The following is a 57,671-nucleotide window of genomic DNA, read 5'->3' on the forward strand; positions in this document are numbered from 1 at the left end:
ATTATTGGGATCGCACCGAAAAGGAAATTGAAAAAGAAATGGTGTATTACCTAAGTCCCGATTTAAAAACTCTTAGCGTAGTTGCAGACGATTTGGTAAGACCCAATGGCATTATAGGCAGTGCCGATGGAAAAACGCTCTATGTAGCCGATATTGGCGATAGCAAGACCTACGCCTACACCATTGCCGATGACAGCACCCTAACCCATAAAACGCTCTTTTGTGAAATGGGCTCCGACGGAATGACCTTGGATCATCAAGGCAACCTCTATGTAACCGGGAAAGGCGTAACCGTTTTTAACAAAGAGGGGCAACAAATTGCCCATATCCCCATCGCCCAAAACTGGACGGCTAATGTCACCTTCGGCGGAGCAGACCAGCAAACGCTTTTTATAACGGCCATGAATAGTGTGTATACCTTAAAAATGAATGTGAAGGGGATACGCTAATGCATCGCACTTCGTAGTTGCTGATGCGCCGGTTTCAATAACATCCAATTTTAATTAAAATCATTTCATGGCATACTACAAAACCAATATTCTTTGGTAACTTTAAATATGTAAAATCAACGGTTCATAAAGTATGTCCAATATTGATTTGATTATTGAAGAACGCGCCACCCATATTGGTAAATTTATGATCCACTAACTCCCACCTTTAAATTCATGTAGTTCGGATCTTAAGACAAAAAATTAGTTGTATCATCTACTGTGATAAAAAGTACTAAATAGGTAAAGAATTGGAAAGCCAAAACGAAGCATGAAACAGGTGCCAAAGAAAATATCCATACGCTTTTTTAACGACCGAGAGGTGCGTGCTGTTTGGGATGAAGAACATTCAAATTGGTGGTTTAGTGTGTTGGATATTGTCGGCATTTTAAACGAGGAACCGGATTACACCAAAACCCGCAACTATTGGAAATACCTGAAAGCCAAGTTTAAAAAAGAAAACAACCAACTGGTTAGTGCTACTACCCAGTTGAAATTGATTGCCCCGGATGGTAAAAAACGCTTGACCGATACCCTTCACAGTGAAGGTATTATCGAGAAGTCAAATTCCGTGAAACAATATGTGACCTCTCTATATTTAAAGACATCTCAGTAAATCATAATTATGTATAGACTATTGTACAACACCAGCCATATCTTTAACTTTAATGCCATAAACCTTCACCGTTAGATGTATGTCCAATATTGATTTGATTATTGAAGAACGCGCCACCCATATCGGAAAATTTATGGTCGGTCGGCTCCTGCCATTTCGGCAAAAAAGAATGGTGGGTCCCTTTATTTATATAGACCATATGGGACCGGTAAAACTAAATGAACGGGAAAACTTTGATGTTTTACCCCATCCGCATATTGGCCTTTCTACGCTTACTTTTTTGTTTGAAGGCAGCATTATGCACCGCGATACATTGGGCAATGAAATGGAGATACAACCCGGTGCCGTAAACTGGATGACTGCAGGAAAAGGTATTGTGCACTCCGAACGCACCCCGGAATACCTACGCCATTCGGAAAAGTTGATGCATGGTTTACAGATTTGGGTAGCGCTACCCAAACATCTGGAGCAAATGGAACCTGAGTTTTTTCACATTGGCAAAGAGGAGATTCCGACATGGACAGAGGGCGACCTCCAATACAAACTTGTTGCCGGAGAAGCGTTTGGGAAGAAATCGCCCGTACCGGTATTCAGCAAACTTTTTATGTTGGAACTAAAAAGTACTATGGAGCAAAAGGTAAACATTGGCGATGCCATTTACGGGGAATCGGGACTATACATTCTTGAAGGACACATTGAAAGTGATGGCAACACCTACCAACCAAAGCAGTTGTTGGTAACTCAGGAAGCCAGCCTGTGCGAATTTACCATTGGTCCCAACAGTACCATCTATATTTTTGGTGGAGAACCATTTCCCGAGGAACGCATCATTGACTGGAATTTTGTAGCCACCTCAAAGGAACTTATTGCGACCGCCAAAGAAAAATGGATAAACCAATCCTTTGAAAAAATTAAGGGTGAGGAGACTGAATTTATCCCCTACCCCACCCGAAATCTAAAATAATATGGAATCGTACTCGATCCCTGCTCAAACCCGAATTGGTCATGTACATCTAAAGGTGGCGGACCTGAATCGGGCCTTAGGGTTTTATCGAGACTTGCTGGGTTTTGAAGTGACCATGCTTTATGGGAATCAGGCTGCATTTATTTCAGCCGGAGGGTATCACCATCATATCGGACTCAATACTTGGAACAGCAAGGGAGCGCCCCCTGCCTCCAAATTTGGAGTGGGCTTATTTCATACGGCCATAGTCTATCCCACCCGAAAAGACCTCGCCCTGATTTTTGATAGATTGCGCAAAGCGGATTACCCTTTTACCGGTGCCAGTGACCATGGGGTATCAGAGGCTCTATATTTGGATGATCCGGATGGTAATGGGGTGGAATTGTATTGGGACCGCCCACAACATCTTTGGCCCAAGACTGAGGACGGAAGCTTGGATATGTATACGAAAGCATTGGATATAAAAGAGTTACAGAAAGAACTAGAGAAAGAGTAGACACAGTCGAAAGTCAAAAGTTTTTCGTTTCAGGTTTCTTTTTTAAGTTTTAAATTGAATTTGAGCTTGAATTTGTATTTTGAGCTTTTTCACAACAACAACCAACAATCAACTAAAAAAAATTTCTGGTTTGAAGGGTTTTCTAAACTTATAAACGCATAAACGAATTTGCAAAGTAAAAGAGCATACCCCCAATCCCGATAGCTATCGGAAGGGAGCTTGAATAAATTGCCCGCGAACAACCGATCAACGGACAACGAAAAACCAGCAACGACTAATGAACAACGAAGATTTAAAAATCCTGTTTTAATTTTCATTTTTGGCAGCTTTAAAATTGCTTACCCTATAGTGGCTTGGTTACCCTAGGAGTCTAGTGTAATGGTAGCCCATTTTTTAGTTAGGCGACTATGGTAATTTTCGTATTCTACTTTAAAAAAGTAGAAATACCCATTTTATAGGGAAATAATCACTACTTTTTACAACCTTATGGTTATATTTGAAAGTCAGTGCCTTTTGTCTTTGGCACGCTGCTACGAATACTGCTAAAAACAACGTTTCCATGAAAAGAAATTACATACTTCTTCTTGTAACACTCCTATATTCTGCCTTTCTACTAGCCCAGGATCGATATTCCGGAAAGGCGTTTGCCACCCGTTCCGAAGTCTTGGGCACAAATGGTATGGTAGCCACCAATCACCCTATTGCCACCCAAATTGGTGTTGAAATCTTAAAAAAAGGTGGTACTGCCATTGATGCTGCTATAGCCGCAAATGCCTTTATGGGGCTTGCAGACCCAGCCATGAATGGTGTAGGAGGCGATCTTTTTGCTATAGTATGGGATGCAAAAACCCAACAACTGTATGGTCTCAATGCCAGCGGGAAATCACCCAAAAATCTAAGTTTGGCTCAGCTTAAAGCTGAAGTAGAGAAAGGTAAAGGGTATTATGCCGGACCACTTTCCGTTACGACTCCGGGTTGCGTAGACGGGTGGTTTGAATTGCATAAAAAATTTGGAAAACTGGAAATGGCAAGTCTCTTACAACCTACCGTAACCTATGCGCGGGATGGTATTGCCATCACTCAGGAAATTGCAGACAACTTTAAGGCGCAGGAACCGAGAATAAAAGCCTCCGATAATCCAACTTTTAAAGCGCTATATTTTCGTGAAGATCGCTTCCCTGTATTGGGAGAAGTCTTTAAAAACCCGAATTTGGCTACTACCTTAGAAGCGATTATCAAAAAAGGACGAGATGGTTTTTATAAAGGAGATATCGCACAAAAAATAGTGGCCCATCAAAAGAAAACAGGGGGTTTTCTAAGCATGGATGATTTAAAGAACATTCCTCTGAATGGATTAAACCCATTTCAGTAAACTACAGGGGGTATGATGTTTGGGAAATGCCCCCAAATGGTCAAGGGATGTCCGTATTACAAATGCTCACTATTTTGGAACATTTTAATATATCGGAAATGGGATTTGGCAGTGCGGCACATATCCATCATTTGGTAGAAGCCAAAAAATTGGCCTATGAAGATATGCTCACGTATTACGGAGATCCGAAATTCGGTGAAATCCCCATTGAAAAATTACTTTCTAAAACCTATGCAAAAGATAGAGCAAAAGCGATAGAACCTGAAAAAGCAGGAGTATATCAGCCGGGATTGGAAAGTGGTGACCATACTATTTATTTAACCGTAGCTGATAAGTCGGGCAGCATCATTTCTCTAATTCAAAGCAACTCGGATCTTTTTGGTTCAAAAGAAGTACCTGAAGATTTGGGTTTTGCATTGCAAAATAGAGGATCTGGTTTTGTGTTGACCGATAACCATATCAATCAGTACGCCCCTGGGAAACGGCCTTTTCACACTATTATTCCTGCCTTTGTAACCAAAGACGGTGCCCCATACATTAGCTTTGAATTAATGGGTGGTGATATGCAGCCTATTGGTCATGTTCAGATCATATTGAACCTGATCGATTTTAATATGTCCCTACAAGAAGCAGGTGATGCGCCACGTATTCGACACATGGGTGCCAACATGAATAGAGGACATATTGATACTGTGGGCGACATCTATATGGAATCCGGATTTCACTATGAAACACAATCCCTACTTATGGACAAAGGTCATAATCTTCGAATGCGCAAAGGCATATATGGCGGCTATCAGGCAATTATGTTAAAGGACGGAGTGTATTATGGTGCCTCGGAGTCCCGTAAAGATGGACAGGCTGCCGGATATTAAAAAACACACCGAAGATAAGGGCGTTTAAATATTCTGAAGAGTCAGCTATCCCAATTTTATATATCTACTCCACTATTATGGTATTCATAGATTTTTTTGATAGGCTTTTCAGACGAAAGTCAAATCACATTAAATCTACATTTAATTTTCCGGTTTCCTCAGAAATTTTAACAAATAGGATAACACAACTGTTAAAATGGTTTTGTTATCCTATTTGTTGACCTATTATTTAGGATTAATTGGTTTTGTTTGCATACTATCCTAAAAAATGAAAATCCCTGAAAATCATACGATTAACAGGGATTTGGTACTCATTGATACCCTAAAAAGTCGGGGTGGCAGGATTCGAACCTGCGGCCTCCTGGTCCCAAACCAGGCGCGATACCGGGCTACGCTACACCCCGAAAAAAACAATATGACGTAGTGTAGTTTATCCCGAGCTTATCGAGGGACTACACCCAGAAAAAATCAATATGTCGTAGTGTAGTTTATCCCGAGCTTGTCGAGGGACTACACCCCGAAAAATTACGTAAGCATTACTACTGTAACCAGAATCCTTTACCGTAATACCCAGAGTACAATGCTACTTAAAACGGACTCTTGTGTTATTGTATCCTATTAGCATCCCATTTTCAGTGTGCAAATATACTATAATACTTTAGATTAATCTTATAGAAAACTAAAAGGCACAAAATACATCTGTGCCTTTCTCATGATATAAAGTGGTGTCCACTTCAATTATCTATATAAGGTAAAATGACCCACAAATTGCTGCTTGCTCTTATCATTAGCATTAACAACATACCAATAGTCTCCTGTTGGTAATTCTTTGCCATTATAAGTGCCATCCCATCCGGCCACATCATTTAGAACAGCCACTACCCTGCCGTAACGATCGTAAATTTTCACTTCGATATTGGGAAAGAAATCTCTGTTTTTGGGAGCCCAAATGTCGTTGATATTATCGCCATCGGGGGTGAAAAAATTGGGTATTTCTAGCATTCCTGTAAACTCGAAAGGTATCGTAACTGTGGCCTCGCATCCATTTAAATCGACCACTCTTATCGTAACTAAAGCATCTTCATTAGACAAAAATACATTAGTACTTCCTGTAGATACACCTTGAAAATAGTACTCGTATCCGCCAAATCCACCTGCGGCCATAGCCGTAATTTCATTGGGGCCCGTTTTTTCGGCGGTAAGTGTTAAAGGATCAAATGCATCAATCGTAAAGGTCACGAATGTAGCGCATCCATTTTCGTGATAAATATAAACTGTATGGTCCCCAGGTGCTAAATTCCCAAAAGTACGTTGGTCGGTTGCTAAGGCTATATCATCAGCATCCAAAGAAAATAGCAATCGAGGTAACAAACTACTGTCTTGCATCTGTACGGTTACAGTGCTGTTCGGGAAAATTCCCTCACAACCGTAAACCACCAATGGTGTTGCGGCCAAATCTACTCCTATTTCAATAGGAATAATTACATTGGTTTCACAACCCATGGCATCCCGTATAAAAACTACATAGGTCTCACCCCCAACTAAATTATCAATAAACAAGGAATCATTTCGTTCAAAAACCTCATCACCAACAGAATTTGGCCCAATAATTTGCGTTTCGTAATACGAAACCCCACTAATTAAATCGACAAAAGGGGTACCCCCCATTACATTAAGTGTAGCGGTACCATCGGCTGCATTAATACAGGTCTCCGGTGTGGTGTTTACCGTTGAGGCTACTAATTCATCGGGCTGTGTTACTGTGACTTGTTCTAATATAGTACATCCCAATTCATCTTGTGCAATGATCTCATAGGTACCGGGTGGTAAATCACTAAACACTATGCTGTTAGGATTGGCAGGATCGCCTTCAAAAAATTCACTCAAAGTCTCTGAGATCGAAAAACGAACTATACCGGTGCCTCCACTGACCTCGATAATAATTTGACCATCCGTATCGCCATTACAACTTACGGGTACCGACTCTAACCGTTCTAGAATTAAGGGATCTACCGGGCTAATTAATACTTCATCAGATATGGCGATACATCCCAAACTCTGGGCAAAAACCCAATAATTACCGGGACCTAAATCTCTAAATATTCCCGAGCTTTGAGAACCTCTTACAATGTCTGAAGCATTGGGTATGCGAGGTACTCCCGGCACACCACTATCTAAATCATTATTGACCAAGATATAACTGTAATTACCCACGCCACCAAACGCCTCGGAGCGTATGATTCCTGTGGCTTCTCCGGCGCATTTAATGTTGGCATCTACCAAGTCTAAGCCTACGACCAAAGGTAATGCCTTATCAAGGTTTATTTCATTGGACTGCTGTTCCGGACAGCCATTTCCGTTTTGCACATCGAACTGATAAGGACCGGGATTGGCATATACATCGGGAATGATAATTTCTACAGTGATGACATCGGTACCACCAAAAGAAACAAAGGGATCTGATGTGCCCGATCTTCGGTAAAAATACTCCATACCGGGAATGGGATTGGTAATGGTTAATTCCATTCTTCCTTCATCCCCACAACCGGGTGCCAAGGTTTCTACCAAATCGGCATCAACCGGTGCCGGATCTTGAATGAGGATTTCGTTGGTCGTAAAAGCACAATTCCAACCATCGTACACAACAATGGAATAGAGTCCTGCAGGCAGGTTAGGGAAAACGCTGGAAGTTTGTAACCCACTCGTATTTAAAATATTTCCGGAGCTATCCAATCGATTCAATTGAAATAAATATTCCTCACCATCACCATCTAAATCTTCACCACCAATAACATTAAAGGCTTCAATAATACCATCATTAGATCCTGGACAGAGTAAGGGTTGCACAATTTGGATGTCTGCACTAATAGGATCGGGTAAATCCAAGGTAATTGTATTGAATCGTATACAGCCCGCACTGTCGCCGATATTTACCCTATAATTTCCTTGAGATAAGTTGCTAAATACATTGGCTGTACCGAACGCCACCACCTCTGTATAATTTCCGGGGGTAGTTTCTATTTCTAGTTGATAGGTATACCCTCCCCATCCGCCATCGCCCGTAGCAGTAATTTCTCCACGCCCGGGCACAAAACAGGTTACAAAATCGGTCTGAACCGGTGTTACGGTGAGTTCCCTATCTGGCGATCTCACGGTGGCCACATTACTGGCCACATCGCAGAAAGGAGTATTTAACGCCTCTATGCGCGCTACTAAATTACCTGCAGGAAGCCCCGTTATAAGTTCCGGTGTATTTATAGGATTTGCCGTATCAAACGTTCCGGTTACCCCGGTCGAAGTTTCTACGCCCAGCGCATCTCTTCTAAATATTTCGTAATTGTAGACTCCCGTATAATTATTAATTTCGATACTAATTTCCCCATCGTTACCACCAAAACAGGTCACCGGCTTTACTTCGGCAATTACAGCCTCTATCACATTAAATTCGGGTACATTATAAACAGGGGTTACAAACAGACAGCCTCCGCTACTTAAATCCCGAACGGCAAAAATGTAATCTCCCGGAGTATCTAAATCCCAAACGACGCGATCAGATCCTCCTGAAAAACGCTCCGGTTGGGAACCTAACGGTAGAATTTCCACCCCATAGTTGCCCGGGCCTTGATTGATAATTATTTCCACGATTCCCGGGGTTACACCGGCTCCCGAGGCATCGCAGGTTATAGCGGTTAAGGTATTAAAACTAAAGGTCAGATCGGTAGGTGGGTTTAGTACTACCGTATCCGTAACTTCGCAGCCATTGGCATCCCGAATTGTAACTAAAATAGTCTGTGGCGATCCGGCATCAATAATTTCAAACGTATTTGCGCTTTGAAAGTTGGTGCCATCAAAAATGGCTGTACCGTCATTAATACTATAACTGTAGGGAGCCGTTCCTGTTACACTTCCTGTACCGTCGCCATTAGTATCGGCAAACACCGTAATGGTGGTAGTATTAAACACATTGGAAGCGGTATTACAGCTAAAAGGTGGTGCGCTTAGGTTGATTAAAAGAGCGGATGGCTCGCCAATAATAGCCCCTACCCGTGGCGAAGGACATCCTCGGCTAGATACCACTTCCACTTCGTATGTGCCTTGGGTTAATCCGTCAAAAATAGCATCGGCCTGACTCACGACCAACACGTTGGCACTGTCATACAAATTGTAGACAAAAGGACCATCTGTAGCGGTGGTGGGATCCAATTCTACTATGATACTTCCGTCCGCATTCCCAAAACATGATATGCTTTCAACTATCAAATTATCTATAATCGGTTGATCTACGGCACTGATGACCACGGTAGCCACATCCTCGCACAAGGGTGATGTATTTGATGAAAGATCTGTCACAGTAATGGTAAAATTTCCGGGACCAAGGCCTGTAAAAATGGCATTATTGGTTTGGGTAACTGTGGTTGTTCCATCGTCTAACACATATTCAAAATTGCCACTACCTCCCGAGGTTGTTATTGTAATGCTACCATCCAAATTATTACAAGACGGTTGCGCAGAAGCACTTGCCGTAATAGAAAAGAAATCGAATACTTCTGCGAGAATAGTATTGGTACACCCATTGCCATCCCTCACGGTTATCGTATACATTCCCGGATTGGTCACTAGAAAATTGGGGCTGTTTTGAAATCCATTACCAATGTCATATTGAAAATTATCTTCAGGTAACGTTGAACCCACAACCGATAAAGGCGATGTAACAAAGACATTAAAATTGGTTACCGCAATACATTGATTCACCACGTTTACGGTAGGATTAGGAACACCTGCATCCATATTAATGGCCACATTGGGGAGCATTGAGTTACACCCCTGACTATCTCGTAGGTAGATATCGTAGTTCCCCGGTATTAAATCATAAATGGTAGTCGCAGTGTAGGCACCCAATCCCGGTGCTGCACTCAGATTAGGCACAACGGCAAAAGTGTAGCCCGGTGTACCGCCAACCCCGCGAACTACTAATTGCCCATTGGGATTATTACAATTGGCATTGGTATTGCTATCTATAACTACAGAAGGGATATCCTGAACTATAGAAACCAAATCACTTGCTTGGCAACTTGTTGAAGAATCTTGTACAATAATTTGATAATTCCCGGGAGCCAGGCCTGTAATATCAGGAAATGCGCCTGTATTCGGTAGGATTACGGGACCAAAAACAATAGCCCCGGTGTCTGTATCGGTTACGGTAACACTCACATTAGGCCCGGTAAATCCTCCTAAGGTATAGCCTATGACACCATTCCCGGAAACATCGCAAGAGGCACCAGTTGCCATTGCAGTTACAACCAAAGGATTGGGCCCGGGTACGGGTCCTATTTCTTCAATATACCTACACCCCAAATCATCTACAACTTCCACAAAATAGGTAACTCCGGGCACTACTTGTCCGGTAAAATCATGACGGGTTGGCGTTACATTGGGCGCCACCAGAGGATTGCCAACCAAACCAATTTGAAAAGGACCGGTTCCTCCTACAATGTCCACAATAAAAGGAAATACGGAAGTACAATCCGGAGGCGTGGTGGGTGCCACCGGAACTACGTCTATCGTGTTCTGCGATATCACCACTACATCGGTATCCTCGCAACCTGCATTATCATTGGTTATTACCGTATAGGAACCTTGCGGTAAACTAGAAAAGGTAGCCGTAGTGCTGGGTGTAGGTCCCACAGTACCCACCGTATTGCCACTGGCATCTAAAAGTGTATAGGTATACGGAGGCAAGCCGTCGGATATACCGGTAACATCAATGGAACCGTTGGCACTGCCCGCTGCACAAACAGCATCATTGGCTACTACCGTAGCATCTACACCGGGGGCGGGTGGGCCAACCGTAAATGGTACCGCTACAAAACAAAGCCTGCTATCCCGAACATAATACGTGTAGTTTCCAGGTGCCAAATTGGCGTAGACTGCTTGATTGGTATATGTGGAACCATCCGTACTATATTGATAGGGAGGAATACCTACAGTAGCATCCGGAACAAGCGTAACAATGCCGGTATTGGGATCGCCACATCGTGGCGCAGTTACCGATGCAGTAGCAACTATGGATTCTAACGGGCTAATTACTACCTCATTGGTTTCTACAATACACCCCAAATTATCGGTTACCCTAAATCGATAAGCTCCTGACGCAGCTGTGCTGAATACAAATGAAGTGCCGGCAATAGCCACAGAAGCACCATAGGCACCCCCATTAAAACTAACAGCGTAGTCGGCATAGGGCGTATTCCCATTAGCTATATCGACTCTAATTTCAGCATCGATGCCGCCACAGGCCAATTCTCTTTGTATGCTCGCTGTGGTGGTGGTTTGTGGCCGTATGGTTCTGGTAATAGCGGCGCGGCAATCATTACTATCTCTTACTTCTATGGTGTAGGTAGCGGGATTAAGACTGCCAAATGTAGCACTACCTCCCCAAGGACCGCCGTTTATTCTATATAGATACGGCCCTGCTCCGCCAGAAGCCAACACAGTGAGCGTGGCGGCATTAAAACTATCAAAGCATAAATCGGAAGCAGCATCCAAAGTTAAGCTTGGTGCGCTAATCGGAGTTAAGGTAAAATTAGAAGATACAGCACATCCTTCGCTATCGGTAACAGTAATGGTATAATTTCCGGCTGCTGTTAATCCAGTAAAATTAGGGTTACTACGCGGTCCTATGGGCGATCCCGATGGTCTGCTAAGGGTATATTGATAACTGCCCCAGCCACCAGACGCATTGGCATTCACCGCTCCCCTATTATTGTTCTGACAATTCATGTCCGTAACCACAGGCGTTAAGGCAAGCGGGGTTGAGGGTTCGGCAATGGTCAATGTGGCCGTATCGGTACAATTGGTTTGGTCATCGGTTACCGAAATCACATAACTTCCGGCAGCTAATGTATTTAAATTGATGAGATTAGCGGTTTGCCCTGTTACCACAGGTCCAGAATCAATTTGATAACGATAAGTACTGGCAAAGCCATCTACTATAAATCGGCCTTGTCCATCACTGTCTCCAACGCAGGTTACATTAGATATAAGCTGACTCGCAACTCGTATAGAACTGATGCTGGTAATTGCAAAACTCTCTGTATAATTACACCCATTAGTATCAGTAACTCTAAAGGTATAACTTCCCAATCCTAATCCCGTAAAGACATTGCTTCCGCCGTTATTTACTGAAATTGGCGCAATAATTTGATAAGAATTAATACTGCTGCCGCCGGTAACTGCCAAAGAAACCGATGCCGTCCCTGTGACGCAATCGATACTGGACACGGTAAAATTGATGTCGGTTGGTTTATTTAAAGGAGCAAATACAATATTTGGAAGGGTTTCTACACAACCGTTGGCATCCCGTATCTGCGGTGTATAAGTACCTGTTGAAAGGTTATTAAACACTGTAGTCCCGGGCAAAAATCCGGAACCGATACTATATGCGTAAGGCCCTACGCCACCGCTTATCCCAGAGAACGTAATTTGCCCCCCGGTTTCATTGGCACATGATGGGTTTTGTGTGGCAGTAGCCGTTCCTGTAATAGACGACGGAGTACTTATAGTACGCACAACGGCCGAGGTAGTACATACAAAGGTGTCCTGTTGGTACTGAATAACGACATTATAAGTGCCCGGTGCTAAATTGGAAAATACATTACTATTTTGAAAAGATGTACCGTTATTATTACTGTATTGTAAGTTATAACCGTTGCTATTCGTTACATTTACCGTGATACTTCCGTTATTAGCGCCTCCGCAATTGGCATCTTGAGCAACTACATTAAAAACCGGTGGTGGAATGTCTTGTACCTCCACAGCTGCAGTTTTGGTACACCCTTGCGCATCGCGTATTACTAGATTATAGGTACCAGGAGTCGTAACCGCAAAGATCGTTGAGCCAGGAAAGTTAGAACTAAAGGTGGCTCCTCCGTTAAGGCTGTATTGGTAGGGAGCGGTACCTCCACTGGCATTTAGGGTTACATTTACTGATGTAGCCCCACAACCAAAACTATCTGTGGCAAAAGCAGTGGCCTCTAATGGAATCAATCCGGCACCAATGGTAATCGGATTACCGGAAATTGTGTTTATGGTTTCCGAACAACTGCTTCCGGCAGTAACCTGTATGGTATAGGTTCCCGGACCTACGTTGTTAAACGTGTGACTATTAGAACTATTCGGTCCAAAAGTATTTATGGTAGTGCCATTACGAATTAATCGGTAGCTGTAAAACCCAGGTACATTGTCTATGTTGACAGAAATACTTCCAAAATCTCCACTACAGGTAATATCTACCATAGACACATCTACCGTCATATCTATTTCGGTAATGTTTACCACTTCCGATGGAAATATACAAGCACTTGCAGGGGCGTTTTTTAAACGTGAAAACACTTGATAACTTCCGGGGCTGGTGATCGTAAAATAAGGTAAATCTTGATAGGGCCCGGCGGCTGAGTTTAAACTGTACTCATACCCCGAAGGGACATTGGTTACTTCTACCCTGCCGGGATTTCCACAAATAATATTAGTGGTTGCCACTTGTGGGTTAAGTGGGTTAGAACTTACTCGAAAGTAAAAAAATGACCCGGAATCTACCCGAACCCTGTACTCTCCTGCAACTGTACTACTGGAGGCGTTAAGCGCAAAGGTAGCACCGGTGCCTACAGTGGCCCAATCGCCATTGCATGCACTGTTAAAAACCGGACAAGTATCTGTGCCCACAAAAGCACATCCGGCACCCAATTTTTGCCAGGTATAGCTGCTACCAGATTGACTTAAGGTTAGGGTTCTGTTATCGCCAGTACCACAAAGAAAAAATTTGGCCAAGGTACTTCCGTCAATGGAACATGTTACTTGTTCATTGGCTCCGTTAATTATGGTTACAAAATAAGGCGCAGTGGCTGCGGATAAGGTGCTATTATCATGGGAAGAGGCATCAATCTTTATCTCAGTTTCCGATTTTTCATGCGAATAGGCCGGACGAACCACAGAAGAAATACCCTCAGAAACGTCAATAAAAAGTTTATTTAGCTTTGGAATCGGTAGAGCGGACGCACCCAAAACGGAAAGTACCATCAATAAAAGGGCATATAAAAGATGCCTTGGTTTACGTGGGAGCATAGGTTAAGTTAATTTTTTAAAGAATACTAGGATTTGGGATCTTTATATTCTTGGTGTAATTATTTAAACTTATAATTTCTTGTTATCTTTAGGCGCTAATACCTAATTAATTATTATTTATTAACGTTCTATTATGAGACATCGTATATTTCTAGTAACCTTTTTTATTTTTCTTTATAATTCTGCTTGCGCTCAACAAGCTGAAAATAAAGTAAATGAACCCAAAGAAGCTGTTTTTACACCAGAATTAGTACTGGGAGATCTCCAAATTCCGTGGAGTATGACCTTCTTGCCGGACGGTAGTATGCTGGTTACTGAAAAGGCCGGAATTTTAATACATTTTAAAGACGGTATTCGTACTGAAATTAAAAATGTACCGGAAGTTTACAATAGGGGCCAAGGTGGATTATTAGATATAACCTTACATCCGAACTACCAATCTAATGGTTGGATTTATATGTCCTATGCCTCTGCTGATGGAGATGACAAAGGGGGCAACACTGCTATTATACGAACCAAATTGAAAGACAATGCCCTTGTTGACACCCAATTGCTTTACAAAGCAACACCCAATACTACTAAAGGGCAGCACTTTGGATCACGCTTTGCTTTTGATAATGAAGGGTATCTTTATTTTTCTATAGGCGACAGAGGCGATAGGGACGTGAATCCACAAGATGTTACCCGAGATGGGGGGAAAATATATCGTCTTAATGATGATGGTAGCATCCCTACAGATAATCCTTTTGTGGATCAGAGTGATGCAAAAAAAGCAATTTACAGTTATGGGCACAGAAACCCCCAAGGATTGGTAAAACATCCGGAAACGGGAAAAATATGGGATCATGAACATGGCCCTAGAGGTGGCGATGAGCTTAATGTAATCCAAAAAGGTGTCAATTACGGTTGGCCTGTAATCACCTATGGCATCAATTACAGCGGTACGCCCATCACCGACAAAACCGCCATGGACGGGCTGGAACAGCCTATACATTATTGGCTTCCGTCTATAGCACCGAGTGGTATCACATTTGTAACTTCTGATAAGTATCCTACATGGAAGGGTAATCTATTGGTAGGATCACTTGCTTTTCAGTATTTGGAACGATTGGAATTGGATGGTGAAAAAGTGACCTACAGAGAAAAACTATTACCCGATATGGGTAGGATTCGCGATGTGAGACAGGCTCCGGATGGCTTCATTTATGTGGCGGTTGAAGGCAAAGGCATTTATAAATTGTTGCCCAACAACTAGGTTTAAAAGCACAAAATAGTAGCCATTTTTTATATTAAGCCGGCTCATCTCAGGTTTTACCTGCTTTAAAACCTCAATAGATATGTGGGTAATGCACAGCTTTATTCTGGTAATCTAAAGACATGTGGAATTGAATAAAATATCTATTAGTCCCATAATTTAGCTATGCCTTCGAAAATTTTAACAACCGGACAAAATTAGTTCCTTTGGTTAATTTGTATGTAACGTATTAAAAATGAAACTTCTATTTATCATTTATGTGCTGGGCGTTTTTATCTTAACCGGCGTTTTATTTCAAGATAATGCATTAAAGGAAAGCATGAAAAGGGGCAGCGAGATTTATGCCGATTTTTGCATTAACTGCCACTTGGCGCAAGGAGAAGGTGTACCCAATGTGTTTCCGCCATTAGCCAATTCGGATTATTTGCAAAACAATCGCTTTGAAAGCATTGCCGGTGTTAAATACGGTCAGCGTGGCGAAATTGTCGTAAATGGTGTCACCTACAACAATATTATGATGCCCATGGGTTTAGACGACACCGAAGTAGCAGATGTCATGAACTTTATTCTTAATTCTTGGGGGAATTCCAGTGAAGGTCTGGTAACTCCCGAAGAGGTAGCCAAAATACAACCAAAATAATACTAAACTATTTATACGCTTCCATAGCTCCTTTTACGGAACCATATTTCGTTAGCAACGCTTCGGCCTCGTTGTAGTCTATTTTCAACTCTTCTACCAAAAACCGAGTGCCCCTGTCCACTAACTTTAAATTACTCAACTGCATATTCACCATCTTATTACCCTGCACCCGACCAATTTTAATCATTAAGGCTGTAGAAATCATGTTCAAAACAAGTTTTTGAGAGGTACCACTTTTCATACGGGTACTGCCTGTAACAAATTCCGGCCCTACATTTACCGCTATAGCAATTTCGACTTCTTTTGTGAGTGGCGATCCGGGATTATTAGTGACGCATGCCGTAAGCAATCCTGCTGACTTAGCCATTTGCACACCTCCTATTACATAAGGCGTGGTTCCCGATGCAGCAATACCCACTATGGTATCGTGCTGATTTACACCAAATGCCTGCAAATCCTTCCAAGCTTGTTCCGTATCGTCTTCTGCATGCTCAACAGATTTTCGTATAGCCTTATCCCCACCAGCCATAAGCCCAATAACGCGGTCGTGGGGCATGCCGTAGGTAGGCGGAATTTCGGAAGCATCTAAAATTCCTAATCTGCCACTTGTCCCCGCTCCTATATAAAAAAGACGCCCTCCCTGCGCAAACCGTAGTGCCAATCCATCAACAAGTTTCGCAATTTGCGGTATTACCACGCTTACCGCCTGTGCTACTTTTTTATCCTCTTCATTTATTCCACACAAAATGGAATTGGTATCCATCGTTTCTAAATTTGTGTAGTGAGAAGGTAATTCTGTAATTTTAATGTATTCTGACATTTTTATAAAAGATGTATTTGTTGGTTTCTAAATGGTTTGAGTAATGTATCCTCAGGATCTAACTCCGTAATAAGGGTATGTATTTCATTTAGCTCACAGGTTTTGTACCGATGTTGCGAATTTAATTTTTCTGAAATGCACAAAAGTATGGCTTTTTTCGACGCTTTTATAACTGCTTTTTTAAGCTGAACAATATCCCAGTCAAATTCCGTAAGACCGTAATTTGCATCTACATATCCTGTACCTATAAAGGAATAATCAACCTTTATTTCAGAAAGATGCTGAACGGCCTTGGCTCCTGTAGCAATTTGCGCTTCTTTAGAAATTACCCCGCCCAAAAAAATAACCTCTACATTGGGTTTAGATAGTAGCGCCATAGCAACGGGCAAACTCAATGTAAAGCAGGTAAGTTTTAACTTTATTGGTATTAAACGTGCCAACTCCAAACACGTGGTGCCACCATCTATTAAAATAACACCGCCATCTTTTAAAAGTGCAACGGCCTTTTCTGCAATTTGCGTCTTTTGGGGTAAGGCATAAATATGATGACCGGGACTGTAATTGGTGAAACTAAGCGAGATAGCGCCGCCGTGAACCTTTTTTAGCTTATTCTCCTCATCTAATTCCTTTACATCGCGACGGGCAGTATCTATAGACACCCCCAATATTTCCGCTATATCTGTGAGCAATACTCTATTGTGTAGTTCTACCTCGTTTAAAATAGTTTGATGTCTTTCCTCCTTAAGCATGCAGATTCGGCTTCATGTTGTACTTTTAAAAAAAACAAAGATAATAAAATTTTTGAATTGCTGTTTTTTACCGTTTTAATTTTAAATAAATGTTAATATTGCATAAAATTGCAAAAATACTAGCACAAAACAGCAACATATCGCTTTTTTTTATACCTTTGTAGCGTCAAAAAAAAACATTAAAAAACACCTCATATGGCAAGTACCATTAAAGAAACAGCGAAGAACAGCATCCTTTTAGAGGAGGAATCTAGAAAGTTTGAAAAAATCGAGACAGTCATCCATGAAAGTTCGGAAAAAGCCTCCTACTTTGTTGCGCAGGAAATAGCTAACTTGATAAAGCAGCGACAAAAACAAGGTAAAAAATTGGTTTTAGGTCTTGCTACAGGTTCTACGCCCATAAAAGTTTATGAGTACCTTGTTCAATTCCACAAAAAGGATGGATTGAGTTTCAAAAACGTAATCACCTTCAACCTCGACGAATATTTTCCGATGGAACGGGACTCTATTCACAGTTATGTGCGATTTATGAATGAGCACTTGTTTGATCATATTGACATCGATAAAAAAGACATACACATTCCCGATGGTACCTTAAAAAAAGAAAATGTAAGAGCATTTTGTGAGGCGTACGAAAAAAAGATTTCCAAAGCAGGTGGTATCGACATTCAGGTCTTAGGAATTGGACGTACGGGGCATATCGGCTTTAACGAACCGGGTTCTTCTATACGAAGTAAAACGAGATTAGTGCGCCTAGATAGAGTAACCCGATTGGATGCAGCGAGCGACTTTTTTGGCCATGAAAATGTGCCTTCGCGAGCCATTACCATGGGAGTAGGCACCATTATGGATGCCAAAAGAATTATTCTCATGGCTTGGGGAGAAGGAAAAGCAGGAATTATAAAGCAAGCGGTAGAAGGAGAAATTAGAGAATCGGTGCCGGCTACTTTTCTGCAGCAACACAAAAACTGCCACTTTATCTTAGACGAAGCAGCCGCATCTGCACTGACCCGAATAAATAACCCGTGGTTGGTGGGAGAGTGTAACTGGAACGATAAGCTTATTAAAAAAGCTACCATTTGGTTGTCCGAAAAACTGGGCAAAGCCATACTAAAACTAACCAACGAAGATTATAACGAATATGGTATGGGTAATTTAATTGCCGAAATTGGCTCTGCCGAGGATATCAATCTAAAAGTATTCAATCAGTTACAACGTACCATTACCGGTTGGCCCGGTGGCAAACCCAACGCCGATGACAGCAATAGGCCCGAAAGAAAAAGTCCGTTTCCAAAACGATCTATAATTTTCAGTCCACATCCCGACGACGATGTAATCTCTATGGGTGGCACATTACTTCGGTTGGTAGATCAAGGGCATGAAGTGCATGTTGCTTATCAAACTTCCGGAAACATTGCCGTATTCGATGATGAAGTCATCCGATTTATGGACTTTGCCCGAGATATTCAAAAAGATAATACCGAAATTGAGCAGCAATTTAAAAAGGTACGCGAATTTCTGAGTCATAAAAAACCGGGACAAATAGATAGTCCTGAAATTCAAAAATTTAAAGGGTTAATCCGTAAAGGAGAAGCCTTAGCCGCCTGTCGCTATTGCGGAGTGGATGAAAAAAATGCTCATTTTCAGAACCTGCCGTTCTACGAAACCGGAACAGTAAAGAAAAATCCGTTTACAGAAGCAGATATAGCGATTACTATAGACCTTCTTAACAAGGTAAAACCGCATCAAATTTTTGCAGCAGGAGATCTCTCGGATCCCCATGGTACGCACAGGGTGTGTCTTCAAATTATTTTCAGTGCCTTAGATCGATTAGTTAAAGACAAGGTAAAATGGATAGATGATTGCTATGTGTGGCTGTACCGCGGTGCTTGGCAAGAATGGGATATAGCCGATATGGAAATGACAATCCCCATTGGCCCAAAAGATATGTCTAGAAAGAAAAATGCCATTTTTAAGCATCAATCCCAAAAAGATGCCGCCATGTTTCCGGGCAACGATTCCCGAGAGTTTTGGCAAAGAGCCGAACAGCGAAATCAGGAAACAGCCAGAAAATACAATGCATTAGGTATGGCAGAATACGAAGCCATGGAAGGCTTTGTACGATATATTTTTAACTAACGTACAATGTACACATCCAAAAGACCTATTTTATTTTTTAAATAGGTCTTTTTATATTTCGCTACGAATGTTCAAAAAAACTGGATTACTTCTTTTACTTTTAAGCACTTCTTGCACTGTATTTCAATCAGGAATTCCGCAACCTAGATCGGAGTTTCGGGGTGTATGGATTGCCACGGTAGCCAATATCGACTGGCCCAAAAGCAGTACGGATGGCATTGAAAAACAAAAGGCAGATTTCATCGATATTTTGGATTTTTATGCCGATTTAAATTTTAATGCAGCCATCGTACAAATACGTACCGCCGGGGATGCCTTCTACAAAACCGAATTAGCGCCTTGGTCGCGATTCCTCACAGGGGCCGAAGGCAAATCTCCGGAAACAAATGAAGATCTTTTGCGGTGGATGATAAGGGAAACCCATAACCGTGGTATGGAATTTCATGCATGGCTAAATCCGTACCGAGCCACGATGAATGAAAATACGGCTATTTTGAGTCCGACGCACGATTTTTTTCAACATCCGGATTGGATGTTAAAATACGGCGCTAAATACTACTACAATCCGGGACTTCCTGAGGTACAACACCATTTAACCACTATTATGGAAGAGGTAGTTGCAAAATACGATGTAGATGCCATTCATTTTGACGACTATTTTTATCCTTACAAAATTAAAGACGAAGTCTTAGCCGATACCGCAACCTATACCGCACATGCCCTACCTCATCAATCCATAGCGGATTGGCGTAGAAGCAATGTAGATTCTTTGGTGAAAAATGTACACAAGGTTATTAAAGCGAGAAAACCTTGGGTTCAGTTTGGCATTAGCCCCTTCGGTGTATGGAAAAACAAATCTACAGATCCGAAAGGCTCGGATACTCAAGCCGGACAAACCACATACGAAGACCTCTATGCAGATCCATTGCTTTGGATGGAAAAAGGCTGGATTGATTATCTCGTACCTCAGGCATATTGGAGTATGGATCTCCCCGTAGCCTCTCATCGAAAAATAGTCGATTGGTGGACTAAAAACAGGTACGAAACCAATTTATACATCGGGAACGGAGCCTATAAAATAAGAAATAATAGCGATCTGGCCTGGCATCGAAAAAAAGAACTTCCCGAACAAATTAAATGGGCGCGCCAAAAAAAATCGGTACAAGGCAATGTTTATTTTAGCGCCAAAAGTTTAATGCAAAATAATGCCGATGTAGTCGCATATCTTAAAAGGAAGTATTACAAGACACCTGCCTTACCACCGGCTTCTCCTTATGTGCCAGCAATACCAGCACAGAAACCCAGCCTTTTGTCTTTAACTAAGGCATCAGATTCTGTAACCCTGACATTTTCGGGGATCCAATCCTATCGGCACGCACTAATATTCTTGTCTGGAAAAAAAGGGAAAACCGAATATCCAATGCAAAAATTAAGGGTTAAAAAATCAATAGGAACGCAGAACAGTATTAGCCTTGCAAGCCATGAAATCAAAAACAAAAACTATATCGCCCTTACTTTTATTGACAAATTTGGACTAGAAACCGAACCGCTTGTGTTATCTTTAAAACAACCTATTCACAATGATTCAAAAAGATAAATGGGCTTGGGCTTGGGTGCCTGTACTCTATTTTACCCAAGGATTACCTTACGTGTTGGTAGTTACTGTATCGGTAATCATGTACAAAAAATTAGGGGTAAGTAATGTGGATATTGGCCTGTATACGAGTTGGCTGTATCTGCCCTGGGTTCTAAAACCTTTATGGAGTCCGTTCGTAGATCTTAAAAGTACCAAACGCAATTGGTTTTTAGCCATGCAATTGCTCATTGCTTTCGCTCTTTTAGGCGTTGGGCTTACCCTGCCCACCAATATGTTTTTCATTACCACGCTGGCGTGTTTTTGGATGGCTGCCTTTGCCTCTGCTACCAATGATATCGCCTCAGACGGATATTATATGCTTGGGCTTACCGAAAAAAAACAATCTTTTTTTGTGGGCATGCGAAGTACGTTTTACCGCCTAGCCATGGTAACCGGTGAAGGATTGATCGTTATCGCCGCAGGATTTCTAGAAAATTACTACGGTGATAATACCAAAGCATGGAGCATGACTATGATTGCAGCAGCTATTTTGATGTTGTTACTAACCCTTACTAATTTTTTTGTAACTCCCAAATACGAATCATCTGAGGCTATTGTTACCGAACGTCCCAAAGGTTTTCTCGAGGTTTTTGTTTCATTTTTTAAAAAACCAAATATCGGCATTGCTTTGGCCTTTATATTAACCTATCGCCTAGGAGAATCGCAACTGGTAAAAATGGCTGCTCCCTTCTTACTGGACAAGCCAGAGGTGGGTGGACTCGGATATTCTACAGAATTATTGGGCACCATTTTCGGTACAGCAGGTGTTATCATGCTTTCTATCGGAGGAATTTTAGGGGGGATTTTAATTTCGCGAGACGGGCTTAAGAAATGGATGTTGCCTATGGTGCTTTCTCTTAATATTCCCAACGCTTTATATGCGCTGTTGGCACTTACCAAAACCACTAATATCTTGGCAGTATCTGCAACAGTCGTTTTTGAAAAATTTGGGTATGGATTTGGTTTTGCAGCGTTTCTCATGTACCTTATTTATGTAGCCGACGGGAAATCGAAAACATCGCACTACGCCATAGCCACCGGGTTTATGGCCTTGGGCATGATGCTTCCCGGAATGATTAGTGGGTATATTCAGCAATGGCTGGGCTACGGCGGGTTTTTTATTTGGGTGGTTATCGCTGCCTTACCCTCTCTATTCCTCCTGAAATTTATTAGCTACCCTGCCGATTTTGGCAAAAAAACAAAACCAACCGATGTCTAGTTTAGTGCCGTACTTTAAAGCCCAAGAAACCTTGTCCTATGCAGAAAAAGTGGGACAATTATTTATGCCAGCTGCTTTTATTAATGATTCAGAATCCGAAATCTGCCAATTAGAAAAGCTAATACAGGAATTTCATGTGGGGGGACTCTGTTTTTTTCACAGCAGAGCCAGTGCTGCAACCAATTTTGAGGGCAAAAAGAAAATTGTGTATAATCAGGATAGTTTCTCCACACTTAAATCTTTAATCGCGCGCTACCAAAAAGCCGCCAAATACCCGCTTTTAATAAGCATCGATGCCGAATGGGGTCTGGCCATGCGCATCGAAAACACCCCACAATATCCGTATGCCATTACCTTAGGTGCTTTAGATGGTCATGAAGATCTAATTTTTGAACTAGGCAAAAACATTGCAAAAGACTGCAAAGCAGCAGGTATACACTGGAACTTATCTCCTGTAGTAGACATAAACAGCAATCCCAATAACCCTGTAATTGGGTATCGCTCTTTTGGAGAAGACAAAGATTTGGTGACCACAAAAGCCCTGGCCTATATCCAAGGAATGCAAAGCGAAGGTATTCTATGCGCTATAAAACATTTTCCTGGTCATGGAGACACCGCAACGGACAGCCACTTGGGGCTGCCCCTAATTGAAAAATCAAAGCAAGAACTTTGGGAAAATGAATTGTACCCCTTTCGTAAACTTATAGCAAAGGGTATCGATGCCGTAATGGTAGGGCATTTGTCTGTACCCGCATTGGCTGGTGGCAGTACCCTTTCCTCCAGTATTTCCAAAGCTATAATAACAGGATTACTGCGAGATGAAATGGGGTTTAAAGGTGTAGTTATTTCCGATGCGTTAAATATGCATGCCGTATCCAAGTCCCACTCCATAAAAGGCGAATTGGAATGGCTGGCTTTTGATGCCGGAAACGACATTCTTTGCTTTGCCGAACATATAACCGAGGGTATAGCTACGATTTTAAAGAAGTCCACAAAAGAGGCTATTAACACCAGTTTTGAACGCATTTGGAAACTGAAAGAAAAAGCCTTTCATCATACGGTTCTTCCGAACTCATCGCTTAGTGATGCTACAGCCTTACACCTTAAAATTGCGGCACAAAGCCTCACTGTACTTCCCGAAAACAAACTGGATAGTGCTGCTTTTACAGACGAAAAGTTTGTTGGAATTTCTGTGGGCAACGATGATCCTAATTTCTTCTTTGAAGAAATTACCAAAACCCACAAACTAGCGCATTTCTCAATGCGCAAAACACCTTTAGCAGCGATAAACACCAGAATCCAAACAGCAGATCGGGTACTTTTAGCCCTGTTTCCACCCAAGGTTAAACCCCTCAACAATTTCGATTTTTTAATTGAAGAGTTACACTTTATTCACGACATCATTACCTCCAAGAGCACCGTGCTCTATCTGTTTGGAAATCCGTATGTGTTGCCATTGCTACCTATGGAAAAATTGGATTATATTGCAATTGTATATCAAGATTTTCAGGCGTTTCAAGAAAATGCAGCACAACATTTTTTAGGAAAAAAAATCGCTCCGGGTAAGTTCCCCGTAATGCTAAAACAAATTTAACTATGGTTTGTGTACTGGGTCTAATGTCGGGTACTTCTTTGGATGGTTTAGATATGGCCTATTGCCGTATTTGGAACCAAAATAGCCGATGGAAATTTGAAATCGTACAGTCGCAAAGCGTGACCTACGATGCTGCATGGCAGGCTCGGTTAAAAAATGCCATATTTTTATCTGCTGAAGACTTGTTGTGTCTCCATAATAGTTATGGAAGCTGGTTGGGTACACAAGTCAAGAAATTTGTAGAAAAGAGTGCACTAAAGGTCGATTTTGTGGCCAGTCATGGGCACACCACCCACCACCAACCTCAGAAAGGATTTACCTTTCAAGTCGGTTCCGGACAGCATTTGGCCAATGCATGTGGCCTAAAGGTAGTTTGCGATTTTAGAACCAATGATATTGCCTTAGGCGGACAAGGAGCTCCGCTGGTTCCCATAGGCGATCAGTTATTTTTTAGTGCATATGATTTTTGTCTAAACCTCGGGGGCATCAGCAATATTTCATTTGCGCATCAGCAGGAGCGCATTGCCTACGATATTGGTCTTGCCAATATGATTTTGAACCATATCACCCGAAAAGTAGGCTTAGCGTATGACAATAATGGCGATATCGCCAAACAAGGCAGCCTTAACCCTACCATGTTATACCAATTAAATCAGTTGCCCTATTATCAGTTAAGCTACCCAAAATCAATTGGTTATGAATGGTTTGTTGCCGAAGTTATCCCAATTATTGAAGAAACCCAAGATACACTTGAAAATCTATTACATACAGCAACCCATCATATCTGTGAGCAAATCGCCATCCAAATAAAGCGTCATTCTTCAAAAGAAAAAAGTACACTTCTCGTTACAGGAGGTGGTGCCCTTAATGGATTTCTGATACAAACTTTAAAAGATAAATTAGGTACAACAACCCAAGTTGAGGTGCCTTCCAAAACCTTGATCGAAAATAAAGAAGCATTAATTTTTGCGTTGATGGGTGTGTTGCGTATAGAAAACAAAATGAATGTCATGCGTTCAGTTACCGGTGCCTTGCGAGATTCATCAAGCGGCGTAATTTATGATCCCAGCTAGTCTACCGATGAAAAACAAAAGAAAAACGAATTCAAAATAGCTGCATACAAAACAGTATATTCGTAAGTCGAATAAAAAAGAAAACGCACATGTCAGAAAAACAAAAAAAAGCCACCGCCTATTGGAAAGAAAATGTAAGGTATTTAACCATCCTTTTATCTATCTGGTTCTTGGTATCTTACGGTGCAGGTATTCTTTTTAAGGATCTGCTCAATGAAATTAAAATTGGTGGGTTTCAATTGGGTTTTTGGTTTGCACAACAAGGCTCTATTTATGTTTTTGTCATCCTCATTTTTGTATATGTACGTTTAATGAACAAATTAGACAAGAAGTATCATTTCGAAAATTAATAAAACCTATGTCTTCATCTCCCCTATGTCTGGATCGGAGCATTTTTAGATAAAAAATATTAAAATTATGGATGTTCAAACCTGGACGTATCTGTTAGTAGGAATTACTTTTGCGCTGTATATAGGCATTGCCATTTGGTCCAGAGCGGGCTCAACTAAAGAATTTTATGTAGCGGGTGGCGGTGTTTCACCATTGGCTAATGGTATGGCTACTGCGGCCGATTGGATGTCTGCCGCTTCCTTCATTTCCATGGCAGGCATCATCTCTTTTGCCGGCTATGACGGCTCGGTATATCTCATGGGATGGACCGGCGGGTATGTACTTTTGGCGCTACTTTTGGCACCCTACCTCAGAAAATTTGGCAAGTTTACAGTACCCGATTTTATAGGAGACCGCTATTATTCCAAAACAGCGCGAATCGTTGCGGTTTGTTGTGCATTAATAGTTTCTTTTACTTATGTGGCCGGTCAAATGCGCGGCGTTGGTGTCGTTTTTTCCCGATTTTTAGAGGTTGATATTAATACTGGCGTCATTATAGGCATGGTCATTGTCCTTTTTTATGCCGTTTTGGGGGGCATGAAAGGTATTACCTATACCCAAGTGGCCCAATATTGTGTGCTCATTTTTGCCTTTATGGTTCCGGCTATCTTTATTTCCATTCAAATGACCGGAAACCCGGTGCCCCAATTGGGCATGGGCGCTACCGTAAACGATGGTTCCGGAGTGTATTTATTAGACAAATTGAACGGGCTTTCTACAGAACTTGGTTTTGCAGAATACACCTCGGGTTCAAAATCTCTTTTAGACGTTTTTGCTATTACCCTAGCCCTAATGGTAGGCACGGCTGGGCTCCCGCACGTTATTGTCCGTTTTTTTACGGTAAAACGCGTACGCGATGCCCGAAAATCTGCGGGATGGGCACTACTCCTCATAGCCATACTCTATACCACTGCACCGGCCGTAGCTGTCTTTGCCAGAACAAACATGATTACAACGGTAAGCAATCAGGAATATAGTGCAATGCCGCAATGGTTCAGTAATTGGGAAAAAACAGGCCTCCTTATTTTTGACGATAAAAACAACGACGGCAAAATAGCCTATGTAGCCGATCCTGAACGAAACGAATTAACCGTAGATCGAGATATAATGGTATTGGCCAATCCGGAAATTGCCAATCTGCCCGCCTGGGTTATCGCCTTGGTTGCAGCAGGTGGACTAGCAGCTGCGTTATCTACGGCTGCGGGATTGCTTCTAGTGATTTCTTCTTCCATTTCGCATGATTTAATCAAAAAAGTTTTTAAACCAACCATCTCAGAAAAAGGGGAGTTATGGGCGGCCAGAGCCGCAGCCACGTTTGCGGTAATTATTGCCGGATATTTTGGCATACACCCTCCGGGTTTTGTTGCAGCCGTAGTGGCCTTAGCCTTTGGACTGGCGGCCGCCTCTTTTTTTCCGGCCATTGTATTAGGCATATTCTATAAAAAAATGAACAAAGAGGGTGCCGTAGCAGGAATGATTGTAGGCATATCTTTGATGTTATTTTATATGGCGAAATTTAAACTTGGCTGGCTAGGAGAAATACCAGATGCATCCCAATGGTGGTTTGGCATATCGCCAGAAGGTTTTGGTTCTGTAGCCATGGTAGCCAATTTTTTAGTGGCACTGATTGTGATGCGCTTTACGCAGGAACCGCCACCTGAAGTACAAGAAATTGTAGAAGACATTCGTATTCCAAGCGGTGTTCCGGATGCTATAGACCATTAATAACTACCAGTGTTTCGGCTGTTTTTCTTATTTTTATAACCTTAGCGAATATAAGTTTTAGATATCATGAGTAATTACCACATTAAACATTTGGAAGAATACTATCAGGTGTATCGAAAATCGGTACGCAATCCCGAAGCCTTTTGGGAAGAAATTGCAGAGGAGCATTTTTTATGGCGAAAAAAATGGGACAAGGTACTGCATTGGGATTTTTCCAAACCGGAAGTAAAATGGTTCGACGGAGCTAAACTCAATATCACAGAAAATTGTTTAGACAGGCATCTGGCTACCCGAGAAGATAAAACTGCCATTCTTTTTGAACCGAACGATCCGGCTGAAAAATCGCTTCCAATTACCTACGGCGAATTGCACCAAAGAGTTTGTAAAATGGCTAACGTTTTAAAGGATCATGGGGTACAAAAAGGAGATCGCGTCTGCGTGTATTTACCTATGATTCCGGAGTTGGTGGTCACTATTTTGGCCTGTGCACGAATAGGTGCTATTCACTCTGTGGTTTTTGCTGGATTTTCGGCCAATGCCATTGCCACCAGAATAAACGACTCGGATTGCAAAATGGTGGTAACCGCCGATGGCTCTTACAGAGGCGCTAAAAGCATCGACCTAAAGGGTATCGTAGATAAAGCCCTAGAAAGCTGTCCCGGCGTAAAAACAGTACTTGTAGCAAAGCGCACACACACAGAGGTGGTACTTTTAGAAGGAAGAGACCAATGGCTGCAACCACTGTTAGATAAGGCATCTTCCGAATGCAAGGCAGAGATTATGGATGCCGAAGACCCGCTTTTTATTTTATATACCTCCGGATCTACTGGGAAACCCAAGGGTATGGTACATACCACAGCAGGATATATGGTATATACTGCCTATACCTTTAAAAACGTGTTTCAATACCGAGAAGAAGATGTGTACTGGTGTACGGCAGATATTGGATGGATTACCGGACATAGCTACATTGTTTACGGTCCCTTAGCCAATGGGGCAACTACCGTGCTATTTGAAGGAGTTCCCTCCTACCCCAATCACGGCAGATTTTGGGAGGTGATACAAAAGCACAAAGTAAATCAGTTTTATACGGCACCAACAGCTATAAGAGCCTTAGCGAAAGAAAGTTTAGACTTTGTAGAAAAACACGATCTTTCAAGCCTAAAAGTGTTAGGTTCTGTGGGCGAACCCATTAACGAGGAAGCTTGGCACTGGTATAATAACAATATAGGGAAAAAACACAGCCCTATTGTAGATACGTGGTGGCAAACCGAAACCGGCGGAATTATGATTACGCCCATTCCCTACGTTACACCCACTACCCCAACTTATGCTACACTTCCGTTTATTGGTATACAACCCGCACTTATGGATGAGATGGGCAATGAAATACTAGGAAATCAAGTAGAAGGCCGACTTTCCATAAAATTTCCATGGCCTTCTATGGCACGTACCATTTGGGGTAATCACGATCGGTATCGGGATACGTATTTTACGGCATACAAAAACATGTATTTTACAGGAGATGGTGCCATGCGCGATGCCGTAGGTTATTACCGTATTACAGGCAGGGTAGACGATGTAATTATCGTATCGGGACACAATTTAGGAACAGCACCCATTGAAGACGCCATTAATGAACATCCGGCGGTAGCCGAATCGGCTATTGTAGGATTTCCACATGACATTAAGGGGAATGCCCTATACGGTTTTGTAATCCTAAAGGAAACCGGAGAAAGTAGAGACAGAGACAACCTAAGAAAGGAAATAAATCAACATATTGCGGAGCACATTGGACCGATAGCAAAGTTGGAGAAAATTCAATTCGTTACCGGATTGCCCAAAACCAGAAGCGGAAAAATAATGCGTCGCATTTTGCGGAAAATAGCGGGTAAGGATACCGCCAATATGGGCGATACCAGTACGCTACTAGATCCCGATGTAGTTAAGGAAATACAAGACAGCGCTTTGTAATAAGCCGTAGGTATAAAACCCTTTAGCCATCCATGGAAATCATGTGAACTACACGGAATCCTCGAATCCTCGCATAGGTAAGTACCTTACAACGCTGCTGACAACTTCCTATGCCTATAGCGGAGGTTTGGGTGCATTGCCGTATTACGATCTCACTTTGTTATGCTTTAATGTTCCAGCAAATATAAAAAGGGAAAGTACGCCGCAAACGGCCAAACCCATAAACAGCGGCAATACCGTATCGGTTACAAAACGACCAATAAAAGAGGCAATAGGAATGGACAATATCGTAGAAATAAAACCGGTTAAAGCGGCACCAATACCCGCAATATGACCAATAGGCTCCATCGCTATAGATCGAAAATTACCCCACATAAAGCCCAAACAAAAAAATTGGGCAGACAAAAAAGCAACCAAAACTATGACATTTGGGTTGGCCGTATTCCAGAACAAAAACACATATAAAATGGCAATCGCACTAAAAACAGAAAGTGCAGCGAATGCTAATCTCCGCATACCAAAACGCAACACCAAAGTACCGTTCAAAAAGGTAGATAACCCAATAGATACCGCCAAACCTGCAAAAATGTAAGGGAATGAATCTTTTAATCCATACTGATCTTCAAATACATGCTGAGAGGCACTTAAATACACCAAAAAGGCTCCTGTAATCAATCCGGAAATCATAGTAAACGCCAACGTTTCCTTGTACGGCATTAGTTTTTTAATACCGTCTATAAAAAGGTGCGCAGAGAATGGAATCTTGTACTCCGGGTGTAAGGTTTCCGGCTGTTGCTTCCAAAACCAAATACTCACCAATACAGCAAAAAACATTTGCATATAGAAGATAGATTCCCATCCAAAATAGTCTAAAATAACCTTTCCTATGGCAGGGGCAATTACCGGAACAAGAATAAAAAAGGCCGTAACAAAGGACATCACCTTCGCCATAAAATCCCCTTTATACGTATCCCTAATAATGGAAATCGTAATTGTTCTAGGTGCCGACAAACCGATCCCCTGTAAAATACGACCCACAATCATCCATTCTAATGTGGGTGCCACCACGCACAGCAAACTAGCTATAAGAAACACCACAAAACCAATATAAATGATGGGTTTCCTACCAAAACTGTCCGATAGCGGTCCAAAAAGCAATTGCCCTACTCCTAAACCCAAAAAAATCATGGTTATTAAAAGCTGGTTGTTTGTAGCATTGAAACTTCGGATAGCAATACCAATATCCGAAATCGCAGGTAAAAGGGCATCTATAGACAACGCCACAATTGACATTAATGCAGCCATTAACGCCACGAATTTAAAATTAGGATTGCGCTGATTTGTGTCAGTTTTGGAAACAACCATGTGTTTGCTAATTCGTCTGTGGTTCGTTTAGATGCCAAGGAAAACCCTTTTCCGGCATTTTGAGCTGCAAAAATAGACAATCAAAACCCCTCGGCATAAACAATACCATTTCAAATCCGTATTTTTGGTGAAAATTGATTGTGTTATGTTGATTATTGGCATTGCAGGGGGTACCGGTTGTGGCAAGACCACGGTGGTAAATCAAATTATTAATGAATTGCCTCATGAGGAAGTGGGCGTTATCTCTCAAGATTCCTACTATAACGATCTTTCTCATTTAGATTTAGAACAACGCCGACTCACCAATTTTGACCATCCCAATTCCATTGATTTTGAACTACTGCTTCAACACTTAAAAGCACTAAAGGACGGAAAACCGATATTGCAACCTGTATATTCTTTTTTAGAGTGCAATCGTACAGAAAAAACCATACCCACCGCACCTCGCAAAGTAATGATTGTTGAAGGCATTTTAATATTGACACATCCCGAAATACGCCACATGTTCGATATTAAAATTTATGTACATACCGACTCGGACGAACGCCTCATTCGGAGACTAAAGCGCGATGTAATTGAGCGCGGTTGGGATTTGGACGACACCATAGAAAAGTATCAGTCTATATTAAAACCGATGCACGAGCAATTTATAGAACCCTCAAAGCAATTTGCGGATATCATTATGCCCAACAACAAACACAATACCGTAGCCATAGATATTGTACGCACCATAATCAACGAAAAAATAGTATAGCCCCCATGCAATTAAAAGAACTTAAAGGCAAAAAATGGTTTGGTATTCTCACCAATATGTATGTTCTGGTGCTCACTGTTTTTGTAATTTGGATGGCATTTTTTGATACCAATTCTTTGCTGATACATTGGGAACTAAAAAAAGAAATTAGAAAGTTGGAAAAACAAAAAGAGTTTCTGCTTGATGAGATTGAGGAAGATAAAAAAGTGATTGAAAAACTATCGGACAAGAAAGAACTGGAAAAATTTGCCCGAGAAAATTATTACCTCAAGAAAAAAAACGAAGAAATCTACTTAATTGAATATGCAGATAGTATAAAAACTAAAAAAAATGCCCAAAACTGATCTTTTTGAGGCTTTTGATACCATTTCACCCAAAGTTTGGAAACAAAAAATTCAATTTGAACTTGATGGTGCAGATTATGCGAATACCCTAATTTGGGAAACTCCCGAAGGCATCAAGGTAAAACCTTTTTATACCGCCGAAGATAGTGCCGAAAATACCTTAGCAACTCCTACCAACGCCGAAAAACGGTGGAAAATTGGTCAACTTATTTATGCCGGAAATGCGGTAATCGCCAATAAAAAAGCAGTAGAAGCAGTGCAACAAGGGGCAGAAAGTCTTATTTTTAATCTTCCATCAAACGAAGTACCCATCCCTAAAGTACTGCAAGGGCTTAACAAACCTGAAATTCCGGTGCACTGCTATCCTCAATTTTTACCCGAAATTAGCGATATCAAAAAATTACAACATTTTACAGCGACCTACCTCTGTGTAGATCCTATAGGACACCTTGCCCAAACCGGAAATTGGTTTTTCAACGAAAAAAAAGATTGGGAAATGCTTTCCAACGGAATAAATCATGGTTCCAATCTTGCACTAAGCGTAGACAGCAGCCTCTACCAAAACGCAGGAGCCAACAAGGTGCAACAATTGGCCTATGCCCTAGCACATGCCCACGAATATATCCATTTTTTGGCCAGTACAAAGCAATTAACTTCTTGCAAACGAATCGTTTTTAAGGTGGCGGTAGGCAGCCATTATTTCTTTGAAATTGCTAAGCTAAGAGCCCTCAGACAGTTATGGAACACCCTTGCTAGCGAATATGATATTTCCTGGGAATGCCATATTTTGGCCACCCCTACGCTACGGAACAAAACCATATACAGCTATAATACCAATATGTTGCGCACTACTATGGAGTGTATGGCAGCGATTATGGGTGGTGCCGATACCATTTCTAATGTAGCGTACGACGCAGTGTACCACAAAGAAAATGATTTTGGCCAACGCATCGCCAGAAATCAGCTTTTAGTACTAAAACACGAAAGTTATTTGAGTGCCGTAGCACATCCGGCAGACGGCAGTTATTACGTGGAATCGGTAACGCAACAACTGGCAGAAAAATCGTTAGCCTTATTCAAATCCATTGAACAGGGCGGTGGATTTCTGGCACAACTAAAAGCACATACCATTCAAAAAAAAATAAAGGAAAATGCTGCTAAAGAGCAACAACGTTTTGCGGAAGGCAAGGAAGTTTTGGTAGGAACCAATGCCTATGCCCTGCCGGACGAAAAAATGAAAGTGGAACTGCAACGCTATCCCTTTGTAAAAACCAACCGCATAAAAACCTTCCTGGAGCCCATTATAATACGGCGATTGGCGGAAGTCTTGGAACAAAAAAGGTTGGATCATGAATAGAAAAAATCTGCAACATTTGCAATTGCAAACCACCATAAAAAAATCCAAAAATACGATATATGGTTGGGAAGAAAAGACAGATGAGGAGGCTATTACGCAGACCCCGGAGGGAATTGACCTGAAACCCCGGTACTCTCACAGCGATATTTCTGGATTAAAACATCTAGGTTTTGCTGCAGGTTTTCCACCCTTTCTTAGAGGTCCGTACCCCACCATGTATGTGCAAAAGCCATGGACGATACGGCAGTACGCCGGATTTTCTACCGCAGCAGAAAGCAATGCGTTTTATCGTGAGAATTTAAAAGCCGGTCAAAAAGGGCTTTCTGTTGCCTTTGATTTACCCACCCACAGAGGATACGACAGCGACCACCCACGCGTGGAAGGCGATGTGGGCAAAGCGGGTGTGGCTATTGATACGGTAGAAGATATGAAAATACTGTTTAATGCCATTCCGCTAGATAAAATGTCGGTGTCCATGACGATGAACGGTGCGGTTTTGCCCATTTTAGCGTTTTATATTGTGGCAGCTCAAGAACAAGGTGTACATCCGGAGCAGCTATCGGGTACCATACAGAATGACATTCTAAAAGAATTTATGGTACGCAACACCTATATCTATCCGCCAAAAGCCTCCATGCTTATCGTGTCTGATATTTTTGAATATACCAGCAAGTATATGCCCAAATATAACAGCATCAGCGTATCTGGCTATCATATCCATGAAGCTGGTGCCCCGGCTGAGTTAGAATTGGCCTATACGCTGGCCAATGGTTTGGAATACATTCGTACCGGCCTTAGAGCAGGCTTGCGCATCGACGATTTTGCACCTCGAATTTCCTTTTTTTGGGGTATAGGAATGAATCATTTTATGGAAATTGCCAAATTGCGGGCTGCCCGGGTGCTTTGGGCTACGTTGGTACGGCAATTTAAACCTAAAAATGAAAAATCGCTTATGCTCCGAACCCACTCTCAAACCAGTGGCTGGAGCCTCACCGAACAAGATCCATTTAACAATGTCGCCAGAACTACCATTGAAGCCGCCGCCGCTGTTTTTGGAGGCACACAAAGCCTACACACCAATGCCCTAGATGAAGCCATAGCCTTACCCACCGAATTTTCGGCACGTATTGCCAGAAACACCCAACTCTATCTTAGGGACGAGACAAAAATTACAAAAACCGTAGATCCTTGGGCGGGCAGTTATTATGTAGAGTACCTAACGAACGAACTTGCCACAAAAGCGTGGGCACTAATTCAAGAAATAGAAGAGCTAGGCGGAATGACCATTGCTATAGCATCGGGCATACCTAAAATGAAAATTGAAGAGGCTGCCGCCAAAAAACAAGCACGAATCGATGACGGAAAAGAAAGCATTATTGGCGTAAATAAAATACCTTGGAATGAAGATGATGCGCTACAAATATTAGAGGTAAACAACCAAGAAGTTCGGCAAAAGCAAATCGCATTTCTTACCTCCATAAAACAAAAAAGAGATGCTAAGACCGTAAAAAATACGCTTGAAGAATTAAAAATAGCTGCCAGGGAAAAAAGCAGCAAATCTTATAAAAACAACGATCCTAATGCAGTAAGCAAAAATTTACTAGCTTTAGCCATCGATGCTGCCAAAGCTAGAGCCACTCTTGGTGAAATAAGCAGTGCACTAGAAGAAGTCTTTGAGAGGCATACAGAACCAATTAATGCAATAAGTGGCGTGTTCTCTAAAGAAATTAAAAATAACGAAAGTTTTAAAAAAGCCTGTGCGTTGGCAGACCTTTTTGCTATAGAGGAGGGACGCCGACCCCGCATTATGATTGCTAAAATGGGACAAGACGGACACGACAGAGGTGCCAAAATAGTCGCTACCGCTTATGCCGATATTGGCTTTGATGTAGATATTGGCCCTTTGTTTCAAACTCCGGCAGAAACGGCTAAGCAGGCTGTAGAAAATGATGTACACATACTGGGCATCTCTACTTTGGCAGGTAGTCATAAGACGCTGGTACCAAAAGTTATTGATGCACTTAAAAGCTACGGCAGAGAAGACATTATGGTTATTGTTGGAGGTGTTGTTCCCAAACAGGACTACGAATTTCTCTTTAAGGCCGGAGTGGTTGCTATTTATGGCCCGGGGACACCCATAAGCGATGCCGCCATTCAAATTTTGGAGATTTTAATGGATTAAGGAATCAGTCACTTAAGGTGCTGCAACAATGACGGATTAATTTAACGCACTTTAACAAGGTATACGCTAGTTATTCACCCCGTGTTAACAAATTACATTTTTTAGCATCGTAAATAATCGTATTTTTAGCCCCTAACTTACGACTGTAATGGGCAAGATTATTGCTATAGCAAATCAAAAAGGTGGTGTGGGTAAAACCACGACTACCGTAAACTTAGCGGCAGCTTTGGGGGTACTGGAAAAGAAGGTGTTATTGATTGATGCAGATCCTCAGGCCAATGCTACATCTGGACTCGGAATAGATGTAGAAACCATTGAAATTGGTACCTATCAATTAATGGAGCACACCAAAACCGCCAAAGAAACTATTATATCCACTTCATCTCCTAATGTAGACCTCATCCCATCTCACATAGACCTTGTAGCGATCGAAATTGAATTGGTAGATAAAGAAGAACGGGAATATATGATGAAAAAGGCCATTGGCGTATTGCGGGAAGATTATGATTATATTCTCATAGACTGTGCACCATCCTTAGGGCTATTAACCCTTAATGCCCTTACTGCGGCAGATTCTGTCATGATTCCTATACAGTGTGAATATTTTGCTTTGGAAGGCCTTGGTAAATTATTAAATACCATAAAAAGTGTTCAGAAAATACACAATGCGGATTTGGACATTGAAGGCCTTTTGCTAACGATGTTTGACTCCCGATTACGACTTTCAAATCAAGTCGTTGAAGAAGTAAAAAAGCACTTTAGTGATATGGTTTTTGATACCATTATACAACGAAATGTGCGCTTAAGCGAGGCGCCAAGCTATGGCGAAAGTATTATTAAATACGATGCAAGCAGCAAAGGAGCTGCCAATTACTTAACCTTGGCGAATGAAGTATTAAAGAAAAACAAGGAAATTGCGTAATGGCAAAAGCAACAAAAAAACAAGCCTTAGGCAGAGGGCTATCTGCTTTATTAAAAGATCCGGATAACGATATACGATCGGCTAGCGATAAAAATGCCGATAAGGTGGTGGGTAGTATCGTAGAATTAGATATTGACGCTATTGAGGTAAACCCTTTTCAGCCCCGGTCTAATTTTAACGATGAGGCACTTCGGGAATTGGCCAGTTCAATAAAAGAATTGGGGGTTATTCAACCCATTACTGTTCGGAAAATTGCATTTAACACCTACCAATTAGTTTCCGGAGAACGACGCTATAGAGCATCTAAACTAATTGGATTAGAAAGTATTCCGGCCTATATTCGCATAGCTAACGATCAGGAATCTCTAGAAATGGCTCTTGTTGAAAACATACAACGACAAGATCTGGATCCTATAGAAATTGCGCTGTCCTATCAGCGACTTATTGACGAAATAGAACTTACCCAAGAAAAATTAAGTGACAGGGTTGGCAAAAAACGATCTACCATTACCAATTATTTGCGTTTATTGCGATTAGATCCTATTCTACAAACGGGCATGCGCGATGGCTTTATGAGCATGGGTCATGGCAGGGCGCTAGTCAATATAGATAAAAAGGAAGATCAGCTTGCCCTTTATGAAAAAATAATAGGCGAAAATCTTTCTGTTCGGGAAACCGAAAAATTAGTAAGAGAACATCAGGAAGGTAAAGCCAAACCCAGTGAACCCGTTAAAAAAAGAGCAATTACACCTCCCTATATAGCCTCTAGTATACCTGAATTAACGGAGTACTTGGCTGCCAAAATAGAAGTTAAAGCCACCGCCAATGGCAAAGGAAAAATGACCATAGCTTTCCATTCTGAAGAAGAATTTAAACGCCTTAAAAAATTAATTACGGGTGCATAACAGCCTCATTCTTTTGCTTACTCTTTTCTTTTTTGTTGCACTAGCGAGCGCACAAGAAACAGAAGTGGACACCCAAACCCCAGATTCTGTACGCGTAGATCTAAAAAAAAAAGGAATTGTTATTAACGATTCTGTGCTTTACAAGCGAAAAGAAATCAATCCGCTTGCCCCGAGTAAAGCGGCTTTTTATTCGGCGGTAATTCCCGGATTGGGACAAATTTACAATCGTCGTTATTGGAAAGTACCCATTGTGTACGCTGCGATTGGCACAGGTGTTTATGCATATACATGGAATAACGACCAATATAATCGTTTTCGAGACGCCTTTAAAAGCAGGCAGGCAGGCTTTACCAACGATGAGTTTTTTGATCTAAATGGAGATGGCAATCCGAACGGTTTACCCGATTTTTCGAACGAGGCTTTAGAAAGTGGTCAGGAACGCTTTCAACGAGACAGGGATTTGGCTCTATTAATTACCATAGGACTCTATGTGCTGAATATCGTGGATGCCAATGTAGATGCACATTTAAAACAGTTTAATGTGGATGATAATTTAAGTATGGATTTTAAGCCATTTCTAGATCTTGATCCCATAACGGCCAACCCCACCTACGGTATGGCTTTAATCCTAAAATTTTAATCTAATGAATATTGCCTTATTCGGCTATGGTAAAATGGGTAAAATGATTGCGCAGGTTGCGCAGCAGAGAAACCATACCATAGGCGCCAAAGTAGATGTAGATTCTCCCGAAATTGATTTTAGCAAAATTGATGTGGCCATAGATTTTAGTATGCCTAATGCGGCTTTTGAGAATATCATAAATTGCATCTCAAACGGAGTTCCCGTTATTTCGGGCACCACGGGTTGGCTCAAAGATTATGAGAAAGCTGTTGCCTTTTGTAACGAAAAAGATGGTGCGTTTATCTATGCATCAAACTACAGTTTGGGAGTCAATATTTTCTTTGAATTAAATGTCTATTTGGCTCAAATGATGAAAAATTTAAGTCAGTACGCCATTTCGTTGGAAGAAATTCACCATACCCAAAAATTAGATGCCCCAAGCGGAACCGCAATTACTCTGGCCGAAGATATCATCGCTAATAGCACTTATGAACAATGGAAATTAAACGAAGCATCGGACAAAGAACTGGCCATCGTTTCCAAACGAATCGACTCTGTACCGGGTACACATACCGTTACGTATGAAAGCACAGTAGACAGTATCGAAATAAAACACACCGCACACAACCGAGAGGGATTTGCATTAGGTGCCGTAATCGCAGCGGAATGGATTCTAGGTAAAAAAGGCGTTTTTAGTATGAAAGATGTATTGGGGTTGAAAGCGACAAAGTAATTAGTACAAAGTATTCAGTATTCAGTATTCAGTATGCAGTATTCAGTAGCAAAAAAAAAGAAATTAAAATGTTGCGTTTTAAATTATGAATTTTAAATATAGCGTGAATGCATAAACGAAAATCCAATAATGAAAACGAATTTTTTAAAATAGAAATAAGACATAAAAAGTGAATACTGATATATGTTTTTTTAAACTCAAGACCTTTTACAAATAAAGTGGAATCAAAAAATCAGAAACTCGGAAACCAGAAACAAACTTTCGACATCAGAGCAATAAAAAATTTCTTGAAACTGACTATCCCCGAGGCAAGCCATAGGGGTGTTTCGCCAGTTTCATTTTGGCCTTTAGACCAAAAACCAAAATTTTGTATTTTACCTCACCCGGAACTGCAAAAAGGCAGTTCCGACCTCTCCAAAGGAGAGGTAAATTGGAAACCCCGACCCGAGGGTCGGCGAATCTTTAGATTGAACATTAGATAAAATAAAACCAACAGCAATGAACGGAACGCAATGGATCCTTTTTGTAGTACTTGTACAGGTTATACATTTTTTAGGCACCTGGAAATTATATGTAAAAGCAGGTAGAAAAGCATGGGAAGCGGCTATCCCAGTGTATAATGCTATAGTGTTGATGCAGATTATTAAGCGCCCTAAATGGTGGGTTATTTTACTATTTATACCGATCATCAATTTACTGATGTTTCCCGTAATTTGGGTAGAGACCATACGAAGTTTTGGCAAAAACACCTTAATAGATACATGGTTGGTCATGCTTACTTTAGGATTTTACATCTATTATGTAAACTATGCCTTAGACGTAACACATGTAAAAGATCGGAGTCTACACCCCGGCACAGCCCTAGGAGAATGGGTGAGTTCCATTGTTTTTGCCATTGTAGCGGCCACTTTAGTGCATACCTATTTTATACAGCCTTATGTCATTCCTACACCCTCATTAGAAAAAACCTTGCTTATCGGCGATTTTCTGTTTGTGAGCAAATTTCACTATGGTGCAAGAACGCCGATGACCACAGTGGCCGCTCCTATGGTGCATGACACATTGCCTATACTCCATGTAAAATCGTATCTAAACAAACCCCAACTCCCTTATTTTAGAATTCCGGGATTTAAAAACGTTAAAAAGAACGATATTGTAGTTTTTAGCTGGCCGGCAGATACCGTTAGGCAATTTTTTAAAAGAGAAGAAGGGGTCGTAAAACCTATCGATAAAAAATCGAATTATGTAAAACGATGTGTGGGCACGCCGGGCGACTCCCTTCAGGTCATTAACGGTCGCGTTCATATCAACGGAAAACCTCTTGTACTGTCAGATCGAGCCAAAATACAGTTTGACTATATGGTCTACGGTCAAAATGGGGTTTCCTCTAAAGTATTGCAAGATGCAGGGGTAACCGATTTTACCAGAACCTATATTGCCCAAACCTTGAACCAAGAGCAGCATGTGGCGCTGCAGCAAAACGGATATTATGTATATCCCAATAACAATCAGATTATAATCGTTTCCAATAGTAAAGGCATACGTCCGGATATCATTCAAAAAAACCGTCTGGCACTCAAAGAAATTACCGATCGGAAAAGGGAAGTAACCCTCACGGACGAAATGGCTCAAAAATTAAGAACGGTAGCGGGTATTGACTCCGTAATCCAAACGATAGATCCCGAAGGGCAGGCTGGATACAATTTGTTTCCTCAAAGTGCAAACCACCCGTGGAATTATGACAATATGGGGCCAATTTATCTTCCGGAAGCAGGAAAAACAGTGGCGTTGACTTTAGAAACACTTCCGTTATACAAAAAAATTATAAGGGATTATGAAGGAAATTCTATTTCGGTATCCGGTAACCAAATAAGTATTAATGGCGAGGTTACCAACAGTTACACCTTTAACCAGGATTATTACTGGATGATGGGCGATAACCGGGACCACTCGGAAGATAGCCGGGCGTGGGGTTATGTCCCCGAAAATCATATTGTGGGCACTCCGGTATTTATTTGGATGAGTGTGGATAATTTTAATGACGGTATTAAGAATTGGAAGATTCGTTGGGATCGTGTTTTTACGACCGTTAATGGAAAAGGCGAACCGGTTTCTTACTTTAAATATTTTCTGATTGTACTGGCAGCCTATTTTGGGTTTGATTATTTTAGGAAGAAACGAAACGCAAAGAAAAGTTGATTTGTGACTTTGAGGAGTTGTGGATTTGGTGATTCGGTGATTCGGTGATTTGCCCCTGGCTCGTCCAAATAAACACATCAACAAATAAACAAATAAACAGTAAAAACTAGAGTTGTGGATTTGTGGATTCGGTGATTTGCCCCTGACTCATCCAAATAAACACATCAACAAATAAACAAATAAACAGTAAAAACTAGAGTTGTGAATTTGTGGATTTGTGGATTCGGTGATTTGGTGATTTGTGGATTCGGTGATTTGCCACTGGCTCATCCAAATAAACTCATCAACAAATAAACGCATAAACACATAAACAGTAGAAACTAGAGTTGTGGATTCGGTGATTCGGTGATTCGGTGATTTGCCCCTGGCTTATCCAAATAAACACATCAACAAATAAACGCATAAACATTAAAAACTAGACCTGTGGATTTGGTGATTCGGTGATTTGCCACTGGCTCATCCAAATAAACACATCAACAAATAAACACATAAACGCATAAACAGTAGAAACTAGAGTTGTGGATTCGGTGATTCGGTGATTCGGTGATTTGCCCCTGACTCATCCAAATAAACGCATCAACAAATAAACAAATAAACACATCAACAATTAAACGAAACAGCAAAGCGTGACCGCCCTACTCCATCCCGGCTACTTTTTAAATATTGCCCATTTTGCAGTAATGGCGCAATATGAGGTACTTTGGGAGGTTTGCGACAATTACCAAAAGCAAACCTACCGTAATCGTTCCTATATTTGTACAGATCGGGGCTTATTTATGATGAACATTCCCATAAAACACATTGGTGGGGCACAAGGAAAACAATCTTACAAAGAAGTGCGGCCCGATAACGACTACCATTGGCAACGACAACATTGGCGAACCCTGCAAACCGCCTACCGAACTTCACCTTTTTTTGAATATTATGAGGACGATATTGCCCCCTTATTTGAGGACACGTTTGATTTTCTTTTGGATTTTAATCTAAAAACACTTCAGGTCATTTGCGATTGTCTTCAGATACCTATGCCCCAAAATAAAACAACGCAATACGAGTTAGTTTTTACTGGCGGATTAGACGCCCGGTATTTCATAAACCCAAAGCAAACCCTTCCTATTCAACAACCCGAATATGTTCAGGTTTTTGGAAGCAAACATGGTTTTATAAAAAACGTAAGTACCCTAGATTTGCTTTTTAATGAAGGCCCCACTGCCGTGCATTATCTACAACAACTAGACCTATCATTTTTACATGCTTAGATTCTTCTTGCATTACGGCATCCATTTTTTAGTGCCCATTGTCATTGGCATCCTGTTTTATACAAAAAAAAGGGGAATGGTAATTCTCATTTTGCTTTCCGGAATTCTTATCGACCTAGATCATTTTCTTGCCACACCTGTTTTTGATGCTACTCGATGTAGCATCGGGTTTCATCCGCTACACAGCTATAGCGCCATTGCTATCTATGTAGCACTCTTTAGCTTTCCCAAAACCCGCATAGTGGGTCTTGCGTTACTAATCCATATTTTGGCCGATTGGGTAGATTGTCGTTTAATGTAAGACGTACTTTACAAGCGTATCGTAGCCATTACAGGAAAATGATCGGATAATTGTATCTTGAAGTTTTTGTGCGCCACAACCTCAAAAGAGCTATCGGTAAGAATAAAATCGATTCTAAAGGGTAACCCTCTAAGATTATAGGTAGATCCAAAACCCGCTCCTCTTTCCAAAAAAGTATCCTTCATGTCCTTTTTTAATATCCTGTACACATTGGAAAATTGAGTTGCGTTAAAATCGCCGCACAGTATAGATTTATAGGGGCTTTTTTTTCGGTGTTCATTAAGAAGCGTAGCCTGTTCGCGTTGTTTGCGAAATGTTTCCAGAATCCTTTTTAACAACTTTTCCGAAGGTTCCCCCGAAATGGAAGCCCTGTTGGGGATAACCTTAAACGATTGAAGGTGCACATTGTATATCCGTATTGTATCTCGTTGATAAACGATATCAGCAAAAATGGCATTGTTACCGGTTTCAGGAAAATCTAGTGATCCTTGGGAAACAATAGGGTATTTAGAGAATATAGCCTGTTGCACTTTTGATTCGTTCTTAAAAATATAATTGACAAAGTGATAGGAGTATTGATCGAAGCGCTTCGCCTCTCTATAATTAAATTCTTGAAAAACAACTACATCCGGGTCTTGTTCCCGAACAAAATGGACTATTTTTTGGGTTACCTCGGCCTCTTCAAGCCGACGGTACCGATCAAAACCCAGTACATTATAACTGAGTACTTTCAGCTCCTTTTGGTTTTCTAAATCCGACTTCTCAAAATTGATCGTATAAAACGAACCCAAGACAAGATAAGTCATAACCAAAGCCACAGCAGAAATAAGAAAATAACGACGTCGCTGCCACACCCAAAACAGCACAAAAAACATATTAAAAAACACCAAAATTGGCACTGTTAAACTAAGTAAAGAAAGTACCAAAAGTGCGTTTAAGGATATATAGGACGCAATACATGCCAGCAACAAAAGGGTTACTAAGATGCAATTAAGCATCAAAATAATGCGGTGTAGCATTTTTTTTACAGCCACCTTGGTTAGTCTTCCTTACCGGCTTTAAACAAAAAATCTTTTTCTGCCTTAGAGAGACTTTCGTAACCCGATTTACTAATCTTATCCAAAATGGAATCTATTTTGCGCTGCCTTGTTTCTTGATCGTAATTTACCGAAGGACCTGCATTTGCTTTTTGCTTTCGGTACACGGTCTTTAAGGGTGCCTTTTTCGCCTCTTTAGGTTTAAACAAGTTGCCCACACTATCTAAAAATCGGGAAAACCCTTCACCTATATCTCTGCCACCCAATAGCTGTCTGGCATAAATATATCCAAAAAATGCAGCTCCTAAATGCGCCAATCGACCTCCTATATTACTTCCGGACGATATTTGTATCAGATCTAACAGTACAAACACAAGTCCTACATGCCATAGCTTTATAGTAAAGAAAAATACCCGAACATCTTGATTGGGAATGTAGGCACATACAAATATAAGCACCGCCGAAACTCCGGCAGACGCACCAATAAGCGCCGTATTTAAGCCTACCAAGGTGGGAAAAATATTGTAACTAAGCATAAATAGGAGTCCCCCAAAAATAATCCCAAGAAAATAGACATTCACAAATCTTCTGGTGCCAAAAAGATTCAAGAATATGCGCGCCGAAAAATACAACATCACCATATTCCAAAGAATATGCCAAAAATCGGCATGGAAAAACGCATAGGTAACTAGAGACCAGGGTTGTTGTATAAAACCAAAGAAATCCTTTGGAAGCTCAAACCATTGTACCAGATAAATACCGCCCAACGCCCCTAGAAGACCATTTACAATAAACACTACAATATTTATCGCAATAAGTTTCTCGGCAATATTCAATTTCGCAAATTGGTATTTTAAATTTCCGGCATCCATGTTAATCCCATCTATTTTTATTAAACTGATTCTTCTTCCAATACCACATCATAATAAATCCGAATAACGCACCACCCACATGTGCAAAATGAGCTATACCGCTTCCAAATAATGAATATCCGGTGACACCGGAGAACAAATCGAGACCAATTAATACGGGTATAAAGTACTTTGCCTTTATGGGAACCGGTAGAAATATAAGAAAAAGTTCACTATTGGGATACGACATCCCGAAAGCAACCAAAATTCCGTAAATAGCACCGGACGCCCCTACGGCAGGTGTGGCATACGAACTTAAAAAATTATCAATAGTACTTTTAGATGCCAAATTATACCATTCCGGACTGTACTTGCCGCTGGCTATAATATCCATAAGTTGCGCCTTGGGCATACCCGCCTGCGTTAAGACTTCTAGTCCTTGATTAAAATAATAATAGTTAACCCCCGTATGGATAAGCGCAGCACCTAATCCGGCAGAAAAATAAAAGAACAGAAATTTATTACGCCCCCATAATTGCTCCAGTGGGGTACCAAATGCCCACAAGGCATACATATTAAAAGCAATGTGCATGAGACCGCCATGCATAAACATATGCGATACTACCTGCCAATATTCAAAATTAGCATTCCCCGGAAACCATAACGAAAACCACTGATACATTTGATCACCATAGAGTGATGTAGCCACAAAGAACAGTACATTTACAATGATCAAATGCTTTACGGCATCGGTTATTCTACCCATCTATAAAAATTTTTTATCAATTTCACTTTCCGTTATGGTAATATAAATGCACTTATTAAACGGACTTACCCTATTTTCTTTACAGGCAAAAAGATCATTTACCAGTGCGGTTTGAGACGCTAGGTCTAAAACCACGCCCGTCTTTACCGCCAAGGATTTACACAAGGCCTTAGAAAGGACATTGGCTTGCAAAAATCCTTCTTCAACCATTTCATCCGATGTATAATCAGAAATTAGTTGCTTTAACACCATTTCCACATTGGGCTCTTGCACATGCAAAGGTAAACCCGTAATTTGGATATGCCCGTCTTTTTGAATATTAAACATAAAACCTATATGCTGCAAACTGTCGTTAATTTCCGATAAAACAGCTATATCGGCCTTGGAAAACGAGAGCAACAAAGGAAATAATAATTGTTGTGATGTCGCCTTAGTAACTGTCATATTATTCAAAAATTTCTCGTAAAGAACCCTTTGGTGCGCTCTATTTTGATCGATAACAAGCATCCCTGAGCGTATGGTAGTTACAATAAATTTTCGGCGCATTTGAAAGGTTTTGGAAACCATGTCCGAAACATCATCGGCAGGTTCAAAAATAGAACCCGTAATGCTATCCGATTCAAAAGTAAGGCTACTAAAATTGGTATTTGCATCTTGTCCCGATTGTAAGCCCTCAAACATCTGCTCCCAGCCTTCTACCTTGCTTGCCTGATATTTAGAACGTGCGGAGCTAAGCGGTGCGCCTTCTTTAAAAGGATTAAATCCGGAATCGACTGAAATTCTGGGAAATGCTGCTTCCTTATTTTTATAGGCATAAGGCGTTTCCAAATTCTGATCTTGCTCAAAATCCAGCGCAGGAGCCACATTAAACTGCCCCAAACTATGCTTTACTGCCGAACGCAAAAGGGCATATAAGGTGTGTTCATCATCAAACTTAATCTCCGTTTTGGTAGGATGTATGTTGATATCGATAGACGAAGGATCTACTTCTAAACAAAGAAAGTATCCCGGATATTTATCTGGCTTAATTAAACCTTCGAAGGCAGCCACCACGGCATGATGTAAATACGGACTTTTAATAAATCGCTGATTTACAAAGAAAAACTGTTCTCCCCTACTCTTTTTGGCAAACTCCGGTTTACAAATGTATCCCGAAATTTTAAGTACTTGAGTATCCTCTTGCACGCGTACCAAACGCTCATTAATTTTCCCGCCAAAAACATGGGCAATTCGTTGTTTAAACACAGTTTTTGGCAAATTATACAGCTCACTACCATTGTGATACAGATAAAAAGCGATGCTAGGATGAGCCAAAGCTACCCGGTGAAACTCGTCTAATATGTGTCGAAATTCTACCTGATTGGATTTTAAAAAATTACGACGCGCAGGAATATTAAAGAAAAGATTTTTTACCGCCATGGAAGTACCCTTAGGGGGTACTACAACGGACTGATCCATGAGTTTACTACCTTCTATTCTAATGCGTGTACCGGTTTCCGAATGTTCCGGCCTTGTTTGCATTTCTACATGCGCTATCGCAGCAATAGACGCCAAGGCCTCGCCCCGAAACCCTTTGGTTCGGAGCTGAAACAAATCTTCTGCATTTTTAATTTTGGAGGTGGCATGGCGCTCAAAACTTAGCCGTGCATCGGTAACACTCATTCCTAAGCCGTCATCTACAACTTGTATAAGTGCTTTTCCACCATCCTTCACAATGAGCTTTATGCATGCGGCTTCCGCATCTATAGCATTTTCTAAAAGCTCCTTAACCACAGAGGCGGGTCTCTGAACCACCTCCCCGGCTGCTATTTGATTTGCAACATGGTCTGGCAAAAGTTGAATGATATCTGCCATTAGCGAAAAGTGAATATAGACAAATCAAAATCTATAATATACAAAACGATAAAAAGTAAAATGAGCAAAATAACCAAGAAACGTACCCGCGCATTGCGATCTCCTTGGTTTCGGAGATCGGACATGGCATTATTAAATTTACCCTTCAACCCTTTAGGGGTTTGTACCGTTGAACGAAATTTATCGAGCTTGTGCTCTATTTTATAGGGGCTTCCGGCACCTTTATCATCGTAGTATCGGGGGGTATAGCCGTATTTTTTATTGGATCTTAATTTTGTAAATTTTCCCATTAAACTCATAAGTTCAAATTTACTGAAAATAGAAAAATTACAAGGCAGATCCACTGCCAAAAATTGTTAACACCCATCAAAAATGGCTATGATAAATTATAAACTGAAATAAAAGCGAGATTAGGAAAGGGAGTTGATGTGCGCCATTTTTATAGCCGTTATAGCTGCTTCGGCACCTTTATTACCGTGCTTTCCACCGCTACGGTCTTTGGCCTGTTGAAGGGTATCATCCGTTAACACGCAGAAAATTACCGGAACATCTAATACCACATTAAGGTCTTTAATGCCCTGAGTGACACCGCTACACACAAAATCGAAATGTTTTGTTTCGCCCTGAATAACACTTCCCACGGCTATAACCGCATCTACATTTTCTGTTTGTATCATTTTTTTAGACCCGTAGACCAACTCAAAACTTCCGGGCACATCCCAACGCAGGATGGCTTCCCGAGTTACACCACAATCTAATAAGGTTTCTAGGGCACCCCGATAGAGCGCTTCGGTAATTTCCGAATTCCATTCGGACACTACAATGCCAAAGCGAAACTTAGCCGGATCGGGGAGTTTTTCCTTATCGTATGCCGATAAATTTTTGGAAGCGGTAGCCATGAGCTATGGTTCTTGGGACAACCCTATAAAAGCATCTATATTGGCCGCCTCGGTAGCGGAAGAAAATTCCTCCTTGATACGCTTAAAATAACCTAACGCCTTCTTTTTTTGGTTTAGCGCTAAGGCGGCAACACCTGCCTTGTGCAAAAACCTAGGGGTTGTAAATCCATTATCACCATGAGCAATGGCCTTCTCGTAATAGCTGAGCGCTTCATTAGGTTGTTCTAATTGCATAAATGCATCTCCGATACCGCCTTTAGCCAATGCGCCCAGAATGATGTCGTCTGACGAAAAATCTTCTAAATGAGAAATAGCTTCTTGATAGTTTTGCATGTTTAAATAGGCCATGCCCGCCGCATAATGGGCCAAATTACTCGTCTTAGTTCCTTTGTACTCAGAAATAATATCTAAAAACCCGTATTTTCCTTCGGCACCTGTTAACGCTAAAGAAAATAAAGAATCTTTTTGCGTGGTACTTTCCAATGCTTCACTAAAATACTGTTGTGGATAATACATTTCGGTGGCAGCTGCACTTTCTTTAGGTTTTAGCACAAACTGTTGATAGCCTAAATAGCCCAAAACCCCTACGGCAATAACGCCTATGATGCCTAAAATATAATTTTGGTTTTTGGAAACCCACTCTTCTGTTTTTGAGGCACTTTGATCCAAGGAACTAAAAACTTCAGCCGTGGTACTATTCTGCTCATCGATCTCTTTCTCTTCAGCTTTACTTTTTGGCTTAAAACCCTTTTTCTTGTATGTGGCCATTATAATTTTTATTAATCGGGCAAAAATAAAGTTTTTATCCAAAACCGAAAGGTAAATTATTCGTTATTTTTCGATATTTTGCACCTTCTTAGCTATAGCACGTAAATTTTGGCACCCCAGCAATGTTTCTTAAAAAATTATCGCTCCTTAATTATAAAAACTTTAGTTCACAAAATTTTGAATTTGAACCCAAAATAAATTGTTTCGTGGGGAATAATGGGGTGGGAAAAACTAATGTCTTAGACGCCATTTACCATCTTTCTTTTGGCAAGAGTTATTTTAATCCTATAGCCACGCAAAATATTAAACACGGCGAAGATTTCTTTTTAATCGATGGTGCTTTTAAAAAGGAAGACCGAGACGAAAACATTGTATGCAGCCTTAAAAAAGGTACAAAAAAAATTATAAAAAGAAATGGGAAGCCCTACGAAAAATTTTCGGACCATATTGGCTTTTTGCCCTTAGTCATTATTTCACCCGCAGATCGGGATCTTATTACAGAAGGAAGTGACACACGACGGAAGTTTATAGACGGAGTGCTCTGCCAATCGGACAACCAATACCTTCAGGAACTTGTAAAATACAATAAAATTCTTTCGCAACGCAATGCCTTACTAAAATATTTCTTTGCCAACCAAACCTTTGACCAAACTACGTTGTCGGTTTATAACGAACAATTACATACCCACGGAATGGCTATTTACAAAAAAAGAGCCTCGTTTCTATCTTCTTTTGTGCCTATTTTTAAAGCACAATACGAAGCTATTTCGGGGCATGGAGAAGCTGTTTCGCTTACCTATGAAAGTCTGTTACAACAGAACGAATTGGCCATCTTGTTAGAAGAAACCTTAGAACGAGATCGATACCTTCAGTACACCACAGCCGGTATCCATAAAGATGACCTGAGTTTTGAAATAGAAGGGTATCCTATAAAAAAATTTGGGAGTCAGGGGCAACAAAAATCTTTTTTAATTGCCCTAAAGTTAGCTCAGTTTTATTTTTTAAAAGAAAAAGCAAAAACAACGCCAATCCTCCTTTTAGATGATATTTTTGACAAGTTAGACGAAAACCGGGTGGCACACATAATAGCACTAGTAGAGAAGGACACTTTTGGTCAAATTTTTATAAGCGATACCCATGCAACACGCACCGAAAATGTGATAAAAAAAACGCATCAATCCTACAAAATTTTTAAACTATAATTTTGTGTGGACAAAAAGCTATACATAGAAAATTTAAAAAAATGAAGCATCCGAACAGGTATAACCAAATTCATAACAATAGCTTAGGATTTTTTTTTGCATCACTAAAAAATCTTCTTTTTGTTGGTTTGTGTTTTAGTTTTACCTCCTGTACAGAAAAAATTAAGGTAGACGATATTGCCACCCTTAATGGGTATTGGGAGATTGAAAAAGTACTTTTTTCCGATGGCACAGACAAAACATATAAAGCCAATACGACCATAGATTATATTGAAGTGGAAGGGCTAAAAGGGTTTAGAAAAAAAGTACAACCCACTTTACACGGCACGTACCATGTTTCTAATGATGCCGAATTTTTCACGATCCTTAAAAAAAAGGATGGTTTTGTATGCGTATACAAAAAAGAGGATACGGAATGGGAGGAACACCTTGTTGCACTTTCGGAAAACCATTTTTCGGTAATAGATCAGCAACAGATTGTATATCGATATAAACGATATCAACCCATAAACATCACAAAGTAATGGCTAAGCGAAAAAATAGTGATCTTTCTTTAAACGATGTCCTAAAAGAGTTTATTCACGAACATAACCTAGAAAAAGGCATGGATAAGGTACATGCCCGGGAGGCTTGGAAAAAATTAATGGGCAACGGCGTAAATACGTATACCACAGAAATTGATTTGCAAAATGATGTGCTTTTTGTGTCTTTATCTTCTTCGGTACTGCGGGAGGAATTGAGCTATGGGAGATCTAAAATTATTGCTATGCTTAATGAAGAATTGGGTAAGGAACTCATAAAAAAATTAGTTTTACGATAAAATAAAAACGGTGCAAATTGCTTTCTATTTTGATTAGACTAAAAGATTAAATCGCAAAAAGCCCTAAAAAACAGGGCTTTTTGCGTTGCGCTAGCGCAATTTTAGTATATTTCCCTTCCTGAAAAATGAAATGCCCCTTCAATGGCTGCGTTTTCGTCGCTATCCGAACCGTGAATGGCATTCTCGGCAATATCGGTAGCGTACAATTTACGGATGGTACCTGCTGCGGCATCAGCCGGATTGGTAGCACCGATTAAGGCTCTAAAATCTTCAACGGCATTGTCTTTTTCAACAATTGCTGCGACAATAGGACCTCTAGTCATAAAATCGACCAACTCACCAAAAAATGGTCTTTCTTTATGTATGGCATAAAATTCTTGCGCATCCCTTCTGCTTAGGCGGGTATACTTCATAGCCACAATCTTAAATCCGGCCGAAGTTATTTTTTCCAATATGGCACCAATATGGCCATTCTCAACGGCATCAGGCTTTATCATGGTAAATGTTCTGTTCGATATCATGTATTCTAATTTTGCGCAAAAATACGCTTTATTCTAAAACTACAAAGGTTTAGTAGTTTTCCTGATAACTTCCTAACACTTCTCCATGATTCCCTATCATTTTAAAGCGCACTTGATTGGTTTTAAAATTGAATTTTACCAGACCAAAACTTTTTTCTGTAACCACATTTCCAATTCTGTACGGGTTGGGTTCCCCGGAATAAGAAGTATAGGTATGCGTAAGGCCGCTACTTGTAAAATCGACCAACGGATACCCTAGATTCGGTATACGTTTTTTTGAAAATTCCGATATGTGCCTATCCCCCGATAAGACAACAACACCCTGCGCTTTGGAACTTGCAATAAGGTGCAACAATCGATCGGTTTCATGCGGAAAATTGCCCCAAGTCTCAAAACCGTGTTCTGCCGACAATACCTGAATACTACTTACAATCACATTAAAATTGGCCTTCGATGAGGTCAACTGATTTTCTAACCATATCCATTGTGTGTCGCCAAGAAGGGTGCCCTCGCCGTAAGTATTGGGCCTGTTCCTTTTTTGCGTTACCGTATCGGGCGTTAGTGCCGTCCTAAAATAGCGCGTATCCAGCACAATCACCTTTATGCTCCCTTGAGCCAAAACATAGTCATGTGCCGCATAAACGCCCTCTTGGGTGCGCCTTGGACTGGCTTCAGGAACATTCATAAAATCTAAAAAAGCATGCTGACTGCCTACTTTTGAAACAAATTCTACCCCACCATCATTTAGCCCGTAATCATGATCATCCCACGTACCAATCACGGGTATTTTTTCTTTAACCCTGCGATATCCGTCAACCCTATTCTGTGCCTCATACATATGCCGTATTTGCGCCATGTTCTCTGTATCTGCGTAGATGATATCACCTCCCCAAATCCAAACATCAGGGTGCGCTGCCAGAATATCATCCCATAATTCGTTCTCCAAGCTTGTCTTATTGCACGAACCAAAAGCCAACGTAAAATCTGATGTAGCATCCTTCGCTTTTATAATAGATTTTGATGACTTACAGGCGTAAACCAAAATCAAAAAACAACAGGCGAAAAGTACATTTTTCATGTTTCCGAATTTTATATGGATCAAAAATACGCATTTGCCATCTAGGGCTATGTTATTAAATTGTATATTTGCCGCCATGAATTTAGAGCATATAAAAGCGGCTAAAGCCTTACTTTCTCAACCGCAAACCATTGTCATAGTACCACATAAAAATCCAGATGGTGACGCCATTGGAGCCACATTGGCGCTGTGGCATTATCTAAAAAAAGGAGGCCATGAAGTGTACGTAATAGCACCCAATGATTTTCCTAAATTTTTAAAATGGATGCCAAGCAGTGAACGGATTTTAAATTTTGAAAAAGAAGCCGATCATGCCAAGAAGTTAATTGAGAAGGCATCGGTAATTTTCACCTTAGATTTTAATCACTTAGGACGCATCGGACAAATGCAGTCGTTACTCGAAAATGCAACGGCGACATTTGTAATGATAGACCATCATCAGGAGCCGGCAGATTATGCGCACATTATGTACACCGATGTAGGTATGAGTTCTACTTGTGAAATGGTCTACAACTTCATTGAATTTTTGGGTGATATGGATACCCTAAGTGCCGAAATCGCTAATTGTCTATTTGCCGGGATACTTACAGATACCGGATCGTTTAAATATAAAACAACTACGAGCAGAACCCATCGTGTGGCTGCGGATCTCATCGATAAAGGTGCAAACAATACCGAGATTCATAATCGAATTTTCGATACCAACACGCCGGATCGCTTACATCTTTTGGGCTGTGCCTTAAAAAATATGGTGATTTTACCGGAATACCGAACAGCCTACATCACCTTGAGTCAGACCGAATTAGATGCCCATAATTTTAAGAAAGGAGATACAGAAGGATTTGTAAACTATGGTCTTACGCTAGATGGTATTCGTTTTGCGGTCATCTTTATCGAAAACAGTGAAGAACGTATTATAAAAATATCTTTTCGATCAGAGGGTGATTTTTCTGTTAATGAATTCGCAAGAGCACATTTTGAAGGGGGTGGCCATGACAATGCCGCAGGAGGTAAAAGTAATCTTTCGTTACAAGAAACTACCGATTATTTCGTTTCACTTCTAGAAAAGTATAAAGCTAAACTTAACGTATGAGGCTCTTAGTTTTAGGATTATTTGTGGTATCGATTTTTGGCTGCACCGGCCCGGAGCCTCGCCGCCCCATAAAGGCTAAAACGGCAAGTTTTATAAAGGAATCTGCCGAACGCAATAAAGCACTTTTAGCCGAGGAAGAACGGTTGATTCAAGAGCTCATTACAAAGGACACCTTACACGAATACAAGGCAAGTAACAGCGGTTCTTGGTACTATTATGAAATGGAAAACACGCAAACCAATTATTACCCAAAAACAGACGATTTGGTTACGCTAACGTACTCCCTGCGTACCTTGCAAAACGAAATTATTTATACTGAAGCCGAGATAGATACCATTCCCTATGTGGTAGACAAAGAAAGTCTTTTTCCCGGTCTACGGTATAGCATAAAATTGCTTAAAGAAAACGAAAAGGCTACATTTCTATTTCCGTCGTCCTTGGCATTCGGCTATCATGGCGATAATGACAAAATTGGTCCAAATCTGCCGCTTAAAGCGACCATAACCATTTTGGATATCACAAAATATAACGACACTATTCAACACTAAATCCCTATAAAAATGAAGTACACCTTTTTAGTAATATATGCCACTACCTTGGCATTAATCGGCTGCAAAACGAGCCAGCATCCTGAACTTGGCGATGGTATCTTCGCCAATATTGAAACCAATAAAGGTGCCATTATTCTTAAATTAGAAAGTGAAAAAACGCCGCTAACTGTCGCTAATTTTGTGGCTCTTGCAGAGGGCAACAATCCTTTTGTAAGCGATACGTACAAATCGAAAAAATATTACGACGGCCTTATTTTTCACAGGGTTATTAAAGATTTTATGATTCAAGGTGGGGATCCCACGGGCACAGGTAGCGGTAATCCGGGTTATAAGTTTAAAGATGAAATTCACGATTCCCTTTCGCACCATAAGGCCGGGATTCTGTCTATGGCCAATGCAGGCCCAACCACCAACGGGAGTCAGTTTTTTATCACACATAAAGAAACCCCGTTTCTCGACGGAAGACATACCGTTTTTGGGGAAGTGGTAGATGGCATGGATGTGGTAGACTCCATAGCCAACGTAAAAATTGGAGAACGAGATAAGCCCATAACCGACGTTGTTATGAATCAGGTACTCATTATACGCAATGGTAAAGAGGCTAAAAAATTTGACGCGGTAAAAATAATGAGCGACTATTTTGCAGAAGAAGAAGCAAAAGCACAAACCTTACAAAAAGCCAAAGATGAATTTTTGGCGGAACTAGCTCAAAATAAATCGCAGGCCGAAACCTTACCCTCTGGTCTTCAACTCTTTTATCTTACAAAAGGGGATGGCGAAAAACCTAAAGTAGGGCAACAAGTACAGGTTTTTTATGCCGGATTTTTGGAGGATGGAACACTTTTCGATAGTAATATCGAAGCGATAGCCACCCAATTTGGCCAGTTTAATCCACAACGGAAAGCCGGCGGGGGTTATGAAGCCATTTCGATGGATTACAGCCCGGAAGCTAGATTGATTGCGGGTTTTAGAGAAGGCCTTTTACAAATGAAAGTGGGCGATAAGGTGCGCCTTTATATCCCTTCCCATTTGGGCTATGGAGCTCAAGGAGCCGGAAATGTAATACCTCCCAATGCCGATTTGGTATTCGATATTGCAATTTCGGGAATTGTGCAATAACACCAATAATAAGAACGTACAGGAGCCCTGATCTTTTACGATACAGGGCTTTTTTTATGCCACAGGGATGTCTGCCAATATTGCCTGCAGCCATGCCCAAAATTTTTGAACCGACGTAATTTGAGCACGCTCATCTGGCGAATGTGCGCCCTTAATGGTAGGACCAAAACTCACCATATCCATTTTAGGATAATGTTTTCCGAGAATACCACACTCCAATCCGGCATGGCACGCTATCACTCTGGGACTTTTAGCATAAAGGCGTTCGTAAGTGGCACTAACTAAGGCCAATATAGGAGATTCAATATTCGGTTGCCACCCCGGATAATCTCCGTCTAAACGAACCTCAAATCCGGCCAACTCAAACGCTGCCACAAGAGCCGCTGCCAAATCCATTTTGGCTGTTGCTACCGAAGAGCGGGCAAGGCACCCTATTTTTATTTTTCCTTTTTTTACAGAAATTCGGGCCAAATTATTTGACGTTTCTACCAAATCCGGAATGGATGCGCTCATGGCGTACACTCCGTTATGTAATGTATACAGTAGCCGAAGTAACTTTTCCTGGGTCCCTAAGCCCATTACTTTTTTTGGAACCGTTTTAGGCTTTAAGTTCATAGACAATGCGGGCTCTTGCACATGTAATTCTGCCTTAATGATAGTTACGAGTTTTTTAAATTCTTTTTCAAAAGACGTTGTCTGTGCTTTGTCTACCACAATCCGCGCATAACTCTCTCTGGGGATGGCATTTCGAAGTCCGCCACCATCAATGCTCGCAATTCGAAGGTTATGCGACAAGGCAAGGTGGTATAATAAGCGATTCATAATTTTATTGGCGTTGCCCAACCCTTTATGAATATCCATACCACTATGACCTCCTTGTAATCCTGCGATATCAATCTCGTAGCCCACTACGGCTCTAGGCAAATCCTTTTCATTATACTCCTTGGTAGCCGTAACATCAATACCGCCGGCACATCCTATTGCAATTTCATCATCTTCTTCTGTATCTAAATTAAGGAGAATTTCACCTTTTAAAAGGTCGGGTTGCAACCCCATGGCACCGGTCATGCCGGTTTCCTCATCTACCGTAAACAAAGCCTCTAAAGGAGGATGCGGAATGGTAGTACTTTCTAATAAAGCCATAATGGCAGCGACCCCCAAGCCATTGTCGGCACCCAAAGTAGTTTCTTTGGCTTTCACCCAATCCCCATCCACATACATAGGGATGCCTTGTGTATCAAAATCAAAATCAGAATCCTTATTCTTTTGATGCACCATGTCTAAATGAGACTGTAGGGTAACGGTTTTGCGGTTTTTCATTCCAGCGGTTCCCGGTTTTCTAATAATGACATTTCCCACATCATCTTTTAAGGTCTCTAGTTTCAAGGACGTACCAAACTCCATTACAAACTGAATAATGCGCTCCTCTTTTTTAGAAGCACGGGGAACGGCATTTAGGTCGGCAAACTTTTGCCAAACTTCTTTAGGTTCCAAATTTTGAATCTGCACACTCATAGAAACTTATTTTAGTTACAAAAATAGGTATTGCGATACGACTATACCCCATATTTCTGTATTTTTGAACCAATGAACCGCAACATTAAAAATGGCATCGCTTTGTCCATTATCCCACAAATTATCGTTGTAAAAACGATAGGTCATTACCCCGAAATTATTGAAAAATACTACAGTACAGGTCTTTATCCATTAGTTTCATTGGCATCGCGAAAGCTTTTAGGATGGGTACCTTTTTCGGTAGGAGATATAGGGTACACCCTATGCACCCTACTTGTCTTGCGTTATTTGGTACAAAAAAGAGGCGATATCCTAAAATGTCCTTTACTGTTTTTACGAAACATGGCAATCGTTTTGTCCTTAGCCTATTTTGCTTTTCATCTGCTTTGGGGGTTTAATTACTACCGGCAACCCATATCAAAAACCATGGGTTTATCTTTGGAGACCACAACCGCCGATCTTACATTTTTAGTGTCGAGGTTGGTTGAAAAAAATAATGAAATTCAGTATCAGCTTATGGCAGACAGTTCCGAAGCTGTACAGATTCCGTATACCAAAAATCAAATTTTTGAAAAGACCATTTCCGGATACTCGCAATTACAACAACAGACCTCTTTTTTAGGCTATGCGGCACCAAGTTTAAAAACATCCCTATATAGCACCGCACTAACCTACATGGGCTATGGTGGCTACCTAAATCCCTTTACGAACGAAGCCCAAGTGAATGGCAAGTTACCCCGTTTACGATTTCCGGTGGTTAGTGCTCATGAAATTGGGCATCAATTGGGATATTCCGCCGAGAATGAAACCAATTTTATTGGCTATTTGGCCACGGAAACCCATACTGACCCATATTTTAAATACGCTGCCTACAACTATGCCTTAAGCTATTGCTTAAGCGAATTAAGAACACGTAATGAAACGGAATTTAATGTCCAATATGCCCTTTTAAATGAAGGTGTAAAGAAAAATTTCCGTGAAATGACCGAATTTTGGCAGGCTTACGACAATCCGCTTGAGCCTGTGTTTAAATCTGTTTTCAACAGCTTTTTGAAAGCCAACAGTCAGCCTGCCGGTATTCGAAGTTACAATCTGGTGGTGCAGCTTCTGATTGCCTATCATAAAAATCACCCCCTATAATGTTAAAAAAACACGATTTACATCCTAAATCTGTGATATATTATATATTTAGCCTTCCATCAACTCTAAAAATACTCGAGAATGAAACATCCCTTTTTACGCAGGCCAGATTGTAGGCCAAGGCATGGATAAGGAAAAGGCATTGCAAATTATATCGTTCAATGCTGCAAAAATATTGGGTATCGATGCCGCCTACGGCAGTTTAGAAGTTGGCAAAAGCGCCACTTTATTTGTGTCTGAAGGTGATGCCTTAGATATGCGAACTAATCAATTAACGCATGCGTTTATCGATGGTCGCCATATTTCCTTAGAAACCCATCAAACCGAACTTTGGAAACGGTATTCCGAAAAATATAAGGGTGAGTAATT

The 57,671-nt window shown here is 41.0% G+C and carries 46 protein-coding genes, 1 tRNA gene and 2 pseudogenes (1 of these 49 running past the window's edge); 34 read left to right on the plus strand and 15 right to left on the minus strand.

Translation table 11 applies throughout. The features are described from left to right. From U1E44_RS02975 to U1E44_RS02995, 5 genes and pseudogenes are all read left to right on the plus strand, one after another. A protein-coding gene (locus tag U1E44_RS02975) for an SMP-30/gluconolactonase/LRE family protein (RefSeq protein ID WP_322929558.1) crosses the window boundary here: on the plus strand, positions 1-449 show its 3' portion. 457 nt of this gene lie to the left of the window's left edge; the window shows 449 of its 906 coding nt (coding positions 458-906); the start codon falls outside the window, past its left edge; the stop codon is at positions 447-449. A gap of 310 nt (positions 450-759) precedes the next feature. Next, positions 760-1,104, plus strand: a complete 345-nt coding sequence (locus tag U1E44_RS02980) for a BRO-N domain-containing protein (protein WP_322929559.1) — start codon at positions 760-762, stop codon at positions 1,102-1,104. Between the two features lie 79 nt (positions 1,105-1,183). Then, positions 1,184-2,068: a pirin family protein gene (locus U1E44_RS02985; protein ID WP_322929560.1), complete on the plus strand. Its 885-nt coding sequence runs from the start codon at positions 1,184-1,186 to the stop codon at positions 2,066-2,068. A 1-nt stretch (position 2,069) separates the two neighbouring features. Beyond that, positions 2,070-2,564 carry a VOC family protein gene (locus U1E44_RS02990; RefSeq protein WP_322929561.1) on the plus strand — a complete coding sequence of 165 codons (495 nt, stop codon included), beginning with the start codon at positions 2,070-2,072 and terminating at the stop codon, positions 2,562-2,564. A 778-nt stretch (positions 2,565-3,342) separates the two neighbouring features. Continuing rightward, positions 3,343-4,811, plus strand: a pseudogene (locus U1E44_RS02995) (gamma-glutamyltransferase family protein). 330 nt (positions 4,812-5,141) lie between these two features. On the opposite strand, the gene U1E44_RS03000 reads toward U1E44_RS02995, so the two are convergent. After that, positions 5,142-5,215, minus strand: a tRNA-Pro gene (locus U1E44_RS03000). Between the two features lie 334 nt (positions 5,216-5,549). Continuing rightward, on the minus strand, positions 5,550-13,931 hold the full coding sequence (locus tag U1E44_RS03005; RefSeq protein ID WP_322929562.1) for a T9SS type B sorting domain-containing protein: 8,382 nt from the start codon (positions 13,929-13,931) through the stop codon (positions 5,550-5,552). Between the two features lie 133 nt (positions 13,932-14,064). On the opposite strand from U1E44_RS03005, the gene U1E44_RS03010 reads away from it, so the two are divergent. Both U1E44_RS03010 and U1E44_RS03015 read left to right on the plus strand, forming a co-directional pair. Beyond that, positions 14,065-15,186: a PQQ-dependent sugar dehydrogenase gene (locus tag U1E44_RS03010; RefSeq protein ID WP_322929563.1), complete on the plus strand. Its 1,122-nt coding sequence runs from the start codon at positions 14,065-14,067 to the stop codon at positions 15,184-15,186. Between the two features lie 235 nt (positions 15,187-15,421). Then, positions 15,422-15,826 (plus strand): c-type cytochrome, encoded by a 405-nt coding sequence (locus U1E44_RS03015; protein WP_322929564.1) that lies wholly within the window; start codon positions 15,422-15,424, stop codon positions 15,824-15,826. 7 nt (positions 15,827-15,833) lie between these two features. On the opposite strand, the gene U1E44_RS03020 is transcribed toward U1E44_RS03015, so the two are convergent. Both U1E44_RS03020 and U1E44_RS03025 read right to left on the minus strand, forming a co-directional pair. Then, positions 15,834-16,646, minus strand: coding sequence for an N-acetylmuramic acid 6-phosphate etherase (locus tag U1E44_RS03020; RefSeq protein ID WP_322929565.1), 813 nt, complete (start codon positions 16,644-16,646; stop codon positions 15,834-15,836). 2 nt (positions 16,647-16,648) lie between these two features. After that, positions 16,649-17,395: a DeoR/GlpR family DNA-binding transcription regulator gene (locus tag U1E44_RS03025; protein WP_322929566.1), complete on the minus strand. Its 747-nt coding sequence runs from the start codon at positions 17,393-17,395 to the stop codon at positions 16,649-16,651. 195 nt (positions 17,396-17,590) lie between these two features. Between U1E44_RS03025 and nagB the strand changes: the two genes are divergently transcribed. From nagB to acs, 8 genes are all read left to right on the plus strand, one after another. Further along, the gene (nagB, locus tag U1E44_RS03030; protein ID WP_322929567.1) at positions 17,591-19,534 is read left to right on the plus strand and encodes a glucosamine-6-phosphate deaminase; all 1,944 of its coding nucleotides are present in this window, start codon (positions 17,591-17,593) and stop codon (positions 19,532-19,534) included. A gap of 67 nt (positions 19,535-19,601) precedes the next feature. After that, positions 19,602-21,131 (plus strand): glycoside hydrolase family 10-like protein, encoded by a 1,530-nt coding sequence (locus tag U1E44_RS03035; protein ID WP_322929568.1) that lies wholly within the window; start codon positions 19,602-19,604, stop codon positions 21,129-21,131. Further along, the gene (locus tag U1E44_RS03040) at positions 21,115-22,389 is read left to right on the plus strand and encodes an MFS transporter (protein ID WP_322929569.1); all 1,275 of its coding nucleotides are present in this window, start codon (positions 21,115-21,117) and stop codon (positions 22,387-22,389) included. The genes U1E44_RS03035 and U1E44_RS03040 overlap by 17 nt, the downstream gene beginning before the upstream one ends. Further along, positions 22,382-23,983: a glycoside hydrolase family 3 protein gene (locus U1E44_RS03045; protein WP_322929570.1), complete on the plus strand. Its 1,602-nt coding sequence runs from the start codon at positions 22,382-22,384 to the stop codon at positions 23,981-23,983. The genes U1E44_RS03040 and U1E44_RS03045 overlap by 8 nt, the downstream gene beginning before the upstream one ends. A 2-nt stretch (positions 23,984-23,985) precedes the next feature. Beyond that, positions 23,986-25,056 (plus strand): anhydro-N-acetylmuramic acid kinase, encoded by a 1,071-nt coding sequence (locus U1E44_RS03050; RefSeq protein WP_322929571.1) that lies wholly within the window; start codon positions 23,986-23,988, stop codon positions 25,054-25,056. An 89-nt stretch (positions 25,057-25,145) separates the two neighbouring features. Next, complete coding sequence (locus tag U1E44_RS03055) at positions 25,146-25,406, plus strand: DUF4212 domain-containing protein (protein ID WP_322929572.1); 261 nt, start codon at positions 25,146-25,148, stop codon at positions 25,404-25,406. 67 nt (positions 25,407-25,473) lie between these two features. Next, entirely contained in the window at positions 25,474-27,171 is a 1,698-nt protein-coding gene (locus tag U1E44_RS03060) for a sodium:solute symporter family protein (RefSeq protein WP_322929573.1), read from the plus strand. Between the two features lie 66 nt (positions 27,172-27,237). After that, positions 27,238-29,145: an acetate--CoA ligase gene (acs, locus tag U1E44_RS03065; protein WP_322929574.1), complete on the plus strand. Its 1,908-nt coding sequence runs from the start codon at positions 27,238-27,240 to the stop codon at positions 29,143-29,145. Positions 29,146-29,289: 144 nt separating this feature from the next. Here the strand turns inward: acs and U1E44_RS03070 are convergent, their stop codons facing one another. Continuing rightward, on the minus strand, positions 29,290-30,510 hold the full coding sequence (locus tag U1E44_RS03070) for a multidrug effflux MFS transporter (RefSeq protein WP_322929575.1): 1,221 nt from the start codon (positions 30,508-30,510) through the stop codon (positions 29,290-29,292). Between the two features lie 145 nt (positions 30,511-30,655). Here U1E44_RS03070 and udk point away from each other — a divergent pair, with 145 nt between their 5' ends. The 11 genes from udk to U1E44_RS03125 all read left to right on the plus strand — a co-directional run bounded on the left by udk (position 30,656) and on the right by U1E44_RS03125 (position 42,088). Further along, entirely contained in the window at positions 30,656-31,264 is a 609-nt protein-coding gene (udk, locus tag U1E44_RS03075; protein WP_322929576.1) for a uridine kinase, read from the plus strand. Positions 31,265-31,269: 5 nt separating this feature from the next. Next, the gene (locus U1E44_RS03080) at positions 31,270-31,608 is read left to right on the plus strand and encodes an FtsB family cell division protein (protein ID WP_322929577.1); all 339 of its coding nucleotides are present in this window, start codon (positions 31,270-31,272) and stop codon (positions 31,606-31,608) included. Continuing rightward, positions 31,595-32,965, plus strand: coding sequence for a methylmalonyl-CoA mutase subunit beta (locus U1E44_RS03085; protein WP_322929578.1), 1,371 nt, complete (start codon positions 31,595-31,597; stop codon positions 32,963-32,965). The genes U1E44_RS03080 and U1E44_RS03085 overlap by 14 nt, the downstream gene beginning before the upstream one ends. Beyond that, the gene (scpA, locus tag U1E44_RS03090) at positions 32,958-35,147 is read left to right on the plus strand and encodes a methylmalonyl-CoA mutase (RefSeq protein ID WP_322929579.1); all 2,190 of its coding nucleotides are present in this window, start codon (positions 32,958-32,960) and stop codon (positions 35,145-35,147) included. The genes U1E44_RS03085 and scpA overlap by 8 nt, the downstream gene beginning before the upstream one ends. A gap of 148 nt (positions 35,148-35,295) precedes the next feature. Beyond that, the gene (locus U1E44_RS03095; protein ID WP_322929580.1) at positions 35,296-36,069 is read left to right on the plus strand and encodes a ParA family protein; all 774 of its coding nucleotides are present in this window, start codon (positions 35,296-35,298) and stop codon (positions 36,067-36,069) included. Next, a complete protein-coding gene (locus U1E44_RS03100; RefSeq protein ID WP_322929581.1) occupies positions 36,069-36,974 on the plus strand; it encodes a ParB/RepB/Spo0J family partition protein in 906 nt (301 codons plus the stop codon). The genes U1E44_RS03095 and U1E44_RS03100 overlap by 1 nt, the downstream gene beginning before the upstream one ends. Then, positions 36,967-37,614 carry a DUF5683 domain-containing protein gene (locus U1E44_RS03105; RefSeq protein WP_322929582.1) on the plus strand — a complete coding sequence of 216 codons (648 nt, stop codon included), beginning with the start codon at positions 36,967-36,969 and terminating at the stop codon, positions 37,612-37,614. Before U1E44_RS03100 ends, U1E44_RS03105 begins: the two co-directional genes overlap by 8 nt. Before the next feature lie 4 nt (positions 37,615-37,618). Beyond that, positions 37,619-38,329, plus strand: a complete 711-nt coding sequence (dapB, locus tag U1E44_RS03110; RefSeq protein ID WP_322929583.1) for a 4-hydroxy-tetrahydrodipicolinate reductase — start codon at positions 37,619-37,621, stop codon at positions 38,327-38,329. A 498-nt stretch (positions 38,330-38,827) separates the two neighbouring features. Further along, a complete protein-coding gene (gene lepB / locus U1E44_RS03115) occupies positions 38,828-40,528 on the plus strand; it encodes a signal peptidase I (protein ID WP_322929584.1) in 1,701 nt (566 codons plus the stop codon). A 626-nt stretch (positions 40,529-41,154) separates the two neighbouring features. Continuing rightward, positions 41,155-41,787: a WbqC family protein gene (locus U1E44_RS03120; protein WP_322929585.1), complete on the plus strand. Its 633-nt coding sequence runs from the start codon at positions 41,155-41,157 to the stop codon at positions 41,785-41,787. Next, complete coding sequence (locus U1E44_RS03125; RefSeq protein ID WP_322929586.1) at positions 41,780-42,088, plus strand: DUF6122 family protein; 309 nt, start codon at positions 41,780-41,782, stop codon at positions 42,086-42,088. Before U1E44_RS03120 ends, U1E44_RS03125 begins: the two co-directional genes overlap by 8 nt. A gap of 8 nt (positions 42,089-42,096) precedes the next feature. Here the strand turns inward: U1E44_RS03125 and U1E44_RS03130 are convergent, their stop codons facing one another. The 7 genes from U1E44_RS03130 to U1E44_RS03160 form a co-directional block, all read right to left on the minus strand. After that, on the minus strand, positions 42,097-43,107 hold the full coding sequence (locus tag U1E44_RS03130) for an endonuclease/exonuclease/phosphatase family protein (protein WP_322929587.1): 1,011 nt from the start codon (positions 43,105-43,107) through the stop codon (positions 42,097-42,099). A 20-nt stretch (positions 43,108-43,127) separates the two neighbouring features. Next, positions 43,128-43,997, minus strand: a complete 870-nt coding sequence (locus U1E44_RS03135; protein ID WP_322929588.1) for a rhomboid family intramembrane serine protease — start codon at positions 43,995-43,997, stop codon at positions 43,128-43,130. Between the two features lies 1 nt (position 43,998). After that, positions 43,999-44,742 carry a rhomboid family intramembrane serine protease gene (locus tag U1E44_RS03140; RefSeq protein WP_322929589.1) on the minus strand — a complete coding sequence of 248 codons (744 nt, stop codon included), beginning with the start codon at positions 44,740-44,742 and terminating at the stop codon, positions 43,999-44,001. Then, a complete protein-coding gene (gene mutL, locus U1E44_RS03145; RefSeq protein ID WP_322929590.1) occupies positions 44,743-46,596 on the minus strand; it encodes a DNA mismatch repair endonuclease MutL in 1,854 nt (617 codons plus the stop codon). After that, positions 46,596-46,886, minus strand: coding sequence for a hypothetical protein (locus tag U1E44_RS03150; protein ID WP_322929591.1), 291 nt, complete (start codon positions 46,884-46,886; stop codon positions 46,596-46,598). Before U1E44_RS03150 ends, mutL begins: the two co-directional genes overlap by 1 nt. A gap of 120 nt (positions 46,887-47,006) precedes the next feature. Beyond that, positions 47,007-47,495, minus strand: a complete 489-nt coding sequence (gene ribH / locus U1E44_RS03155) for a 6,7-dimethyl-8-ribityllumazine synthase (RefSeq protein WP_322929592.1) — start codon at positions 47,493-47,495, stop codon at positions 47,007-47,009. Between the two features lie 3 nt (positions 47,496-47,498). Next, positions 47,499-48,263 (minus strand): tetratricopeptide repeat protein, encoded by a 765-nt coding sequence (locus U1E44_RS03160; RefSeq protein ID WP_322929593.1) that lies wholly within the window; start codon positions 48,261-48,263, stop codon positions 47,499-47,501. A gap of 122 nt (positions 48,264-48,385) precedes the next feature. Between U1E44_RS03160 and recF the strand changes: the two genes are divergently transcribed. The 3 genes from recF to U1E44_RS03175 are packed head-to-tail and all read left to right on the plus strand — an operon-like array spanning position 48,386 to position 50,285. Then, the gene (recF, locus tag U1E44_RS03165; protein WP_322929594.1) at positions 48,386-49,465 is read left to right on the plus strand and encodes a DNA replication/repair protein RecF; all 1,080 of its coding nucleotides are present in this window, start codon (positions 48,386-48,388) and stop codon (positions 49,463-49,465) included. Positions 49,466-49,506: 41 nt separating this feature from the next. After that, positions 49,507-49,989, plus strand: a complete 483-nt coding sequence (locus tag U1E44_RS03170; RefSeq protein ID WP_322929595.1) for a hypothetical protein — start codon at positions 49,507-49,509, stop codon at positions 49,987-49,989. Continuing rightward, positions 49,989-50,285: a DciA family protein gene (locus tag U1E44_RS03175; RefSeq protein ID WP_322929596.1), complete on the plus strand. Its 297-nt coding sequence runs from the start codon at positions 49,989-49,991 to the stop codon at positions 50,283-50,285. Before U1E44_RS03170 ends, U1E44_RS03175 begins: the two co-directional genes overlap by 1 nt. A gap of 101 nt (positions 50,286-50,386) precedes the next feature. Here U1E44_RS03175 and U1E44_RS03180 read toward each other — a convergent pair whose 3' ends face one another. Together U1E44_RS03180 and U1E44_RS03185 are read right to left on the minus strand one after the other, a co-directional pair. Next, on the minus strand, positions 50,387-50,806 hold the full coding sequence (locus tag U1E44_RS03180) for a nucleoside-diphosphate kinase (RefSeq protein ID WP_322929597.1): 420 nt from the start codon (positions 50,804-50,806) through the stop codon (positions 50,387-50,389). A 49-nt stretch (positions 50,807-50,855) separates the two neighbouring features. Continuing rightward, complete coding sequence (locus U1E44_RS03185; protein ID WP_322929598.1) at positions 50,856-51,884, minus strand: alkaline phosphatase D family protein; 1,029 nt, start codon at positions 51,882-51,884, stop codon at positions 50,856-50,858. A 76-nt stretch (positions 51,885-51,960) separates the two neighbouring features. Here U1E44_RS03185 and U1E44_RS03190 point away from each other — a divergent pair, with 76 nt between their 5' ends. From U1E44_RS03190 to U1E44_RS03200, 3 genes are read left to right on the plus strand one after another with little or no spacing between them, the layout of a single operon-like run. Further along, positions 51,961-52,977, plus strand: coding sequence for a DHH family phosphoesterase (locus tag U1E44_RS03190; protein ID WP_322929599.1), 1,017 nt, complete (start codon positions 51,961-51,963; stop codon positions 52,975-52,977). Continuing rightward, a complete protein-coding gene (gene gldI, locus U1E44_RS03195; RefSeq protein ID WP_322929600.1) occupies positions 52,974-53,525 on the plus strand; it encodes a gliding motility-associated peptidyl-prolyl isomerase GldI in 552 nt (183 codons plus the stop codon). Before U1E44_RS03190 ends, gldI begins: the two co-directional genes overlap by 4 nt. A 12-nt stretch (positions 53,526-53,537) precedes the next feature. After that, the gene (locus U1E44_RS03200) at positions 53,538-54,647 is read left to right on the plus strand and encodes a peptidylprolyl isomerase (RefSeq protein WP_322929601.1); all 1,110 of its coding nucleotides are present in this window, start codon (positions 53,538-53,540) and stop codon (positions 54,645-54,647) included. Positions 54,648-54,701: 54 nt separating this feature from the next. Here the strand turns inward: U1E44_RS03200 and U1E44_RS03205 are convergent, their stop codons facing one another. Next, positions 54,702-56,162 (minus strand): aminoacyl-histidine dipeptidase, encoded by a 1,461-nt coding sequence (locus U1E44_RS03205; RefSeq protein WP_322929602.1) that lies wholly within the window; start codon positions 56,160-56,162, stop codon positions 54,702-54,704. Positions 56,163-56,234: 72 nt separating this feature from the next. On the opposite strand from U1E44_RS03205, the gene U1E44_RS03210 reads away from it, so the two are divergent. Together U1E44_RS03210 and U1E44_RS03215 are read left to right on the plus strand one after the other, a co-directional pair. Continuing rightward, positions 56,235-57,302 carry a DUF3810 domain-containing protein gene (locus tag U1E44_RS03210; RefSeq protein ID WP_322929603.1) on the plus strand — a complete coding sequence of 356 codons (1,068 nt, stop codon included), beginning with the start codon at positions 56,235-56,237 and terminating at the stop codon, positions 57,300-57,302. An 85-nt stretch (positions 57,303-57,387) separates the two neighbouring features. Next, positions 57,388-57,669, plus strand: a pseudogene (locus tag U1E44_RS03215) (amidohydrolase family protein); the annotation flags it as partial. Positions 57,670-57,671: the final 2 nt, after the last annotated feature.

The sequence above is a fragment of the Aurantibrevibacter litoralis genome (genome assembly GCF_034651555.1).
Lineage (GTDB): Bacteria > Bacteroidota > Bacteroidia > Flavobacteriales > Flavobacteriaceae > Aurantibrevibacter > Aurantibrevibacter litoralis.

What these genes read in the sequence shown, in the direction of transcription:
- U1E44_RS03010 (WP_322929563.1), top strand. Translation starts at nt 14,065, where the DNA reads ATGAGACATCGTATATTTCTAGTAACCTTTTTTATTTTTCTTTATAAT.
- dapB (WP_322929583.1), top strand. Translation starts at nt 37,619, where the DNA reads ATGAATATTGCCTTATTCGGCTATGGTAAAATGGGTAAAATGATTGCG.
- U1E44_RS03020 (WP_322929565.1), bottom strand. Translation starts at nt 16,646, where the DNA reads ATGTCAGAATACATTAAAATTACAGAATTACCTTCTCACTACACAAAT.
- U1E44_RS03045 (WP_322929570.1), top strand. Translation starts at nt 22,382, where the DNA reads ATGTCTAGTTTAGTGCCGTACTTTAAAGCCCAAGAAACCTTGTCCTAT.
- lepB (WP_322929584.1), top strand. Translation starts at nt 38,828, where the DNA reads ATGAACGGAACGCAATGGATCCTTTTTGTAGTACTTGTACAGGTTATA.
- ribH (WP_322929592.1), bottom strand. Translation starts at nt 47,495, where the DNA reads ATGGCTACCGCTTCCAAAAATTTATCGGCATACGATAAGGAAAAACTC.
- gldI (WP_322929600.1), top strand. Translation starts at nt 52,974, where the DNA reads ATGAGGCTCTTAGTTTTAGGATTATTTGTGGTATCGATTTTTGGCTGC.
- U1E44_RS03135 (WP_322929588.1), bottom strand. Translation starts at nt 43,997, where the DNA reads ATGGATGCCGGAAATTTAAAATACCAATTTGCGAAATTGAATATTGCC.
- mutL (WP_322929590.1), bottom strand. Translation starts at nt 46,596, where the DNA reads ATGGCAGATATCATTCAACTTTTGCCAGACCATGTTGCAAATCAAATA.
- U1E44_RS03150 (WP_322929591.1), bottom strand. Translation starts at nt 46,886, where the DNA reads ATGGGAAAATTTACAAAATTAAGATCCAATAAAAAATACGGCTATACC.
- U1E44_RS03175 (WP_322929596.1), top strand. Translation starts at nt 49,989, where the DNA reads ATGGCTAAGCGAAAAAATAGTGATCTTTCTTTAAACGATGTCCTAAAA.
- acs (WP_322929574.1), top strand. Translation starts at nt 27,238, where the DNA reads ATGAGTAATTACCACATTAAACATTTGGAAGAATACTATCAGGTGTAT.
- U1E44_RS03140 (WP_322929589.1), bottom strand. Translation starts at nt 44,742, where the DNA reads ATGGGTAGAATAACCGATGCCGTAAAGCATTTGATCATTGTAAATGTA.
- U1E44_RS03080 (WP_322929577.1), top strand. Translation starts at nt 31,270, where the DNA reads ATGCAATTAAAAGAACTTAAAGGCAAAAAATGGTTTGGTATTCTCACC.
- U1E44_RS03070 (WP_322929575.1), bottom strand. Translation starts at nt 30,510, where the DNA reads ATGGTTGTTTCCAAAACTGACACAAATCAGCGCAATCCTAATTTTAAA.
- U1E44_RS03205 (WP_322929602.1), bottom strand. Translation starts at nt 56,162, where the DNA reads ATGAGTGTGCAGATTCAAAATTTGGAACCTAAAGAAGTTTGGCAAAAG.
- U1E44_RS02990 (WP_322929561.1), top strand. Translation starts at nt 2,070, where the DNA reads ATGGAATCGTACTCGATCCCTGCTCAAACCCGAATTGGTCATGTACAT.
- U1E44_RS03025 (WP_322929566.1), bottom strand. Translation starts at nt 17,395, where the DNA reads ATGCTTAAGGAGGAAAGACATCAAACTATTTTAAACGAGGTAGAACTA.
- U1E44_RS03015 (WP_322929564.1), top strand. Translation starts at nt 15,422, where the DNA reads ATGAAACTTCTATTTATCATTTATGTGCTGGGCGTTTTTATCTTAACC.
- nagB (WP_322929567.1), top strand. Translation starts at nt 17,591, where the DNA reads ATGGCAAGTACCATTAAAGAAACAGCGAAGAACAGCATCCTTTTAGAG.
- udk (WP_322929576.1), top strand. Translation starts at nt 30,656, where the DNA reads ATGTTGATTATTGGCATTGCAGGGGGTACCGGTTGTGGCAAGACCACG.
- U1E44_RS03200 (WP_322929601.1), top strand. Translation starts at nt 53,538, where the DNA reads ATGAAGTACACCTTTTTAGTAATATATGCCACTACCTTGGCATTAATC.
- U1E44_RS03085 (WP_322929578.1), top strand. Translation starts at nt 31,595, where the DNA reads ATGCCCAAAACTGATCTTTTTGAGGCTTTTGATACCATTTCACCCAAA.
- U1E44_RS03100 (WP_322929581.1), top strand. Translation starts at nt 36,069, where the DNA reads ATGGCAAAAGCAACAAAAAAACAAGCCTTAGGCAGAGGGCTATCTGCT.
- U1E44_RS03210 (WP_322929603.1), top strand. Translation starts at nt 56,235, where the DNA reads ATGAACCGCAACATTAAAAATGGCATCGCTTTGTCCATTATCCCACAA.
- U1E44_RS03095 (WP_322929580.1), top strand. Translation starts at nt 35,296, where the DNA reads ATGGGCAAGATTATTGCTATAGCAAATCAAAAAGGTGGTGTGGGTAAA.
- U1E44_RS03050 (WP_322929571.1), top strand. Translation starts at nt 23,986, where the DNA reads ATGGTTTGTGTACTGGGTCTAATGTCGGGTACTTCTTTGGATGGTTTA.
- scpA (WP_322929579.1), top strand. Translation starts at nt 32,958, where the DNA reads ATGAATAGAAAAAATCTGCAACATTTGCAATTGCAAACCACCATAAAA.
- U1E44_RS03035 (WP_322929568.1), top strand. Translation starts at nt 19,602, where the DNA reads ATGTTCAAAAAAACTGGATTACTTCTTTTACTTTTAAGCACTTCTTGC.
- U1E44_RS03060 (WP_322929573.1), top strand. Translation starts at nt 25,474, where the DNA reads ATGGATGTTCAAACCTGGACGTATCTGTTAGTAGGAATTACTTTTGCG.
- U1E44_RS03005 (WP_322929562.1), bottom strand. Translation starts at nt 13,931, where the DNA reads ATGCTCCCACGTAAACCAAGGCATCTTTTATATGCCCTTTTATTGATG.
- U1E44_RS03190 (WP_322929599.1), top strand. Translation starts at nt 51,961, where the DNA reads ATGAATTTAGAGCATATAAAAGCGGCTAAAGCCTTACTTTCTCAACCG.
- U1E44_RS03160 (WP_322929593.1), bottom strand. Translation starts at nt 48,263, where the DNA reads ATGGCCACATACAAGAAAAAGGGTTTTAAGCCAAAAAGTAAAGCTGAA.
- U1E44_RS03185 (WP_322929598.1), bottom strand. Translation starts at nt 51,884, where the DNA reads ATGAAAAATGTACTTTTCGCCTGTTGTTTTTTGATTTTGGTTTACGCC.
- U1E44_RS03125 (WP_322929586.1), top strand. Translation starts at nt 41,780, where the DNA reads ATGCTTAGATTCTTCTTGCATTACGGCATCCATTTTTTAGTGCCCATT.
- U1E44_RS03040 (WP_322929569.1), top strand. Translation starts at nt 21,115, where the DNA reads ATGATTCAAAAAGATAAATGGGCTTGGGCTTGGGTGCCTGTACTCTAT.
- U1E44_RS03170 (WP_322929595.1), top strand. Translation starts at nt 49,507, where the DNA reads ATGAAGCATCCGAACAGGTATAACCAAATTCATAACAATAGCTTAGGA.
- recF (WP_322929594.1), top strand. Translation starts at nt 48,386, where the DNA reads ATGTTTCTTAAAAAATTATCGCTCCTTAATTATAAAAACTTTAGTTCA.
- U1E44_RS03055 (WP_322929572.1), top strand. Translation starts at nt 25,146, where the DNA reads ATGTCAGAAAAACAAAAAAAAGCCACCGCCTATTGGAAAGAAAATGTA.
- U1E44_RS02985 (WP_322929560.1), top strand. Translation starts at nt 1,184, where the DNA reads ATGTCCAATATTGATTTGATTATTGAAGAACGCGCCACCCATATCGGA.
- U1E44_RS02980 (WP_322929559.1), top strand. Translation starts at nt 760, where the DNA reads ATGAAACAGGTGCCAAAGAAAATATCCATACGCTTTTTTAACGACCGA.
- U1E44_RS03180 (WP_322929597.1), bottom strand. Translation starts at nt 50,806, where the DNA reads ATGATATCGAACAGAACATTTACCATGATAAAGCCTGATGCCGTTGAG.
- U1E44_RS03130 (WP_322929587.1), bottom strand. Translation starts at nt 43,107, where the DNA reads ATGCTACACCGCATTATTTTGATGCTTAATTGCATCTTAGTAACCCTT.